This is a genomic window from Herbaspirillum sp. Her3, assembly GCF_057961275.1.
The window spans coordinates 3,185,509-3,243,179 of record NZ_CM176328.1 but is presented as its reverse complement, the minus strand read 5'-3'; the positions used below and the strand labels follow the sequence as shown (position 1 = coordinate 3,243,179).

Here is a 57,671-nt window from a genome sequence, read left to right as displayed (position 1 = left end):
AATCTTGGGATTGACCAGCGCGCCCCCCAGCACCGTGCCCATGATGATGGAGCCCACCGTCAGTCCCTCGATCCAGCCATTGGCAGCGACCAGTTTTTCCGGTGGCAGCAGTTCGGTGAGGATCCCGTACTTGGCCGGCGAATACGCCGCCGCGCCGAAGCCGACCACGGCATAGGCCAGCAACGGATGCACGGTAAAGAACATGAGGGAGCAGCCGCCGATCTTGATCATGTTGGTGATCAACATGACCTTGCCCTTGGGGAAGGCGTCGGCGAAGGCGCCCACGAAGGCTGCCAGCAGCACGTAGGAAAGCACGAAGAACAGCTTCAGCAGCGGGGTCATCCACGCTGGAGAGTGCATTTCGGCAAGTAGGGCGATGGCGGCGATCAGCAGCGCGTTATCGGCGAGCGACGAAAAGAACTGCGCCGCCATGATGGTATAGAAACCGCGATTCATCCCTGTCCAAGATGTATAACAAATGATGTCCGGCTAGCTTTATACCATGAAACCATGCGCACTCCGTCATAAGTCCCACCAGAAAGATGTTCGTCCGGTAAAATGCCCGCTTGTTCCCCGCTGGACAAAACTTCCGGGCGAACTGCGACAGGCAGGCCCATGGCGGCGTTGCTGCTCGCCGTGCGCATTGCCAGCTGATGCAGGCTGATTGCCATTGTGCGATCAGTCTTTTACTCGCCATCTGATTAGCCATCTGCCCCCGTTACTGCTACCGCCTATCATGCCAAGACCGATCGTCGCCTCCATCAGCATTTCCGCACTTCAACACAATCTCGCCGTCGCCCGTGCCCACGCGCCCAATGCCCGCGTCTGGGGCGTGCTCAAGGCCAACGGCTACGGCCACGGGCTGGAACGCGCCATGCGCGGCTTCGCCGACGCCGACGGCCTGGCGCTGGTCGAGCCGGACTATGCGGTACGCCTGCGCGAACTGGGCTGGACCAAGCCCATCCTGCTGCTGGAAGGGTTCTTCGATGCCGATGACCTGCCGGTGCTGGCCCGCCACGACATCCAGTTTGCCGTGCATTGCGACGAACAGATCGCGCTGCTGGAACAATTCGTCACTGATCGCCCCCTGCATGTGCACCTGAAGATGAACAGCGGCATGAACCGCCTGGGTTTCAAGCCCGATGCCTTCCGTGTCGCCCATGCGCGGGTGAGCAAGATCGCCAGCGTGCGCAGCATCACCCTGATGACCCACTTCGCCAATGCCGACGATGCCCGCAATCCGGCCCTGCCGCTGTCCGAACAGGTGCGCCGCTTCCAGGCCGGCAGCGAAGGCCTGCCCGGTCCCCTGAGCCTGTGCAATTCCGCCGCCGACCTGATGCATGGCGAACTGGCCCATGACTGGGTGCGCCCGGGCATCATGCTCTACGGCGGTACTCCCGGTGGCGGCAGCGCCGCCGACTTCGGCCTGCGTCCGGCGATGACGCTGGAGAGCCAGATCATCGGCGTGCAGGAAATCGGCCCCGGCGAAGCCATCGGCTACGGCAGCCGCTTCGTGGCCGACAAGACCACGCGTGTGGGCGTGGTCGCCTGCGGCTATGCCGACGGCTACCCGCGCCACGCGCCCACCGGCACCCCGGTGGTGGTCGATGGCATCAAGACCGGCACCCTGGGCCGGGTCTCGATGGACATGCTGTGCGTGGACCTGACCGACCTGCCCAATGCTGGCGTGGGCAGCCGCGTCGAGCTCTGGGGCCAGCAGTTGCCCATCGATGAGGTCGCATTTGCGGCGGGTACGATCGGATATGAATTGATGTGCGCATTGGCACCACGGGTGGCGGTACGCGAGGTCGACTGATCGAAAATAAATGAACTTCCTGACCGATTTTCGGGAAGTTCGGTGGACACGGACAGCACAGAGCACAGAGCAGCAAGGCGACGATGGCGAAGGTCAAGACCAATTACACCTGCACCGAATGCGGCGGGATCAGCAACAAATGGGCCGGCCAGTGTCCGGCTTGCGGGCAGTGGAATACCCTGGTCGAAACCCTGGTGGAGGCGGGTGGCGGCAATCGCTATTCGTCCACGCCGCAAAGCCTGGCGCAGACCGCACCGGTATTGAGCCTGGCCGATATCGAAGCCATTGATGTACCGCGCTTCGGCACCGGCATCGAGGAATTCGACCGCGTGCTGGGTGGCGGCCTGGTGCCGGGCGGGGTGGCGCTGATCGGGGGCGATCCCGGCATCGGCAAGTCGACCCTGCTGCTGCAGGCGCTGGCCAATATCTCCAGGCTCAAGAAGGTGCTCTATGTGAGCGGCGAAGAGTCCGGTTCGCAGATTGCCCTGCGCGCCAAGCGGCTGGCGGTGGATGCGCGCGAGCTGCAATTGCAGGCTGAGATCCAGCTGGAAAAGATCCTCGCCACCCTGGCCGAGCACAAGCCCGAAGTGGCGGTGATCGACTCCATCCAGACCCTCTATTCGGATGCCCTGACCTCGGCCCCCGGCTCGGTGGCGCAGGTGCGCGAATGCGCGGCGCAGTTGACGCGGGTGGCCAAGACCTCCGGCATCACCATCATCATGGTCGGCCACGTCACCAAGGAAGGTGCGCTGGCCGGGCCGCGCGTGCTGGAGCACATCGTCGATACGGTGCTCTATTTCGAGGGCGATACCCATTCCAGCTTCCGGCTGGTGCGTGCCTTCAAGAACCGTTTTGGCGCAGTGAATGAACTGGGCGTGTTTGCCATGACCGAGAAGGGCTTGAAGGGTGTTTCCAATCCCTCGGCCCTGTTCCTGTCGCAGCACGAAAACCAGGTGCCGGGCTCTTGCGTCATGGTGACGCAAGAAGGCACGCGTCCGCTGCTCGTGGAAATCCAGGCCCTGGTGGACAGTTCACACGTGCCCAATGCACGCCGACTCTCGGTCGGGCTGGAGCAGAACCGCCTGGCCATGCTGCTGGCTGTGCTGCACCGTCATGCGGGTGTAGCGGCGTTTGATCAGGACGTGTTCATCAACGCGGTTGGTGGTGTGAAGATCACCGAACCCGCAGCCGACCTGGCGGTGCTGCTGGCCATCAATTCCTCCATGCGCAACAAGCCCTTGCCGCGTGGCCTGGTGGTGTTCGGGGAAGTCGGCCTGGCCGGCGAGATCCGTCCGGCACCGCGCGGCCAGGAGCGCTTGCGCGAGGCGGCCAAGCTGGGCTTCTCGATCGCTGTCATTCCCAAGGCCAATGCGCCCAAACAAACCATCGAGGGATTGAAGGTGATTCCGGTGGAGCGCATCGATGACGCCTTGCAGAAGGCGCGCGAGATCGACGATTACGCCGCCTGAAGAAGTTTGGCCAAGGCTCAGCCGGGCGTGTCGAAGGTGACGATGACCTGGTTGATCTCGCCCTTGATGGGCGCCTCGCCCATGCGTGCCGTGCCGCGCACGCTGTAATGCAGCTGGAAGGGCCGGGTGGCGTCGCGGCCGTTGAAGAAGTCGGTACTGCCAGCATTGGCCTGGCTCACGTCCCAGCACCATCCCGCATCCTGCCAGCAGATTTTTGCCTCGAATCCGGGCGGCTTGCTGGCCAGCGTATAGCGCCAGCTGACCTTGCGAATGGTCGCGCCGGGCGGCACCTGTCCCACCACCTTGAATTGCGTGATGTAGTCAGTGTTGCGCTGGCGGATGTCCGGTCCCGGCTCGTCGGAGGCATAGGCGCCGGACGGGCCACCGCTGGCAGGCGCGATATTGCGCGGCGAAGGGCCGGTCGGCGTGACCGGCGAGACGATCACGATGGGCCGCTTGCCGGCGTCGCTGCCGGCTGCGGGGATGCTCAGGTTGCGGTCGGTATAGGTCTGCGCCCAGGCCAGGCCGGGTAGGGCAGCCCCCAAGAGCCAGGGCAGGAGGTGCCAGGGCGATGCGCGCTCACGCATGGCGGCGATGGCCCTTCAACGGCAGGGAAATCTGCACCAGCAGCCCGCCATGGGTTTCTTCGTGGCCCTTCAGGACCAGCTTGCCATTGTGCTTGAGCACGATGCGGTTGACGATGGCCAGCCCCAGGCCGGAACCATTGGCCTGGCCACGGGCGGCGTCGAGGCGGGTGAAGGGACGCAGCAGGCGTTCACATTCGCTCTCGGGCACACCGAAACCATGGTCGAACACTTCCACCACCACCTGGTGGCCTTCGATGCGGCTGCGCAGATGAATCTCGGCGCAGTCGGTGCCCGGCGTCTTGCCGTAGCGCCGCGCGTTCTCCACCAGGTTGCTGAATACTCGCGCCAGTTCGGTAGCATTGCCGGCTATTTCGGTGGCAGGCGTGATCTCGGTGGTGATCTTGACGTCCGACAGCCGCGCAGACTTGGCCGCGACATCTTCCAGCACTCCGGCCAGGTCGGTGCTTTCCATGCTGTTGGTGTCGATGGGCTTCGCGTAGTCGAGGAACTGGCCGATGATGCTGTCCATCTGCGCCAGGTCGGAGTGCATGCCGTCGCGCGATTCATCCGACAGATTGGCCATTTCCACCTCCAGCTGCATGCGCGCCAGGGGCGTGCGCAGGTCGTGCGAAATACCGGCCAGGATCAGTGCGCGGTCCGATTCGATGCGGTTGAGGTCGGCCACCATCTGGTTGAAGCTGCGGTTGGCCTCCTCGATTTCGGTCGGGCCGGATTCGGGCAGCGGTTCGGGCTGGCGACCCTTGGCGATGGCGCGGGCGGCCGCCGTCAGGCGGGCCAACGGCTGGTTGATGAGTGTCGAGATGAAGACCGCACCGATCAGCGAGAGGAACAGCGCAATCGAACCCCAACCCAGCCATTGCAGCCCCGAGGTGCGATCCAGCCGGCCGCGGTCGAGCATGAGCCAGTATTGGTCATCGTCGATGTTGAAACTGATCCAGAAACCGTCCACCTCGTTGACGCTGGAGGCAAAGATGGTGTTCTCGTCCAGCGACTGGCGCACGTAGTATTCCAGCTCGGGCACGATGGGCGAATCATCGAGCGGGGCGATGCGGTCAGTCTTTTCCAGCGGATAGATGCGGATGCCTTCATTGCTGGCCAGGTCGAACAGCAACTCCCTGCGCATCTCGGGGGCCGAGTGCGTCAGCGCGGCGCGCGTGATGGTGACCACCGAGACGATCTGTGCGGCCAGCTGCTCGGCCCGCGGGCCGCGTTCGACCATGCGAAAGCTGGCCACCCAGGCCACCATGCTGGCGGTGATCAGGAAGGTCAGGAGGAAGAAGGTGCGCCAGAACAGGCCGTTGCTGAACCATCCGGATTGAGGGCGGGTTTTCATCGGCAAACGGCCTGCGGGTCAGGGGTGAAGCGGGAAATCAGCGCGGTTTCCCTTCCGGGATGAAGACATAACCCAGGCCCCAGACGGTCTGGATGTACAGCGGATTGGCCGGGTCCGGCTCGATCAGCTTGCGCAGGCGCGAAATCTGCACGTCCAGGCTGCGGTCGAAGACTTCATATTCGCGGCCACGGGCCATTTCCATCAGCTTTTCGCGCGACAGCGGCTGGCGGGCGTTGCGTGCAAATACCTTCAGTACCGAGAATTCGCCGGTGGTCAGGGAAATCGTTTCGCCGTTCTTCTTGAGGGTGCGCGTACCCAGGTCGAGGATGAAATCGCCGAACTCGAAGGTTTCCGGCGTTTCCGAGGGCGCGCCCGGCAGCTCGTCGGGACCCTTGCGGCGCAGCACCGCATTGATGCGGGCCACCAGTTCACGCGGGTTGAAGGGCTTGGGCAGGTAGTCGTCGGCACCCATTTCCAAGCCGATGATGCGGTCCACGTCCTCGCCCTTGGCGGTGAGCATGATGATCGGGGTCTGGTCGCCGGCACCGCGCAGGCGCCGACAGATGGCCAGGCCATCTTCGCCGGGCAGCATGAGGTCCAGCACCAGCAGATCGTAGCGCTCGCGGATCCACAGCTTGTTCATGGCCTGGGCGTTTTCCGCCGTCACCACGTTGAAGCCTTGCTCGGTCAGATAGCGGCGCAGCAGGTCGCGCAGGCGGATGTCGTCATCCACCACCAATACTTTGAATTGATTGGTGGATGTTGTCGTATTACTATTGTTGTTGCCGGGAGTCGTATTCATGTTGCCTATGGTAGCGTCTTGGCGATTTTGAGCAAGTCGGGGCCGTTGATCCATTACAAACTGTTACATACCTTACCTTAATCATCTTATACCATCGCGGCCTGCGGCCTAAACTGGAATCACGTCGGGAAAGCCACGCCGTTACCGCTTTCTCTTCCTGATTCTCTGCCCCCGGAAAAATCGCATTATGAAGATTGCAGTCGTCAACAAGCTATGTCTGGCAGCGATGCTGGCGCTCGGAGTGGGAGCCGCCGCGCTGGCTGGCCCGCCCCAGGGCGGCCGGCCGATGCCCGGCCAGCCGGGCGACTTCAGGCAGCACGGCGGCGACTTCGGCCCGCCGGATCACCGTGACCAGATCGCCAGCGATCAGGACCAGCGCCGCAACGGCAAGCTCAGTGCCGATGAACGCCGCGAACTGCGCCGCCAGATCAACGAAGTCGGCCAGGACATCTACCGCGTCAAGCGTTGAGTTCGGCCAGCGGGAAAGATTCCCATTTCACCCGACAAAAAGCCCGAGTGCATTGCATTCGGGCTTTTTGTTTTGATGGGCGAGATCAGTTGTTCTGGTGTGCCTTGCCCAGCCGTTTCTCCAGCCGGTGCTGCAAGGCCTCGAAACACAGGCTCAGCATCCAGTAGATGGCCGCAGCGGCCAGGTACAGCGGCAGCGGGCGGAAGGTCACGGCAATGACTTCCTTGGTCGCCAGCATTAGTTCGGTCACCGTGATGACCGAGACCAGCGAGGTATCCTTGATGAGGCTGATCAGGGTGTTGCTCATCGAGGGCACGGCAATGCGCACCGCCTGCGGGACGATGATGTAGCGCAAGGTCTGGAAATAGGTCAGCCCGACGCTGTAGGAAGCATTCCACTGGCCATGCGTTACCCCCAAGATGGCACCGCGCAGGCTTTCCGACAGGTAGGCCCCGGCATTGAGACTGAGCGTGAGCACGCCCGCCGTCAGCGGCGAGAATTCGATACCGATGCCCGGCAAGCCGTAATAGACCACGAAGATCTGCACCAGCAGCGGGGTGCCGCGCATCATGCTGACGTAGAGCGCAGCAGGCCAGTGGATCGGGCGCCAGGGAACGATACGCGCCACCGCCAGCACGAAGCCCAGCACCAGCCCGCCGACCATCGAAGCCAGCGCGAAGAGCAGGGTATAGCCCACGCCCTTGGCCAGGGTGGGGGCGGCTTGCTGTAGCAGGTCCAGAATTTCCATAAGCATTCGAACTAAAAAATTATCCCCGCGATGCGGGGATAAGTTGGTCCGCCCGGAGCGTGCCGGGCGGCATGCAGTGCCGGATTGAGCGCGCCTTATTGTGCTTTCGGCGGCTGGCTCACGTCAATGCCGAACCACTTCTCGGAAGCGGCCTTGAAGCTGCCATCGGCCTTGATGTCGGCCAGGGCCTTGTTCAGCGCAGCCTTGAATTCCGGATTGCCCTTGCGGAAGGGAATGCCGATCTTGTCGACGGTGCCGATGGGGCTGCCGGCCTTCAAGGGCAGGTTGGTCGACTTCAGGATGTAGCCCACCAGCAAGCTGTCGTTGAGGGCAGCGTCGATGCGGCCAGCCGCCAGGTCAGCCAGGTATTCGGGCGAGCCCGGATAGGTGCGCACGTCGATGCCCGGCACGGCCTTGGCCTTCTGCTCGAAGTTGGTGCCCTGGCCCAGGCCGAGCTTCTTGCCCTTCAGGTCTTCCAGGCTCTTGAATTCGCGCTTCTCATCCTTGCGCACGATCAGCTGGGCGCTGGAGAGGGTGTACGGATCGGAGAAATCGAAAGCCTTCTGGCGCTCGTCGGTGATGCCGACCTGGTTGATGATGACGTCATACTTGCCCGCGCCCAGGCCGGCCAGGATGCCGCTCCACTCGGTGGTGGTGAACACTGGCTTGACGCCCAGCTTGGCCGCCAGCAGCTTGGCCACGTCGACTTCGAAACCGGTCAGCTCGCCCGTCTTGGCATCCTTGAAGTTGAACGGAGGATAGTTGCCTTCCAGCGCCACCTTCAGCGTGCCGCTGCTCTTGACCGATTGCAGCAGGTCGGCTGCCGAGACGCTCAGGGAGGAAGCCAGCAGTGCCGCGCCGGCACCGGCCAGCAGCCATTGCTTGATGTTCTTGTTCATATGTCGATGTCCTTATCAAAACTTTCGCCACAAAAAAGTGCGGCCAGGGCGCAATGATGCCTTCGTTTTGCCCAACTGCAAGGGCTGGCTTAAGACATTGATGTAGAAAGCTTATGCCAGCCGCGGTTCCGCCGGCTCAGGCCTGCAATTGCTCCAGCGCTTCCTGCTGTTCCAGCCATTCGTTTTCCAGCTGTTCCAGTTCCTTGCTGCAGTAGGCCTGGTCGGTGATGAGCGTCTTCAGTTCTTCCTTGTTGGCGGCATCGTAGATGTCGGGGCTGGCCAGGCGCGCATCGATCTCGGCCTTGCGGACGTTGAGCTTGGCGATCTGCTCATCGAGCCGCTTGATGCGGGCCTCGATGGGCTTTTTCAGGGCCGACATCTTCTGCCGCTGCTCGGCTTCCATGCGCTTCTGTTCCTTGCGATCCACCAGCGAGGCCGGGGCGGCCTCCACCACCTGGCTGGCCGTCGGCAGCGGGGCAGCGGCTGCGGCGTCATTGCGGGCGGCCAGCTTGGTCTTGAAGAGCCAGTCCTTGTAGTCGTCCAGGTCGCCATCGAAGGGTTGCAGCTTGCCTTCGGCCACGATCAGGAACTGGTCGGTGGTGGCACGCAGCAGGTGGCGATCGTGGGAGACCAGTACCAGCGTGCCCTCGAACTGCGCCAGCGCCATGGTCAGCGCTTCGCGGGTTTCCAGGTCGAGGTGGTTGGTCGGTTCGTCCAGCAGCAGCAGGTTGGGGCGCTGCCAGACGATCAGGGCCAGCGCCAGGCGCGCCTTTTCGCCACCCGAGAAGGGCGCGATGGACGACGTGGCCATGGTGCCGTTGAAGTTGAAGCTGCCCAGGAAATTGCGCAACTCCTGCTCGCGCACATCCGGCGCGAGGCGAGTCAGATGCCACAGCGGTGATTCGTCATGACGCAGCATTTCCACCTGGTGCTGGGCGAAGTAACCGATCACCAGGCCCTTGCCCAGACGGGCCGTGCCGGACAGTGGATCGATCTCGCCGGCCACGGTCTTGATGAGCGTCGATTTACCTGCACCGTTGACACCCAGCAGGCCAATACGCTGGCCATTCTGCAGCGAGAAATCGATGCCATGCACGATGATCTTGTCTTCATCCGGCGCACCGTTCTTGCCCTCGATGTGATAGCCGGCGTTGACCTTTTCCATCACCAGCAGCGGATTGGGCGCAGACAAGGGCTCGCGGAATTCAAACGAGAATTCAGCTGCCGCCCGCAGCGGTGCCAGCTCTTCCATCTTGGACAAAGCCTTCATGCGGCTCTGCGCCTGGCGCGCTTTGGTCGCCTTGGCCTTGAAGCGGTCAATGAAGGATTGCAGGTGCGCGCGCTGGCGCTGCTGCTTCTCGATCATCCCCGCCATCAGTTCCAGCTGGGCCGAGCGCTGGCGTTCGAACGCGCTGTAGTTGCCGGAATAACGCTTCAGCTTGCGATCATCGATATGAACGATCACGTTCACCACGCCATCCAGGAAATCGCGGTCGTGGGAAATGATGAGCAGGGTGCCCTCGTAGCGCTTCAACCAGTCTTCCAGCCAGATGATGGCATCCAGGTCCAGGTGGTTGGTCGGTTCGTCCAGCAGCAGCAGGTCGGACGGGCACATCAGTGCCTGCGCCAGGTTCAGGCGCATGCGCCAGCCACCGGAGAAGCTGGCCACCGGCCGCTCCATCTGTTCCAGCGAAAATCCCAGGCCCAGCAGCAATTGCTCGGCGCGGGAGCGCACGGTATAGGCATCCGCATCGGCCAGGGCAGTATGCAGTTCGGCGATGTGATTGCCGTCGTGTTTGTCGTCCGGCTGGGCTTCGGCACGCGCCAGTTCGGCTTCCAGCTGGCGCAGATGGGCATCGCCATCGATGGCGTACTCGATGGCCGGACGGTCCAGCGCCGGGGTTTCCTGCGCCACGTAGGCCATGCGCCAGCGCGCCGGGTAGTCGATATTGCCTAAGTCGGCGTGCAGCTCGCCACGCAGCATGGCGAACAGGCTGGACTTGCCGGCGCCGTTGGCGCCGATCAGGCCGATCTTGTCGCCCGGGTTGAGCGTCAGGTCGACATTCTCCAGCAGTGGCTTGACGCCACGCTGGAGGGAAACTTGCTGGAAACGGATCATCGGTGGTTCAGACTCAAAGGGGCGCTCAGGCTCAGGCCAGTTGCAGTTGTTCGGCCGTGACCAGGAACACCATGTCGTCCCCGGCGCTGGTGGTCAGCCAGGTCAGTTCCAGTTCCGGGAAGGCCGCTTCGGCGAAGGCGCGCTCATTGCCGATCTCGACCACCAGCACGCCTTCGGGCGTGAGGCGCTCGGCGGCACCGGCGACGATCTTGCGCACCAGGTCCATGCCATCCTCGCCACCGGCCAGCGCCAGTTGCGGCTCGCGCAGGTATTCCTGGGGCAGCTTGGCCATGGAACCGGAATTCACATAGGGCGGATTGCTGATGATCAGATCGTACTTGCGCAGCGGCAGTTGCGTGTACAGGTCGGATTCGACCAGCTTGATGCGCTCCTGCAACTGGTAGTCATCCACGTTCTTGCGCGCCACGGCCAGCGCATCGGCGGAGATGTCGACCGCATCGATCTGCGCATTCGGGAAGGCATCGGCCAGCAGGATGGGCAGGCAGCCGGAACCGGTGCACAGGTCCAGCGCGTTTTCGATGGATTCCGGGTCCTGGATCCAGGGCGAGAAATGCTGCGGAATCAGTTCGGCGATGAAGGAACGCGGCACGATCACGCGCTCATCGACGTAGAAGCGATAGGCGCCCAGCCAGGCTTCATTGGTAATGTAGGCGGCCGGCAAGCGGTCCTTGCTGCGGCGTTCGATCACGCGCATGACCGAGGCGATTTCTTCGGGCAAGAGGCGCGCATCGAGGAAGGGATCGAGCTGGTCCAGCGGCAGTTTGAGCGTATGCAGGATCAGGTAAGCCGCTTCATCCAGCGCATTGCTGCTGCCGTGGCCGAAGAACAGTTGTTCGGTGTTGAAGCGGGTCACGGCGTAGCGCAGCAGGTCGCGCACGGTGGAGAAATTGTTGGGGGTCATGGTGTTCTCTTCAATGCAAGGCCGCCCGCTCAGGCGAGCAGGTTTTCCAGCGTCTTGCGGTAGATGTTCTTGAGCGGATCGATGTAGCGCACTTCGATGTGCTCATCGATCTTGTGGATGCTGTCGTTCGGCGGGCCGAACTCGATCACCTGCGGGCAGATCTGGGCGATGAAGCGTCCATCGGAGGTGCCGCCGGTGGTCGACAGCTCGGTGTCCAGCCCGGTCTCGTCCTTGATCGCCTTGGACAGCGCATCCGAGAGGTCGCCGCGCGGGGTCAGGAAGGGCAGGCCGCCGACGGTCCACTTCAGGTCGTATTCCAGGCCATGCTTGTCGAGGATGGCGTGTACGCGCTGCTGCAAACCTTCCACGGTGCTGGCTGTGGAGAATCGGAAGTTGAAGTCGATCACGACTTCACCCGGGATCACGTTGGAGGCACCCGTGCCGCCATGGATATTGGAAATCTGCCAGGAAGTCGGCAGGTAGTATTCATTGCCCGCATCCCACTGTTCGGCCACCAGTTCGACCAGTGCCGGCGCAGCCTGGTGGATGGGATTGCGCGCCAGTTGCGGGTAGGCGATATGGCCCTGGATGCCCTTGACGGTCAGCTTGCCCGACATGGTGCCGCGGCGGCCGTTCTTGATCATGTCGCCCAGGGTCTTGGCCGAGGTCGGTTCGCCCACGATGCAGTAGTCCAGTTGTTCGCCGCGCGCCTTCAGGGCATTGCAGACGACGACCGTCCCATCGATGGCCGGGCCTTCTTCATCGCTGGTGATGAGGAAACCGATCGAGCCCTTGTGCTCCGGATGGGTCGCCGTGAACTCTTCGCAAGCTACCACCATGGCGGCAATCGAAGTCTTCATGTCGGAGGCGCCACGGCCGTACAGGCGACCATCGCGCAGGGTCGGCTGGAAGGGATGCGACTGCCATTTTTCCAGCGGACCGGTCGGTACCACGTCGGTGTGGCCGGCAAAGACCACCAGCGGCTGCGCCGTTCCCTTGCGCGCCCACAGGTTGGTGACGTCGCCGGACTGGATGGTCTCGCAGACGAAGCCCAGCGGCGCGAGCAATTCCGCCAGCCTGGCCTGGCAGCCTTTGTCTTCGGGGGTGACGGAAGAAAGGGATATCAATTCCTGGGTCAGGGCCAGCGTCTTGCTCATGATCATTTCTCGAAAATGTGTTGATACTGATCGGCCTTGAAGCCGACGTGATACTGCTTGCCATCGAAGAGCACCGGGCGCTTCACCACCGAGGGGTTTTCCACCATCAGGGCGACGGCTGCGGCGTCATCGGTGATGGCCGCCTTGCGTTCGTCCGGCAGGGCGCGCCAGGTGGTCCCCTTGCGGTTGACCAGCACGTCGCGCTCCACGTCCTTCAGCCAGGCTTGCGCCTGTTCGGCGGTGAGGCCGGCCTTCTTGAAATCGTGGAAGTGATAGGCGATCCCTTGCTCGTCCAGCCACACGCGGGCTTTCTTGACGGTATCGCAGTTGGGGATGCCATAGAGGGTGATCTTGTCGCTCATGCTGGTTCTCGCAATCGGGGCCACTAGAACACGACGCCGCGCCGGACAGGACGACCGGCGCGGCGCGTGGGTGCTTCAGGACTTCAGGCAAGCCGCAGGACGGGATTACTCGCCGCGCAGCAGTTCGTTGATGGAAGTCTTGGAACGGGTCTGGGCATCGACCTTCTTGACGATGATCGCGGCATACAGGCTGTACTTGCCATCCTTGGAGGGTAGGTTGCCCGGCACCACCACCGAGCCCGTCGGCACGCGGCCGTAGTGGACTTCGCCGGTTTCGCGGTCATAGATCTTGGTCGACTGGCCGATGTAGACGCCCATGGACAGCACCGAGTTTTCTTCGATGATGACGCCTTCGACCACTTCCGAACGGGCACCGATGAAGCAGTTGTCTTCGATGATGACGGGGCCGGCCTGCACCGGCTCCAGCACGCCGCCGATGCCGACACCACCGGAGAGGTGAACGTTCTTGCCGATCTGGGCCGCCGAGCCGACGGTGGCCCAGGTGTCGACCATCGTGCCTTCATCGACGTAGGCGCCGATGTTGACGTACGAAGGCATCAGCACCACGTTGCGGCCGATGAAGGAACCGTGACGGGCCACCGCAGGCGGCACCACGCGGAAGCCACCCTTGGCGAAATCTTCAGCGGTGTAGTTGGCGAACTTGGTGGGCACCTTGTCGTAGAACTGCGGGTAGCCAGCGCCGGCCGACATCGGCACGTTGTCTTCCAGGCGGAAGGACAGCAGGATGGCTTTCTTCACCCATTGGTTGACTTCCCACTGGCCGACGCCTTGACGGTTGGCGACGCGCAGGGTGCCATCGTTCAGGCCTGCGATCACTTCGGCCACCGCATTGCGGATGTCGGCCGGAGCGCTCTTGGGGGACAGGCTGGCGCGGTCTTCCCACGCCTGATCGATGATTTGCTGAATGGACTGTGTCATGTTGATATCTATGAACGGTTGGGTGAAAAGGAGGCGAATCTGGCTTCGCTGACAGGGCTTATGCCTGGCCGGCCAGTTTCTTGGTGAAGGCGACGATGCGTTGCGCCGCCTCCAGGCATTCTTCGACTTCGGCCACCAGCGCCATGCGGATGCGGCCGGCGCCCGGATTGACGCCATGCGCCTCGCGCGCCAGGTAGCTGCCGGGCAGTACCGTGACATTATATTCGGCGTACAGACGACGGGCGAATTCGGTGTCGCTGATATCGACCAGCTTGTCGATCTTGGCCCACAGGTAGAAGGCGGCATCGGGCAAGGCGACGTCCATCACTTCCTGCAGCAGCGGGGTGACCTGGGAGAACTTGGTGACGTACTTGGCGATGTTGTCCTGGACGTGGGTTTCGTCCTGCCAGGCCAGCACGGAAGCGGCCTGGATCACCGGGCTCATGGCCGCGCCGTGGTAGGTGCGGTAGAGCAGGAATTTTTTCAGGATGGCGGCGTCGCCGGCCACGAAGCCCGAGCGCATGCCCGGCACGTTGGAGCGCTTGGACAGGCTGGAGAAGGAAATCAGGTTGCGATAGTCGCGGCCCAGGAGGCGCGCGGCCTGCATGCCGCCCAGCGGCGGGTCTTGCTTGAAGTAGATCTCGGAGTAGCACTCGTCGGAAGCGATCACGAAGCCGTAGCGATCCGACAGGGCGAACAGTTCCTTCCAGTCTTCCAGCGTCAGCACCGCGCCCGTGGGGTTGCCCGGCGAGCAGACGAACAGCAGCTGCACGCGTTCCCACACGTCTTGCGGCACCTGGCTGAAATCGGGCGCAAAGTTGCGCGCCGGGTCCGAATTGACGAAGTAGGGCTCGGCACCGGCCAGGTAGGCCGAGCCTTCATAGATCTGGTAGAACGGGTTGGGGCACATCACCAGCGCGCCCGGCCGGGTCGGATCGACCACGGTCTGGGTCAGCGAGAACAGCGCCTCGCGCGAACCGATCACCGGCAGGATCTCGGTGGCCGGATCCGGACGGGGGATGTCGTAACGCTTCTGCAGCCAGTCCGCAATCGCACCACGCAGCGCATCGCTGCCCAGGGTGGCCGGGTAGGAGGCCAGGCCGGCCAGGTTGTCGGTCAATGCCTGCTGGATGAACGCAGGCGTGGGATGCTTGGGCTCGCCGATGCCCAGGCTGATCGGGCGGTAGGCCGGGTCGGGCGTGATGCCGGCGAAGAGCTTCTTGAGCTTTTCGAAGGGATAGGGCTGCAGTTTGTCGAGTAGGGGATTCACGTCGCTGGACTGGAGTAAAGCTTCCCGGGCCGTCAGCTCGCAGAGGCGTCAGCGAGCTCGGGCGGCCACGGCAAAGGGCTGGGAAAGCTTGCGATTATACCGTCATTTGCAGGCATTGCCGTGCTCGTGGTCGGGCGCAATGTTGAGCTGATGGCATGCCTGTGAAGCAAGAAACAAGCAAGAAACCGCTCGGCCGGGCTTCCATGTGCATTCATTCATCCTCCCGTACGCTGGCAAAGAAAAATCGCAATCCGGAAAATCAGGGCCAGGTAAGCAATCTGTTCAGCGGATTGTCAGGGAAGGTCAGGGAGTAAGGTGGACGCTCGCCAAAAACGGGCGTGCTCACAAGGTGTGCCCCCCAAATTCCCGGAGAACAAGAATGAAAAGCCTCAAAGCGCAGTTACTGTCTGCGCTGGTCGTGATGTGGGTCGGTTTGCTGGCGCTGGCCGCCTGGTCGGCCTACAGCGCCCGCGAAAACATGATGGATGAACGCAAGGATGGCCTGCGCCGCGTGGTGGAAGCCGCCAACGGCGTGGTCAACAGCTACGTGGCCGATGTCGCTGCCGGCAAGGTCTCCAAGGAAGAGGCCCAGAAGAACGCCCTGGAACGCATCGCCGCCATGCGCTATGACGGCGACAACTACCTGTTCATCTTCGACTCCCGGCCGGTGGTGCTGATGCTGCCCTCCAACAAGGCCATGGTGGGCAAGAACGTGGCCGACCGCAAGGACTCCGAGGGCAAGGCCTATTACGTCGAAATGATGAAGGTCGGCCAGGAAAAGGGGCAGGGCTTCGTGCAATACATGGGCCGCCTGCCTGGCACCGACGACAGCAACCGCACCCCCAAGATGAGCTATGTAGTGCATAACAAGACCTGGGACTGGTTCATCGTCACGGGCGTGTTCCTCTCCGACGTGCAGGCCCAGTTCCGGGCAGATGTGCTGCGGCTCATCGGGATCCTGGTGGTAGTGGGCGTGCTGGTGTCGGTGATGATGCTGGCCATCATCCGCCGCATCACCGGCAGCCTGGGCGGCGAGCCCGCCTACGCGGTGGGCATTGCAACCCGCATCGCCAATGGCGACCTGACCGTGCGTGTCGATACCCGTGCCGGTGACAACCGCAGCCTGCTCTTCGAGATGGCCAGCATGCGGGAGCGGCTGGCCGGTGTCATCAAGGGCATCCGCCAGGGCACCGACGCCATCGACATCGGCGCGCGCGAGATCGCGGCGGGCAACCTGGACCTGTCCTCCCGTACCGAAGAGCAGGCCGGCTCGCTGGCGACCACGGCCTCCAACATGGATACGCTGACCGCCACCGTGAAGCAGAATGCCGACAACGCCCGCCAGGCCGGCCAGCTGGCCAACAACGCCTCGGAAATCGCCAAGCGCGGCGGCGAGGTGGTGGGGCAGGTGGTGCAGACCATGGAAGGCATCACCGAGAGTTCGCGCAAGATTTCCGACATCATCGGCGTGATCGATGGCATCGCCTTCCAGACCAATATCTTGGCCTTGAATGCGGCCGTGGAAGCCGCCCGTGCCGGTGAACAGGGGCGCGGCTTTGCGGTGGTGGCCTCCGAGGTGCGTTCGCTGGCCCAGCGCAGTGCCCAGGCGGCCAAGGAAATCAAGGCCCTGATCGAGGATTCGGTGCAGCGCGTGGGCGATGGTTCGGACCAGGTGGCGCGCGCCGGGCAAACCATGGGCGAAGTGGTCTCGGCGGTGCACCGCCTGACCGATATCGTCAGCGAGATCTCGGCGGCCTCCGAAGAGCAGCGCCGTGGCATCGAACAGGTCAACCTGGCTATCGGCGAGATGGACCAGGTGACCCAGCAGAACGCCGCTCTGGTGGAAGAAGCGGCCGCTGCAGCCGGTTCCCTGGAAGAACAGGCACGGCGCCTCAAGGCGGCCGTGGCGACCTTCCAGGTCGAAGGCGAGGAGGGTGCGGCTGCGCCCATGCCAGCGGCTACGCCCAAGGTGGCACCGGTGGGGGCCAAGCCTTCCGTTGCACCCAAGCCCGTCCCGAAGCCCGCTGCCAAGCTCCCGGCCCGGGCTGCAACGCCGCTGCCGCCGCCGGGCAAGCCTGCAGCCCCCGCCAAACCGGCCTCTGCGGGCAGGCCATCGCCCGCAAACGATGATGGGGATTGGGAAACCTTCTGATCCTGCGCCCTGGAAATGAAGCAATGGACGCCGTACCGGGTGTTGCCGGTGCGGCGTTTTTCATGAATGGTCAGAAATCCGCCCGAAGGGCGGCCAGAGGCGATCCCGCGCCCTTTTTGGCCTTGCCGGGGCCGGGCGATGTTATGATACCGGCCGTTCCGGAAGCAAAAATCCTGCTTCCTCCTAACTGTTTCAATTTGTCGATAACGTGCGTCTAACTTCCATCAAATTATCTGGATTCAAGTCCTTCGTCGAGCCTACGCATTTCCAGGTTCCGGGGCAGCTGGTGGGTGTGGTCGGGCCCAATGGCTGCGGCAAATCCAACATCATCGATGCCGTGCGCTGGGTCCTGGGTGAATCCAAGGCCTCCGAGCTGCGCGGCGAGTCGATGCAGGACGTCATCTTCAACGGCTCCACCCACCGCAAGCCGGCCGGGCGCGCCTCGGTCGAACTGGTATTCGACAACTCGGCCAGCAAGGCCGCCGGCCAGTGGGGCCAGTACGCCGAAATCGCCGTCAAGCGCACGCTCACGCGCGATGGCACGTCTTCCTACTACATCAACAACCAGTCGGTGCGCCGCCGCGACATCCAGGACATCTTCCTGGGCACCGGCCTGGGTCCGCGCGCCTACGCCATCATCGGCCAGGGCATGATCTCGCGCATCATCGAGGCGCGCCCTGAAGAGCTGCGCATCTTCCTGGAAGAAGCCGCTGGCGTGTCCAAGTACAAGGAACGCCGCCGCGAGACCGAAAACCGCCTGCACGACACCACTGAAAACCTGACGCGCCTGGAAGACATCCTGCGCGAGCTGAACGCCAACCTGGAAAAGCTGGAAGCCCAAGCCGCCGTGGCCAAGAAATTCCACGAGCTGCAGAACGACCAGGAAGAAAAGCAGAAACTGCTCTGGCTGCTGCGCAAGAATGAAGCCAAAGCCGAGCAGGAGCGCTTCTTCAAGGAAATCGAGCGCGCCCAGATCGACCTGGAAGAGCAGACCGCCAAGCTGCGGCATGTCGAAACCGAGCTGGAGCACATGCGCCAGGCGCATTACGCCGCTGGCGACCGCCTGCACCAGGCGCAAGGCCACCTGTACCAGACCAACTCCGAGATCGGCAGCCTGGAAGCGCAGATCAAGTTCGTCATCGAGTCGCGCAATCGCCTGCAGGCCCAGCTGAACTCCCTGGGCGCGCAGCGCGACCAGTGGCAGCGCCAGGGCACCCAGCAGCAGGAAGAACTGGCCGAGGCCGAGATCCAGCTGGAAGAATTCGGCATGCGCGTGGAGCAGGCCCAGCACGCCGTGCAGGACACCAGTGATCGCCTGCCGTCGCTGGAAGCGGCATGGCGCGAGTCGCAGGTCAAGACTACTGAATCGCGCGGCAAGATCATGCAGGTGCAGCAGCAGATCGAACTGCAATCGACGCACCAGCGCAATGCCTCCAACATCCTCTCCGGCCTGGCCGCGCGCCGCGAACGCCTGATGCAGGAAAAGAACGGCATGGCCCTGCCTGACGAGACGCACCTGTCCAACCTGCGCATGCAGCTGGAAGAAAAGCAGGCCTCGCTGGAAGAGGCGAGCATGTATCTGGAAGAGGCGCAGGAGCAGTTGCCGCGCCTGGAAGAAGAGCGCCGCACCGCCCAGGAACTGGTCAACAAGGAAACCTCGGCCAACGCCCAGCTGGAAGCGCGCCTGACCGCCCTGAAGCAATTGCAGGAAAGCGTGCAGGCCCAAGGCAAGGTGCAGCCCTGGCTGGAAAAGCACGGCCTGGCCGAGCTGCCGCTCCTGTGGCAGAAGCTGCACATCGAATCCGGCTGGGAAACCGCGCTGGAAGCGGTGCTGCGCGAGCGCATGTCGGCGCTGGAAATGTCCAACCTGGACTGGGCCAAGGCCTTCTTCAGCGATGCCCCGCCGGCCAAGCTGGCCCTGTACGCGCCCAACGCCGGCCTGGCCCAGCCTGAAGCCCAGCCGGTGGCCGGCCTGAAGCCCTTCGTGACGCTGCTGCAGCTGAACGATCCGGGCCTGCGTGCCCTGATGAACGACTGGCTCAACCACATCTACATCGCCGACGATACGGCCAGCGCCTTTGCCGAGCGTGCCAAGCTGCCCTTGGGTGGCCTCTTCGTGACCCGCCAGGGCCACGTGGTGAGCAATTCCAGCGTGCGTTTCTACGCCTCCGATTCGGAGCAGGACGGCATGCTGGCGCGCCAGCAGGAAATCGAGAACATCACCAAGCAGCAACGTGCGCAAGCGATGCTGGCCGAAGAAGCCAAGGGCCGCGCCGTGCGCGCCGAGGCGGCCCTGTCGGCGGCGTCGCAGCGCCTGCAGGAACTGCGCCAGCGCGTCAATTCGCTCACCCAGTCGGCACACAGCCTGCAGATCGAGGTGATGAAGCTGGCCGAGGTGCAGGAGCGCTTCAACCAGCGCAGCACCCAGATCGCCACCGATCTGGAAGAAATCTCGATGCAGGAAGCCGAGCAGCAGCAGGTGCAAGCCGAATCCGAGGCCCGCTTCGAGGAGCTGGACATCGAACTGGCCGAGCTGCAGGAGCAACACGAGAACGGCCAGACCGATTACCTCAACAAGGAACAGCAGCTCAACGACGCCCGCACGCGCCTGCGCGAACTGGAACGCGCCGCCCAGGAAACCGAATTCGCCGAGAAGTCGCATCGCAACAAGATCGAGGAACTCAAGCGCGGTATCGCCACGGCGCTGGAACAGGCCGCGCAACTGTTCGCCAGCATGCAGCAGGGCTCGCTGGAGCTGGAAAGCCTGGACGACCAGGCCGCCCAGGCCGGCCTGCAGGAGCTGCTGGACCGCCGCAGCGAGCAGGAACGGGCGCTGGCCGATGCCCGCCACGAGCTGGATCAACTGTCGCAGCAACTTCGTTCACATGAAGAATCGCGCATGCAGGCTGAGCGCAGCCTGCAGCCCCAGCGTGACCGCATCACCGAACTGCAACTGAAGGAACAGGCCGCGCGCCTGAACCAGGAGCAATTCTCCGAAGCTCTGGCCCAGACCCAGGCCGACGAGGCCGCGCTGTCGCAAAAGCTGACCAGCGACATGCGTCCGTCCTATTTGCAAGGCGAAGTGACCCGCCTGACCAATGCCATCGCCGCCCTGGGCGCGGTCAACCTGGCCGCGCTGGACGAACTGGCGACCGCTTCCGAGCGCAAGCACTTCCTCGATGCCCAGCACGCCGACCTGAACGAAGCCATCACCACGCTGCAGGATGCGATCCACAAGATCGACATGGAAACCCGCGACCTGCTGCAGGATACTTTCGACAAGGTGAATCACCACTTCTCGGAACTGTTCCCGGTGCTCTTCGGCGGCGGCCAGGCCAAGCTCATCATGACCGGCGACGAGATCCTCGATTCCGGCGTGCAGGTCATGGCGCAGCCGCCGGGCAAGAAGAACGCCACCATCCACCTGCTGTCCGGTGGGGAAAAGGCGCTCACGGCCACTGCCCTGGTGTTCTCGATGTTCCAGCTGAACCCGGCGCCGTTCTGCTTGCTCGACGAGGTGGACGCACCGCTGGACGATGCCAACACCGAACGCTTCGCCAACATGGTCAAGCGCATGTCGGATCACACCCAGTTCCTCTTCATCTCCCACAACAAGATCGCCATGGAAATGGCGCAGCAGCTGATCGGGGTGACCATGCAGGAGCAGGGCGTGTCACGCATCGTGGCGGTGGACATGGAGTCGGCCGCCAACTTCTCCAGCGCCGAGCAGGCTGCCTGATGGCCTGCCGGGGGCTTGTGCGGGCCGGTCCCGAAGCTTTGTCGGCTTGACAAGCAGGGGGCGTGACCGTACCCTGAAAACCTTGCCGGCCAGCCCGCGGCATGCGCAAGCCCCGGCTGGAACCGTACAGATTTGGCCCCTGCGGGCCTTGGAAAAATAACAATATCTTGACCGCGCACTTGTATCCGCTCCGTTCGACCGATCTGCATGGCGCCATGATGGCGGTGCAGGCAGCTGCCAGCGCTGCGGCAGTCCCGGCGGATGGCCGTGTGAGCGGCCCGCGCGGTCCGGGCTTTCTTGGATTGATAGGATTCGGATTTCTTCGATGAGCAGCTTTTCCCAGCCGACCATGCCACGCGGCGCCCATGATGGCGCCCTCCAGCCCGCCAGCCTGAAAGGTCGTGCAGCATGATGATGGATCTCCAGACCAGCCTGATCATCCTGGGTGGCGTCTTCGTCGCCGGGGTAATCACCTATAACAAATGGCAGGAGCACAAGGCGCGCAAGACTGTGGAGCGCGCCTTTTCTTCGTCGCACGATGACGTGCTGATGTCGCCGGACGAGCCGACCGAAGCCGAACCGGCGTTCGCGCCGCCGCTGGCCGAACGCACTGCCGCGCCCCGCATGGCCGAGCCGGTGCTGGACCCGGATGCCGGGCGCGCCGAACCCTCGTTCTACGATGCGCCTGAACGCAAGCCGGTACCCGCGCCCGTGAAGGCCTACCAGGACCAGGCCGAGTTCGAACCGCGCGAACCCTACCTGGGTGAGCCCCCGGTGGGTGCTGCGGCACCCGCCGCCGTGGCGGCCGATGACGCGGTACTGGTCGAAGCGCTGGCCCAGGCCCCGCAATCGACCGTGGCCCAGGTCATCGCCGGTGCCGAGGAGCAAGCCGATATCGCCCCGGCCCCGGCCTTCATGCCGCCGCCCGAGATGCAGGCCCGTCTGGCGCCCAAGCGCGAGCTGCCGGTGGATGAGCTGATCGACTGCAACATCCCCATCGCCCTGGACAACCCGCTGCGTGGCGAGAAACTGCTGCCGATGCTGCAGGGCCTGCGCCACGTCGGCAACAAGCCGGTGCATTTCATCGGCCGCACCACCGAGGGCCATTGGGAAGCCATCGCCCACGGCAGCATCTACAACGCCTTGCTGGCCGGCGCGCAACTGGCCAACCGCAGCAATGCCATCAACGAGATCGAGTATTCCGAACTGGTCATGCGCCTGCGCGACCTGACCGATGCGCTCTCGGGCGAGCCGGAGCTGCCGGACATGCCGGACGTCATCCGTACCGCCCAGGCGCTGCACCAGTTCATCATCGACCACGATGCCCAGCTGTCGGTGAACGTGCGCTCGCAAGGCGCGCCCTGGAGCCTGGCTACCTTGCTGGCGGCGCTGACCCGCCAGGGCTTCGACCGCCGTACCGAAGGCTACCTGGTCATGCAGGATGGCGAGGGTGAAGTCCTGTTCGCACTCTCCACCAACGCCACCCCGACCGATGAAACCACCGACCGCCTGACGCTGCTGCTGGACGTACCCCGCGTGGCGCCGTCGCGCGATGGCTATGGTGCGCTGGTGGCGTGCGCCAAGTCGCTGTCGGCCCGCCTGGGCGGGATCATCGTCGATGACACTGACCAGCCGCTGACCGACGAAGCGCTTTCCGATATCGCCGAACAGGTGGCGGCGTTCTACAGCGCCATGGAATCGGCCGAGATCCCTGCCGGCTCCACCCGTGCCTTGCGCCTGTTCAGCTAAGGCCACGTTTTTATTCCCCCTACGATGCAAGACGACATGTTTTCCGCCGGACGGCCCCCGCAAGGCGTGCCGGACTGGCAGTCGCGCGCCCATGCGCTGCGCGACGAACTGAACCGCCACAACCACAGCTATTACGTGCTGGACCAGCCCAGCATTCCGGACGCCGAATACGACCGCCTGTTCCAGGAGTTGCAGGCGCTGGAAACCGCCCATCCCGAACTGCTCACGCCGGATTCGCCCACGCAGCGCGTGGGCGCCGGTCCGCTGCCGCAATTCGAGCCGGTCCGCCACGACATCCCCATGCTCTCGCTGGGCAACGGCTTTGCCGATGAAGACATCGAAGCCTTCGACAAGCGCGTGCGCGACGGCCTGGAAACCCTGCAGGAAGTGCGCTACGCCACCGAGCTGAAGTTCGACGGCCTGGCCATCAGCCTGCGCTACGAAAAGGGTGTCCTGGTGCAGGCCGCTACGCGCGGCGACGGCACCACGGGCGAGAACGTCACCGCCAACATCCGCACCGTGCGTGCCATTCCGCTGCGCCTGCACGGGGAGAACCTCCCCGAGGTGATCGACGTGCGCGGCGAAGTGCTGATGTACAAGGAAGACTTCGCACGCCTGAACCAGCGCCAGCGCGATGCCGGCCAGAAGGAATTCGCCAACCCCCGCAATGCGGCTGCGGGCAGCCTGCGCCAGCTGGATTCGCGCATCACCGCACAGCGCACGCTGCGCTTCTTCGCCTATGGCATCGGCGTGCTGGAAGGTGCCGAGATGCCGGCCTCGCATTCGGCCCTCTTGGACTGGTACCAGGAACTGGGCCTGCCGGTCTGCAAGGAGCGTGCCGTGGTCACCGGTGCGGCGGGCTTGCTGGAGTTCTTCCGCAGCATCGGTGCCAAGCGCGAGAGCCTGCCTTACGAGATCGATGGCGTGGTCTACAAGGTCGACCGGCTGGACCAGCAAAAGCACCTGGGCTTTGTCTCGCGTGCGCCGCGCTTTGCGCTGGCCCACAAGTTCCCGGCCCAGGAAGCCCTGACGGTGGTGCAGGACATCGAAGTCCAGGTCGGCCGCACGGGTGCCATCACCCCGGTGGCGCGCTTGAATCCCGTCTTCGTGGGTGGCGTTACCGTCACCAATGCCACGCTGCATAACGAAGATGAAGTGCGCCGCAAGGACATCCAGATTGGCGATACCGTCATCGTGCGCCGTGCCGGCGACGTGATTCCTGAAGTGGTGGCCTTCGTGCCCGAGAAGCGTCCGGCCGATGCGCGCGCCTTCGTCATGCCCGGCGCCTGCCCGGTGTGCGGCTCGCCCATCGTGCGTGCCGAAGATGAAGCAGTGGCGCGCTGCTCGGGTGGCTGGCTGAAATGTTCAGCCCAGCGCAAGGGTGGACTGCAGCATTTTGCTTCACGCCGGGCCATGGATATTGAAGGCCTGGGCGAGCAGCTGGTGGAGCAACTGGTGGACCGCCAGGTCGTCAATACGCCCGCCGATCTCTACCGCCTGGGCTTGTCGGCCCTGGCCGAACTGGACCGCATGGCCGAGAAATCGGCGCAGAACGTGCTGGACGCGCTGGAGAAATCCAAGACCACCACGCTGGCCCGCTTCATCTATGCGCTGGGCATCCGCCACGTGGGTGAAGCCACCGCCAAGGAACTGGCGCGCCATTTCGGCGGCATCGACAAGGTACTGGCCGCCAGCGAAGAGCAATTGCTGGAAGTGGCCGACATCGGACCGGTGGTGGCAGCCTCGATTCGCGCCTTCTTCAGCGATCCGGTCAATGTGGAACTGGTCGAGCAATTGCGCGCGGTCGGCGTACACTGGCCCGAGAGCGACGGCGTGGATGCTGGCGCCAAGCACCTGGCCGGAAAGACCTTCGTGTTGACCGGCACCTTGCCCAACCTGTCCCGCGATGAGGCCTCTGCGCTGATCGAGGCGGCCGGCGGCAAGGTCTCCGGTTCGGTTTCCAAGAAGACCAGCTACGTGGTGGCTGGTGCCGAAGCCGGCAGCAAGCTGGCCAAGGCCGAGGAGCTGGGCATCGCCATCCTCGACGAAGACGGACTCAAGGCACTGTGCGCCGGTCAGGATCCGTCAGCAGCGTAATCACATTGTCTTTTTATTCATATACAATGCCGCCGGTATGCAGTTCTGGCCTCCAGGACCGCGGTGCAGGATATCAGCATAACAATATAACAAGACCCCTTTTTACCTCGGAGTGATGATGATCAAGAAGATCAAGAAAGCCGTTTTTCCTGTCGCCGGTCTCGGTAGCCGCTTCCTGCCTGCCACCAAGGCGCAGCCCAAGGAAATGCTGCCCATCGTCGACAAGCCGCTGATCCATTACGCAGTGGAAGAGGCGGTCGCTGCCGGCATCACTGAAATGGTGTTCATCACCGGCCGCAACAAGCGCGCCATCGAAGATCACTTCGACAAGGCTTACGAGCTGGAAAGCGAACTGGAAGCGGCCGGCAAGCTCAAGCTGCTGGAAATCGTGCGCAACGTCGTGCCCAAGAGCGTCAATTGCATCTTCATCCGCCAGTCCGAGCCACTGGGCCTGGGCCACGCGGTGCTGTGCGCGCGTCCGGTGGTGGGTGAAGAACCTTTCGCCATCCTGCTGGCCGACGACTTCATGGATACCGATCCAGGCGTCAAGCCGGTGCTGGCGCAGATGACCGACATCTATGCACGTGAAGGCATGAGCATGCTGGCCGTGCAGGAAGTGCCCAAGAGCGATACCCGCCAGTACGGCATCGTCAGCGCCACGCCTTACCAGCCGGACCTGGAGCGTATCAACGCCATCGTCGAAAAGCCGGCGCCGGAAGAAGCCCCGTCCACACTGGCCGTGGTGGGCCGCTACGTGCTCAACAGCCGCATCTTCCACTATCTGGAAAATATCCCGCGCGGTGCCGGCGGCGAGATTCAGCTCACCGACGGCATTGCCAAGCTGATGCAGGCCGAGTCCGTGCTGGCTTACCGTTACCAGGGCCAGCGTTATGATTGCGGTTCCAAGCTGGGTTACCTGAAGGCCATGGTGGCTATGGGCCTGAAGCATCCGGAAACCGGCCCGGCCTTCTCGGACTATCTGCAGGAAGTGGCGAACAAGGCGCGCTGATCGCCCGCCGGGACCCCGCGCCTTGAGGGGCGCACTGCTGCACAATGACGCCCGGTTCCTGCCGGGCGTCTTTCATGGAGAGATGCAATGGCGATACGCGAGATACTCAAGATGGGCGACCCCCGCCTGCTGCTCCAGGCGCAGCCGGTGACGCAGTTCGGTACGCCCGAACTGGAGCAACTGGTCGAGGATATGTTCGAGACCATGCGCGCCGTAAATGGCGCCGGCCTGGCCGCACCGCAGATCGGGGTGGATCTGCAGCTGGTGATCTTCGGCTTCGGCCACAACCAGCGCTATCCGGATGCGCCGGCCGTGCCGGAGACGGTGCTCATCAATCCCGTGCTGACCCCTTTGTCGGAGCAGGAAGAAGACGGCTGGGAAGGCTGCCTGTCCGTGCCCGGCATGCGCGGCGTGGTGCCGCGCTGGACGCAGTTGCGTTACCAGGGCGTGGACCAGTATGGCAAGGTAATCGACCGTACCGTCGATGGTTTTCATGCGCGCGTGGTGCAGCATGAGTGCGATCACCTGCAGGGCATCCTGTATCCGATGCGCATCCGGGATTTCCGCCAGTTCGGATTTACGGAAGTGCTGTTCCCTGAGCTTGATCCCAACCAGGACGACTGAGAAAAACTCTCCGGTCCGTTGGCGAAGCCCAAAAAAAAACATCCCGGCGCAAGGCCGGGATGTTCGTTTCAAGGCGCGGTGAAGCGTACACCTGAAATCAAGCGCTTTCCTTCACACGCTGGTCGATATGGGCCAGCGCCTCTTCCACCTGGTCGATCAGGATCAGGCACAGGTCGCCTGGCTGCAGGGTAGCGAGGGCCGTATCGATGGCAAGGAATTCGCCGTTGATTTCCTTCACATCGCTCGTACGCGTGGCCTTTTCGAGGCCCTGGCGCAGCAGGGCAATCACTTCACCATCTTCACGGCCGCGCTGGCACTGGTCCTGATAGAGCACGACTTCATCGAAGGCATCGCCCAGCAGTTCGGTCTGGCGGGTGATGTCGGCATCGCGGCGGTCACCGGCACCGCTGATGACCACCGAGCGGCGCTTGGCCGGCAGGCTGTCCACGGCCCTGATGAGCGCCTGGATGGCATCCGGATTATGGCCGTAGTCGGCGATCAGGGTGGCGCCCTTGTAGTCGAACAGGTTGAAGCGGCCGGGGGCCGTGCCGCTGTCACTGATGAAGCTGGCCAGGGCGCCGGTGATCTGCTCCCAGTCCAGGTTCAGTGCCCAGGCGGCCCCGACGGAAGCCATCACGTTCTCGACCTGGAAGCCGATGGCACCGGCACGGGTCAGCGGAATGCCGGACAGCTTCAGGCGTTTTTCGAACGTGCCTTGCGCAGCCACGATGGCGTCGCCGTCGCGGTAGACGATGCGATGGCCTTGCGCGCGGTGCGTGGCCATGATGGGGTGGGTCGGGTCCAGTGCGAAGAAGGTTACCGAGCCGGGGCAGGAGGAGGCCATCTTGGCTACCATCGGGTCGGCCGCATTCAGGACGGCAGTACCGGTCGGCGCAACGTTCTCGACGATGACGCGCTTGACCACGGCCAGGTCTTCCACGGTGCTGATGTAGGACAGGCCCAGGTGATCGCCCATGCCGATGTTGGTGACCACGGCCACGGCGCAACGGTCAAAGCCCAGGCCTTCACGCAGCACGCCGCCACGGGCGGTTTCCAGCACGGCGGCATCCACATCCGGGTGGAACAGCACGTTGCGCGCGCTGCGCGGGCCGCTGCAGTCGCCGGTATCGGTGCGCTGGCCGTCGATGTAGACGCCATCGGTGTTGGTCATGCCCACGCGCAGGCCGGTCTTGGCCAGCAGGTGGGTGATCAGGCGCACGGTGGTGGTCTTGCCGTTGGTGCCGGCGACCGCCACGACCGGGATGCGGCCATCGTCGCCGTCTTCATACATGGTCGAGATGATCGCTTCACCAACGTCGCGCGCCTTGCCGTAGGACGGCGAGAGGTGCATGCGCAGGCCGGGCGCGGCGTTGACTTCGACGATGCCACCGCCTTGTTCTTCCAGCGACATGTGGACCGAATTGCAGACCACGTCCACGCCGCAGATATCCAGCCCGACCATTTGTGCGGCCGCGATGGCGCGTGCGGCCACGTCCGGATGCACGTCATCGGTGACGTCGGTGGCGGTGCCGCCGGTGGAGAGGTTGGCATTGTTGCGCAGGACCACGCGCACACCCTGGGCGGGGATGGCTTCCGGGTCCAGGTTCTGGCCGGACAGTACCGACAGGGCGATGTCGTCCAGCCGGATCTTGGTCAGCGAAGTCGCATGGCCGTCGCCGCGCAGCGGGTCGGCGTTGACCTGATCGATCAACTGGCGGATGGTGTGTACGCCGTCGCCGATGACTTGCGGCGGATCGCGGCGGGCTGCCGCCACCAGGGTCTTGCCGATCACGAGCAGGCGGAAGTCGTGGCCGGGCAGGTAGCGCTCGACGATGACTTCATCGCTGATCAGGGCGGCATTGTTGAAGGCGCGGGTGATCTGTTCCGGGGTGCTGATGTTGACTGCCACGCCCTTGCCCTGGTTGCCGTCCAGCGGTTTGATGACCACGGCAGAGCCGATTTCCTCGGCGGCCTTGAGGGCGTCTTCCACGGTCTCGACCACGCGGCCGTTGGGCACCGGTACGCCGGCTGCGTGCAGCAGCATCTTGGTCAGGTCCTTGTCCTGGGCGATGGATTCGGCAATGGCGCTGGTGTTGCTGGTTTCTGCGGCCTGGATGCGCTTCTGGCGGCTGCCCCAGCCGAATTGCACCATGCTGCCCTGGGTCAGGCGGCGATAGGGGATGCCGCGCTTGATGGCGGCGTTGACGATGGAGCCGGTCGAGGGGCCCAGGCGCACGTCCTCATCCAGTTCGCGGATGCGGGTAAGGGCAGCGGTGAGGTCGAAGGGCGCATCCGCCTGGGCGGCACGGACCAGTTCCAGCGCCAGGTCGAAGGCCAGGCGGCCGACTTCTTCCTCGCTGTATTCCACCACCACCTGGTAGATGCCGGTTTCGACGGTCGATACCGTGCGGCTGAAGGTCACCGGGCAGCCGGCCTGGCTTTGCAGCGCCAGGGCCGCGGCGGCCAGGGCGTGGGCCATGGAGACGACCTGCTTGCCGCCATCGGGTTCGAGGAAGCCGATCTGCGGGAAGCGGGCGCGCAGGCGCAGTTCGAAGCCGGGCATGTCATCGATGACGCGCTCGTTTTCCGGGCAGGAAACGATGGCTTCGACGGCAGTGTGTCTGCTCCAGAGATTGGGGCCGCGCAGGGCGCGAATGCGGGATACGTCCATGGACAATTTTTCCTAGGTGTCTCTTGATCTTGAATCGGTCAGTCGTGCCGGGCTCAGGCCGCCTGGCTCTTGAACTTCAGGCCTTGCTCTTCGGCGCGTTCGGTGCCGAAAAGCTCGATGCCGGCACGGATCACCTCGGGGCCGATGCCCAGCGCCCATGCGGCACCGACGGCGGCCAGCACGTTCTCGACCTGGTAGGCGACGGCACCGTTTTCGGTCAGCGGGATGGCATCCACCGAGCTGACCTTGCACTGGCGCTCGCCATCGGCCTGGATCAGGTCGCCCTCGCGCAGGAACACGGCGCGGCCGCCTTCCTTCAGGTGGCTGGCCAGCAGTTCGGAAGCCGGATCGGTGCTGAAGAAGATGACCTCGCCATCGCACAGCTGGGCCATGTCGGCCACCAGCGGGTCGTCGGCATTGAGCACGGCGGCGCCTTCCGGCAGCACCAGGTCGACCTGGGTGCGCTTGACCTTGGTGGCGATCTGCTCGGCGTTCTCGATGTAGAACTCGGGCAGGCTGTCGGCCGGATCGATGTTGGCGACCACGCCGACCAGGCAGCGGTCATAGGCCAGGCCTTCGGCCAGGATGGCGGCGCTGCCGTTCTCGAACACGGCCGCTTCCACGGCGCGGTTGAGCAGCACGCGATGGGCGGCATCCCAGGTGGCACGGTTGCCGCGCTCGACCAGGCGTTCGTCGAAGTACAGGCCTTCGCCACAGGCCAGGCCCACATGCTTGCCCGACAGATGCACGATGCGTGCGATCAGGCGTGCGATGGTGGTCTTGCCGTGGGTGCCGGTGACACCGACGACGGGGATGCGGCCGTTTTCTTCCGGACCGAACAGGTTGTCGATGATGGCTTCGCCGACCGGACGCGGCTTGCCGTCCGAGGGCTTCAGGTGCATCAGCAGGCCGGGACCGGCGTTGACCTCGACGATGGCGCCACCCTGGTCTTGCAGCGGACGCGAAATGTCTTCGGCCACGATGTCCACGCCGGCAATGTCCAGGCCGACGATGCGGGCGGCCAGCGAGGCGGCGGCGGCGACGCTGGGGTGCACCAGGTCGGTGATGTCGGAGGAAACGTTGCCATTGCGCAGCAGCAGGATGCGGCGGCCGGCAGCAGGCACGGACTCGGTGGTCAGGTTCTGGCGCTGCAGTTCCAGCGCGGCAGCCGGTTCGCGGTCCAGCAGCACCGGGTCCAGCAGGTGTTCTTCCAGCAGGCCGCGGCGCGGGTCGCGGTTGAGTTCGTCCAGCAGGTCCTGCACGGTGGACTTGCCATCGCCGACGATGAAGATCGGTTCACCACGGGCGGCGGCGGCCAGCTTGCCGCCGACGATCAGCAGGCGGTGTTCCAGGCCCGGGATGAAGCGTTCGACCAGCACGCCGCTGCCTTCTTCCAGCGCGACCTTGAAGGCGGTCTCGATTTCTTCGCGGGTGTTGAGGTCGATGAAGACGCCACGGCCATGGTTGGCATCGCAGGGCTTGACCACCACCGGCAGGCCGATGTCCTGAGCGGCATCCCAGGCGTCTTCCGGGCTTTCCACCAGGCGGCCTTCGGGGACCGGCACACCGCAGGTTTGCAGCAGCGACTTGGTGAGATCCTTGTCGCGCGAGATGCCTTCGGCAATCGCGCCGGTCTGGTCGGATTCGGCCGTCCAGATGCGGCGCGACTTGCAGCCGTGGCCCAACTGCACCAGGTTGCCTTCGGAGAGGCGGATGGTCGGGATGCGGCGCTCGTCGGCGGCATCGACGATACAGGCGGTGCTGGGCCCCAGGCACAGGCGGTCGACCATGCGGCGCAGCTTGCGCAGGGTGGTATCGAGATCGTACGGCTGGTTTTCGATGGCGGCCATCACCAGGTCACGGGCGGCGAAGAGCGCGGCGCGGGTGACCGTTTCATGGCGGGCGCGCACCACCACCTTGTAGACGCCGCGTACATTGGTCTCGCGCGCCTTGCCGAAGCCGCCGGGCAGGCCGGCCAGGTTCTGCAGTTCCAGCGTGACGTGTTCCAGGATGTGGCCGGGCCAGGTGCCTTCGTGCAGGCGGCGCACGAAGCCGCCGCGTTCTTCATAGCTGCAGCGGTGTTCGATCAGGGTCGGCAGCCAGGTGGTCAGGCGGTCGACGAAGCCGGGAATGGTATTGGAGGGAAAGTCTTCCAGTTCGCCGATATCGATCCACACTTCGAGGGCGGAACGGTAGGTCCAGATGTTGGGGCCCTTGAGATTCAGGAAACGGAGGAATTCGATGTTTTTCATGTGTGGTGGAGAGAGTCCGCTGTAGTTGCCCAAGGCGCCTGAGACCGTTGGCCGATCCGGGCCGCATCGGCCGTACCAGGGTGCCGGCCGGCAAAGCCGGTCAGCGCTCTGTCAGAATAACGCATGGATCAGTAACGCGCAGAGCGGCTTTTGGTTTACTGCATTTGCCGGATGCCGTAAATGAATGAACGATGATGTTGCTTCAAAGAAAACAATAGGCAAGCCTGCTGCAGGGAAGAAGAGGGGAGCGGTGCAGGCGAAATGCGGAATTCATCGAGCGGGAAGAGGGGCAAAAGGGTGGATGTGAACGATATTGTCGCAGACTGTCCCGCTGCCGTGGCAATGGGGGTATAAAAATCTGCGGGCGTTTAAGCCGGTGAATGTTTGGGTAGTCCAGCCGTTCGCATCATGCGGGAATCGTCATGACTGGGCCGTAGTGAGTGAACATCCCGGTACACCGTTTGGCCCTCTCCCGCGTTATCGGAGGGCCGGCCACGGGTGGGCGCGCAGATCGTCCACAGATCGTCGATTGGCAGCGGGGGACGCTGCGCTATAATCGCGCGCTGCCCGTCGGCACATCCCTGCAGGCATCAAGACAACAGGTCCGGCGAGACCTGAACTCCCTCAAATACATAGCCAAACTGCTCACTTCGGGCCTCAACGTTGCCGTTACATGACTACTGACTCAATACCTTCCGCGACCGCCAGCCTGCCCGAGCGCTGGCAAACGGAAACTGCTGCTCGCCTGGCGCCCGGTGAATCCGTGCTGGCCTGGCTGGAGCTGGACCTGGACGCCCAGCTGCACTTCAAGTCCTCGCTGGTGCTGGCCACCGACCAGCGCCTGCTGGCCGCGGCCCCCGACGGACAGACATGGCAGGACTGGTCCTATCGCCCCGCGCTGCAACTGAAGCATGTCGACCATGCCGGCGTGGGTACGCTGGAGCTGTGCGATGACGCCGGCCGCCTGGCCGCGTGGCGTTATACCCTGGCGCAGAACCCGCAGGCGCTGCGCCTGATCAAGCTGTTCGAGCAGCAGCGCGAACTGCTGGCCTCGGGCGTGCGGGCCGAGGAAGAGGGCGACGTCTGCCCGACCTGCAAGGCCGTGCTGCCGGAAGGCCAGGAAACCTGTGCCATCTGCCCCGAGACCAAGGAGGCGCCGCCTTCCACCTGGGCGCTGTTTCGCCTGTCGCGCTTTGCCAAGCCCTACAAGGGCTCGCTGCTGCTGGGCTTCCTGCTGACGCTGGCCTCCACAGCTGCCACGCTGGTGCCGCCCTACATGACCATGCCGCTGATGGACAATGTGCTGATCCCGTTCCAGAACGGCGCACCCATCGATACCCATCGGGCCACGCTCTACCTGTCGGGCCTGCTGGGCGCAGCATTGCTGGCCTGGGGCCTGGGCTGGGCGCGGACCTACATCCTGGCGCTGGTGTCCGAACGCATCGGCGCCGACCTGCGTACCACCACCTATGCGCACCTGTTGCGGCTGTCGCAGGAATATTTCGGTGGCAAGCGCACCGGCGACCTGATGGCGCGCATCGGTTCGGAAACTGACCGCATCTGCGTGTTCCTGTCGCTGCATCTGCTGGATTTCGCCATTGATGTGCTGATGATCATCATGACGGCGGCCATCCTGATCTCCATCAATCCCTGGCTGGCGCTGGTGACGCTGTTGCCGCTGCCGTTCATCGCCTGGATGATCCACGTGGTGCGCGACCGCCTGCGACACGGCTTCGAAAAGATCGACCGCATCTGGTCGGAAGTGACCAACGTGCTGGCCGATACCATCCCTGGCATCCGGGTGGTGAAGGCTTTTGCTCAGGAAAAGCGCGAAGTGGCGCGTTTCCGCGAAGCCAACCGCCACAACCTGATGGTCAATGACCGGGTCAACAAGATCTGGTCGCTGTTCACCCCGACCGTGACCTTCCTGACCGAAGTGGGCTTGCTGGTGGTGTGGGTGTTCGGGATCTGGCAGGTCTCCAGCAACCAGATCACGGTGGGTGTGCTGACGGCCTTCCTGGCCTACATCAGCCGCTTCTACACCCGTCTGGATTCGATGAGCCGCATCGTTTCGGTCACGCAGAAGGCCGCGGCCGGCGCCAAGCGCATCTTCGACATCCTGGACCACGTGTCCAGCGTGCCGGAGCCGGCCAATCCGGTGCACCTGGAAAAGGTGCAGGGCGCCATCGAAGTGCGCAACATCGGTTTCCGCTATGGCAACCGCGCAGTGATCCGCAACATGAGCCTGTCCATTGCGCCGGGCGAGATGATCGGCCTGGTCGGCCACAGCGGTTCGGGAAAATCGACCATGGTGAACCTGATCTGCCGCTTCTACGATGTCTCCGAAGGCGCGATTCGCATCGACGGCGTGGACATCCGTTCCCTGCCGATTTCGGAATACCGCCGCAACATCGGCCTGGTGCTGCAGGAACCCTTCCTGTTCTTTGGCACCATTGCCGAGAACATCGCCTACGGCAAGCCGGAAGCGACGCGTGAAGAAATCATCGCCGCAGCCCGTGCCGCCCACGCACATGAATTCATCCTGCGCCTGCCGCAAGGCTACGATTCGCTGGTCGGCGAGCGCGGACAGGCACTGTCGGGCGGCGAACGCCAGCGCATCTCGATTGCGCGTGCGCTGCTGATCGATCCGCGCATCCTGATCCTGGATGAGGCCACTTCCTCGGTCGATACCACCACCGAAAAGGAAATCCAGAAGGCGCTGGACAACCTGGTGCAAGGCCGTACCACGATTGCCATTGCCCACCGCCTGTCCACGCTGCGCAAGGCTGATCGGCTGGTGGTGCTGGACCGCGGCCAGGTGGTCGAGGTCGGCAACCATGAAGAACTGATGGCCCGCGAAGGGCATTACTACAAGCTCTACCAGGCCCAGGCGCGCAATCCTGACGGCGAGGCCGGGGTCTCGGTGAGCGAAGAAGAGAAGGGCGAATAAGACCATGAGCACCCTGATGAATTCTGCCCAAACCTTCACTTTGGAACGCAATGCTTTTGGCCGCCTGGTGCTGACCGACGCCCAGGGCGGCTTGCACGAGCACGTGATTCCGGTGCGTGCATTTCCGATCACATCGCCTGAACGCGGCCTGTCTCTGGTCAGCAGCGATGGCCATGAGCTGGCCTGGATCGATACTCTGGACGAAGTGGATGTCCCGACGCGCCGCCTGATCGAAGAAGAACTCGCCAGCCGCGAATTCATGCCGGAGATCCAGCGCATCGTCAGCGTTTCCACCTTCGCCACGCCCAGCGACTGGACCGTGCAGACCACGCGCGGCACCACCACCTTCACGCTCAAGGGCGAGGAAGACATCCGCCGCCTGGCTGCGCCGGCACTGCTGATTGCGGACAGCCACGGCATCCAGTTCCTGATCCGCGACCAGAAGGCGCTGGACAAGCATAGCCGCAAGATACTGGATCGTTTCCTCTGATCCTTTGTACGCTGAAAAGAGAACGGCCCTGATGGTGAGTCAGGGCCGTTTCTTCATTCAGGCGAGCACGATCAGAATTTTTCATCTGGACGCAGATAGCGCCACTGTCCGGTCGGCAGTTCGCCCAGCTTCACCCCACCGATCCGCACGCGTTTCAAGCCGATGACCTTCAAGCCGACCATATCGCACATGCGGCGGATCTGGCGCTTCTTGCCTTCGCGCAGGATGAAGCGCAGCTGATCCTCGTTCTGCCACATCACCTTGGCCGGGCGCAGCGGTTTGCCATCCATGATGAGGCCGTGGTTCAAGCGCTTGAGATCGGATTCGGGCAGCTTGCCGGGGCGGGTGTATTGCACGCGCACCAGGTATTCCTTGTCGACCGCCGAATCCTCGCCGATGAGCTGCTTGGCGATGCGGCCATCCTGGGTCAGTACCAGGAGGCCCACCGAATCGATGTCCAGCCGTCCGGCCGGCACCAGGCTCTTCAACTGGCGCGGGTGGAAGCGCATCTCGGTCTGGTCTTCGGCCCAGCGCGACTGTTCGTTGACCAGCACCATGGCCGGTTTGTAGCCATCCTCGGCCTGGCCGCTGACGTAGCCCATGGGCTTGTTGATGAGGATGGTCACGCGCTGGGCCTGTTCGGCGCTGGCCTGGCGTTCCACGGTGACCTTCTGGTGCGGCAGCACCTTGCTGCCCAGCACCGACACCACCTGGCCATCCACGCGCACCCAGCCTTTCTCGATCCACTCGTCGGCTTCGCGGCGCGAGCACAGGCCGAGTTCGGACATGCGTTTGGAAAGTCGTACAGGTTCAGTCATGGGGATTGCCTTGCGAAAAACGGAGGGCCGGCCAGCGGCGAGGGTGAGATTGTACGGCCAGCCGCGCTGCCGCGCCAGACATGGGCAGCAGCGCAGACAGGGTGAAGCGGGTCAGATGCGCAGGGTCTGCAGCAGTTCGGTTTCCAGCATGATCTGGTTGCGCGGCTGGGACAGGCCGGGGCCATCGATCAGGAACACGTCTTCCACCCGCTCGCCCAGGGTCATCACCTTGGCGGTGTGCAGGTTGATGCGGTACTTGGCCAGCACGTTCGAGATCGAATACAGCAGCCCGGCGCGGTCATTGGCCGAGACCGACAGCAGGTAATACTGGCCGCGCTCATCCGGGCGCAGGTCCACCGCCGGATTGACCGGGAAGGTGCGCGACAGGCGCGACAGGCGGGCCTTGGAGGGCGGTGGCAGCGGGGCGTCGGATTGCAGCAGGGCACTCAGTTCGTGCTCGATCAGGTTGATGATGTCGCGGTAGTTCTTGGCGAATACCGGCGCATTGATCAGGAATGCATCCAGCGCATAGTTGTTGCGGGTGGTGTGGATCTTGGCGTCGAAGATGCTGAAGCTTTTTTCATCGAAATAGCTGCAGATGCGCGCAAACAAGTCGGGGCGGTCGGGCGTGTAGACCGCCACCTGCACCCCTTCGCCAATGGGTGCGAGGCGGCAGCGCACCAGCGGCACGCCGGTTTCCACCTTGTCGTAGAAACAGCGCGTCTGCCAGGCGATGTCGGAGGCGTCGTGGCGCAGGAAGTAGGCCACGTCCAGCTGCTTCCACAGCGCTTCGTGGGCGTCGGCCGGCAGGCCGTACAGGCGCAGGGTCTTGATGGCTTCCTGCTGGGTATTTTTCAGTTCGCGGTCGGCCGAGGGGGCTTCGCCGCCCAGCACGCGCAGGGTCATGCGGTAGAGGTCTTCGAGCAGCTTGCCTTTCCAGGCGTTCCAGACCTTGGGGCTGGTGCCGCGGATGTCGGCCACCGTCAGCAGGTAGAGCGCGGTCAGGTGGCGCTCATCCTTGACCAGCTGGGCGAAGGCGGTGATGACGTCGGGGTCCGACATGTCCTGCTTTTGCGCCACGTGCGACATGGCCAGGTGCTGCTCGACCAGGAAGACGATCAGTTCGGTATTTTCTTCCGAGATGCCATGCTGCTCGCAGAAGGCGCGCGCATCGGCCATGCCCAGCTTGGAGTGATCGCCGCCACGGCCCTTGGCGATGTCGTGGAACAGCGCCGCCACATACAGCACCCAGGGCTGGCCGAAGTTGGCCATTAACTGGCTGCAGAAGGGATATTCATGCGCGTGTTCGCTCATGGTGAAGCGACGCACGTTGCGCACCACCATCAGGATGTGCTGGTCCACCGTGTAGACATGGAACAGGTCATGCTGCATCTGCCCGACGATCTGGCGGAAGTTCGGCAGATAGCGCCCCAATACGCTGGTGGCATTCATCCCGCGCAGGGCGTGGAGGATACCGCGCTTGCTCTGGATGATCCGCATGAACAGGCGGTGATTCTCCGGATTGGCGCGGAAGGCATTGTCGATCTTGAAGCGGGCATGCCAGAGCGCGCGCAGGGTGCGTGCGGACATGTCCTTGAGTTCCGGATGCTCGGCCAGCACCAGGAAGACTTCGAACATCGCCGATGGCGTTTCTTCAAACACCTTGTCATGGGCGATGTCGACAAAGCCGTTGACTTCGTTGAAGCGCTCGGTGAGCGGGCGTGGCACCGCCTGCTGCGGGAAGAGGTGGGCTTCGATGTTCTGCAGCAGGATGGTGTTCAGTTGGGTCACCGCCTTGGCGGCCCAGTAGTAGCGCTGCATCAGGTATTCGCTGGCGCGGCGCGTGTCGGTGGTCTTGAAGCCGAAGGTTTCGGCAAGCTGGGTCTGGATGTCGAACACCAGCCGGTCTTCGCGGCGGTCGGTGATGATGTGCAGGCGGATGCGGATGTCCTTGAAGGCACGTTCCTTCTGGCGCAGCTGGCGCGCCTCGGTGGAGGTCAGCATGCCATGCACGGCCAGTTCGGCCCAGGAGTTGCCCAGGCCGGCCGCCTTGGCGACCCACAGGATTACCTGCAGGTCGCGCAGGCCGCCGGGGCTTTCCTTGCAGTTGGGTTCGAGGCTGTAGGGCGTGTCTTCATATTTGATGTGGCGCTGGCGCATTTCCAGGGTCTTGGCCTGGAAGAAGGCCAGCGGGTCCAGCGCGGCCTGGTAGCGCTCCTGCAACTGCTTGAAGAGGGCGCGGCTGCCGGTCACCAGGCGGGCTTCCAGGAGGCTGGTCTGCACCGTGATGTCGGCGGCGGATTCGTCCAGGCATTCGTCGATGGTACGGATGCTGTGGCCGATTTCCAGGCCGATGTCCCAGAACAGTTGCACCAGGGATTCCAGCTTTTCCTTCTTGGCGGCGTCCGGGGCCTGGTCCAGCAGGATCAGCACGTCCACGTCCGAATGCGGGAACAGTTCGCCACGGCCATAGCCGCCCACTGCCACCAGGGCGGCATTGCCGGACATGCCCAGTTCTTCCCAGGCCTGGGTCAGGGCTTCGTCGACGTTGCGGCGCAATTGCGCCAGCAACTGCTCGGTCTTGTGATTGGACTGGAACACCTCGATGGCTTGCTGGCGCGCGGCCTTGAGCTGTTTCTTGAGCGTGATGGCGAGTGTGGGCATCGTGGTAGGCAATCAGAGCAGGCAGGGCGGCGGGGCAGCGCCCATATGAACAAAGCCGCATCCCCATGCGGCTTCGCGCCCCAAGCAGGTTTCATGCCGGAAACTGTGCGCATGAAGGGGCGGGCACAGATTTCCGGCCATCAGGATTACGCCGGGGTGGCGACCTGGTTCTGGATGAAGGCCGGTGGTGCCGGCATGCCGGGCGAGACGGTCAGCACTTCGAAGCCGGTTTCGGTGACCAGCACGGTATGTTCCCACTGCGCCGACAGGCTGCGGTCCTTGGTCTTGATGGTCCAGCCGTCGCCCATTTCGCGGATTTCGCGGCGACCGGCGTTGATCATCGGTTCCACCGTGAAGATCATGCCGGCTTCCAGCTTCTCCAGCGTGCCGGGGCGGCCGTAATGCAGTACCTGCGGTTCTTCGTGGAACACCTTGCCGATGCCGTGACCGCAGAATTCGCGCACCACGCTGTAGCCGGCCTTTTCGGCGTGCTGCTGGATGACGTGACCGATGTCGCCCAGATGCGCGCCCGGCTTGATCTTGGAAATGCCCAGCCACATGCATTCATAGGTGATCTCGGTCAGGCGGCGCGCCAGGATGGAGGGCTCGCCCAGGAAGAACATGCGGCTGGTGTCGCCGTGGTAGCCGTTCTTGATGATGGTGACGTCGATGTTGAGGACGTCGCCGTTCTTCATCACCTTGTCGCCGGGGATGCCGTGGCAGATCACGTCGTTCAACGACGTGCAGATCGCCTTGGGGTAGGGCGTGTAGCCCGGCGGGCAGTAGTTCAGCGGGGCCGGGATGCTGCCTTGCTCGTTGGTCATGTACTCGTGGCAGAGGCGGTCGATCTCGCCGGTGGTCACGCCCGGTTTCACGAAGGGGGTGATGTAGTCCAGCACCTCGGCGGCCAGGCGGCCGGCCACGCGCATGCCTTCGATGTCTTCGGCGGTCTTGATGGTGATGTTGCCCATGATGAATCGCAATTCGCTAGAAAATCGTCAAGACGGGATTATAGACGACAGGGGTGGTTTCTGTTTTGCCCGCTCGGGGCGGCCCGGTGGGGCCTGGCGTTGACTGTGCAGTCCGGCTTCATGTGCTACTTGAACAAAAGTGTAGGGTCGAGTAGAATGCCGGGCTGATCTGAAAACCACAGATTGGTTGTCGAATGCGGTGTGCGGAATGATTCTTCATGCAAATTTGGCAATAAATGATGTAAAAACCGTCGTAAAAATCTTTTGAAACGCGAATCCGTTCGCTAAAAGGGTGTCCGGCTGCATGAGCCGGATGACCGAGCGGATTCCAGACCTAACCCTGGAGAAATTCATGTCCGTTACCATGCGCGAAATGCTGGAAGCCGGTGTCCACTTCGGTCACCAAACCCGCTTCTGGAACCCCAAGATGGCCCCCTTCATTTTCGGTCATCGCAACAAGATTCACATCGTCAACCTGGAAAAGACCCTGGGCATGTACCAGGAAGCCGTCAAGTACGTGCGCCAGCTGTCGTCCAATCGCGGCACCATCCTGTTCGTCGGCACCAAGCGTCAAGCCCGCGAAATCCTGGCCGCTGAAGCGCAACGCGCTGGCGTGCCCTACGTTGACCAGCGCTGGCTGGGCGGCATGCTGACCAACTTCAAGACCATCAAGACCTCGATCAAGCGCCTGAAGGACATGGAAGCTGCCATCGAAGACGGTTCGGTCGAGAAGCTGTCGAAGAAGGAAGCCCTGCTGTTCACCCGTGAACAGGAAAAGCTGCAGAAGGCCATCGGCGGCATCAAGGACATGGGCGGCATTCCTGACGCCATCTTCGTCATCGACGTCGGCTACCACAAGGGCGCCATTACCGAAGCCGCCAAGCTGGGCATCCCGGTCATCGGCGTGGTCGATACCAACCACTCGCCCGAAGGCGTCACCTACGTGATCCCGGGTAACGACGACTCCGCCAAGGCGATCGCTCTGTACGCTCGCGGCATGGCTGACGCCGTGCTGGAAGGCCGCGCCAACGCCGTCAATGACGTCGTTGAAGCTGTCAAGGGCGATGAATTCGTCGAGGTCGAGCAGGCTTGATTCTGCTCTTCCGGTAGTACGGTAGTTCAAAAAGGGGTAACAGCGGGTAGTGACGCAGTGGCCCCTTTTTTTTGATTCAATTTTCGAGTTTCAGGCATGCCGCAAATGCGGGATGCCTCCAAGTCAGGAGAAAAGTATGGCGGCAATTACCGCAGCAATGGTGGGCGATCTGCGTGCGAAGACCGACGCGCCGATGATGGAATGCAAGAAGGCGCTGACCGAAGCCGATGGCGACATGGCCAAGGCCGAAGAAATCCTGCGCGTCAAGCTGGGCAGCAAGGCTTCCAAGGCCTCTTCCCGCATCACCGCAGAAGGCGTGATCTCGACCTACATCGCTGGCAACGTCGGCGCCCTGGTCGAAGTGAACTGCGAAACCGACTTCGTGACCAAGAACGACGAGTTCATCGGTCTGGTCGAAGCCGCTGCCAAGCTGGTGGTCGAACAGAACCCGGCTGACGTGGCTGCCCTGGGCGCCTGCAAGCTGCCCGACGGCAAGACCCTGGAAGAACTGCGCACCGAACTGATCGGTCGCATCGGCGAGAACATGTCGTTCCGCCGCTTCCAGCGTTTCGAAACCACCGGCAAGCTGGCTTCCTACCTGCACGGCACCCGTATCGGCGTGGTCGTCGAGTTCGACGGCGCCGACGAGCAAGTGGGCAAGGACGTGGCCATGCACATCGCCGCCATGAAGCCGGTCGCCCTGTCGGCCGAGCAAGTGCCGGCCGACCTGATCGAGAAGGAACGTTCGGTCGCCGCCCTGAAGGCTGCCGAATCCGGCAAGCCCGCTGATATCGTTGCCAAGATGGTGGACGGTTCGGTGCAGAAGTTCTTGAAGGAAGTCTCGCTGTTCAACCAGGCTTTCGTGAAGAACGACAAGCAAAGCGTGGAACAGATGTTGAAGGCGGCCAATACCACCGTCAAGTCGTTCGCCATGTACGTGGTGGGCGAGGGCATCGAGAAGAAGCAAGACGACTTCGCTGCCGAAGTGGCAGCGCAAGTGGCTGCAGCGAAACAAGCTCAGTAAGCGTCGCAGGAAAAACGGGCCGAGAGGCCCGTTTTTTTAAGCCGGCGCCCGGGAACTTTCGGGGTCGGCTGCATCTACAGTCAGGGCCGCCCATGGGACAGGCGCTGATGAAGGCAGGAGCGGCAAGGCAGTACCGGCAGCAATCAGCAATACCAGCAACAGAACAAGGCGCAGCAGTACATCCCCTCATGCGTTCGAGCTACCCTCTGATGACGAAAGCGCGCCATTTCGTCGGGTCACAGCGAGTGCCGGCGCGTCAATACGTAATTCAACCTCGGAAAGAACACGGAGCCCTGCAATGACAACACCAGCTTACAAGCGCGTACTCCTCAAACTCTCCGGCGAAGCACTGATGGGCGACGACGCCTACGGTATCAATCGCGCGACCATCGAACGCATGGTCGCGGATGTAGCAGAAATCAGCAAACTGGGCGTGGAACTGGCCATCGTGATTGGCGGCGGCAACATCTTCCGCGGCGTGGCGCCGGGCGCCCAGGGCATGGATCGTGCGACCGCCGACTACATGGGCATGCTGGCCACCGTCATGAACTCGCTGGCCCTGGCCGACGCCATGCGCCAGGCCGGCCTGACCGCCCGCGTGATGTCGGCCATCGGCATCGAGCAGGTGGTCGAGCCCTACGTGCGCCCCAAGGCGCTGCAATACCTGGAAGAAGGCAAGATCGTGGTGTTTGCTGCCGGTACCGGCAACCCCTTCTTCACCACCGACACCGCCGCTGCACTGCGTGGTTCGGAAATCGGCGCCCAGATCGTGCTCAAGGCCACCAAGGTCGATGGCGTCTACACCGCCGACCCCAAGAAGGATCCGGCCGCGACCCGCTACCAGTCGATTTCCTTCGATGAAGCCATCGCCAAGCACCTGCAAGTGATGGATGCCACAGCCTTTGCGCTGTGCCGCGACCAGAAGCTGCCGATCAAGGTATTTTCCATCGTCAAGCCGGGCGCGCTCAGAAGCGTGGTCATGGGTGACGACGAGGGTACCCTGGTTCACGTCTGATCACATCTGAACGATATTGCAGTGCAGAAACCGGCCGCAGGCCGGGATTCCCGTTTACAATGCCGGTCTTTCAGGCATTTGCCATCAAGACAAGCCAAGTTATTGCACCACAGTTAGGAGAGCAGCATGAGTGTCGCTGACGTCAAGAAAAATACCGAACAGAAGATGGCCAAGTCCATCGAAACCCTCAAGGCCAACCTGGCCAAGGTCCGTACCGGCCGTGCTCACACCGGCCTGCTGGATCAGGTCATGGTCGAGTACTATGGTTCGCCTACCGGTCTGTCGCAGGTCGCCAACCTGACCCTGATCGATGCCCGCACCATCGGCGTGCAGCCCTTCGAAAAGAAGATGGCTGCCGTCATCGAAAAGGCCATCCGTGAAGCCGACCTGGGCCTGAACCCGGCCACCCACGGCGACCTGATCCGCGTGCCGATGCCGGCGCTGACCGAAGAGCGCCGCAAGGAAATGGTCAAGCTGGTCAAGAGCGAAGCCGAAGATGCCAAGATCGCCGTGCGCAACATCCGCCGCGAAGGCAACGAAGGCTTGAAGAAGCTGGTCAAGGACAAGATCGCCTCGGAAGACGACGAGCGCCGCGGCCAGGACGAGATCCAGAAGCTGACCGACAAGTTCGTCGCCGACATCGACAAGATGGTCGCCGAGAAGGAAAAGGAAGTGATGACGGTGTAAGCCGTCCCTGCAGGGCCCACGCGCGGCTGCCATGGCGGCCGCGCTGCACGAACAAGTCGAAGACAGCAAAAGTGCAGGGGGGAGTGGGAGAGGCAATGGGGAAAATTGCGGAAGCAGGCAGGCCGGTTTGTCAAAGCGGCCGCCGCCCGTTACCATGTTGCGCTTCGCTGTCCCGTGTACGGAAAAGTAATAAATCATTTACATGAAGCATCAAAGCTCAACTCTTGCGGTTCCGGAGACTTCCGCGGTTCCGCGCCATGTTGCCATCATCATGGACGGCAACGGTCGTTGGGCGACCAAGCGTTTCCTGCCGCGCGTGGCCGGGCATGCCAAGGGCGTGGATGCCGTGCGGTCCATCGTCGAGGCCTGCGCTGAGCGCGGCATCGAATTTCTGACCCTGTTTGCCTTCAGCTCCGAGAACTGGCGCCGTCCTGCCGACGAAGTGTCGGTGCTCATGCGCCTGTTCATGACGGTGCTGGAGCGCGAAGTGGGCAAGATGGCCAACAATGGCATCCGCCTGCGCATCGTCGGTGACATGAGCCGTTTCGATCCCAAATTGCAGGAGATGGCCATCAAGGCCGAAGAGCAGACCGCCGGCAACAGCCGCCTGACGCTCACCGTCTGCGCCAATTATGGCGGCCGCTGGGATGTCATGCAGGCCGTCTCGAAGATGGTCAAGGACAAGCCGGGCGCCACCGGCTACACCGAAGAGGAGCTGGCTCCCTACCTGGCCATGGCCTACGCTCCTGAGCCCGACCTGTTCATCCGCACCGGCGGCGAGCAGCGTATCTCCAATTTCCTGTTGTGGCAGCTGGCCTATAGCGAGCTGTACTTCACCGAGACCTACTGGCCCGATTTCGATGCCAAGGCACTGGACCAGGCGATCGGCTCCTATCAACAACGCGAGCGCCGCTTCGGGCGCACCAGCGCCCAGGTGCTGGACCAGAAAAAGGCTTCCTGATGCTCAAGACGCGTGTCATCACGGCGTTGATCCTGCTGGCAATCTTGTTGCCCATCCTGTATTTCGGTTATTTCCCGGCCTTTGCGATGGCCGTGCTGGTGTTTTTCGCCGCTGGCGCCTGGGAATGCTTCCGTCTCTTCAAGAGTCCCCGCCCGACCCTGTGGGCAGTGGTGTGGACGCTGCTTTTCAGCGTGATCCTGTTCTTCTCGGGCCTGCCCAGCGTGCGCGCGCTTTACGTGCTGTGCGTGCTGCTGTGGGCGCTGCGCTTCGTGCCGGCGCTGGGCCTGGGCTTGCCCAGGATCGAGGCGTTCGGCAATCGCCTGCTCAATGGCACTTACATGCTCTCCATTCTCGGCTGCTTCGTCGCCATCGTGGACCTGTTCCAGCATTCGCCGCTGTACCTGCTGTCGGTGATGGCCGTGGTCTGGGTGGCGGACATCGGCGCTTATTTCTCCGGCAAGGGCTTCGGCCGCCACAAGCTGGCACCGACCATTTCCCCGGGCAAGTCCTGGGAAGGTGCCATCGGCGGCTGGCTGGCCGTGCTGGTGATCTCGGCCGCGGTGGCCATGTCCTTGAGCGGAGGAGAAACCTTCCAATATCACCTCTACAGTCGCTGGGGCTGGGGTGGCTTCGTCGGCATTCTCAGCCTGATGGTGGCGGCCAGCGTGGTGGGCGATCTGTTCGAGTCGCAGTTGAAGCGCCGCGCCGGCATGAAGGACAGCAGCAACCTGCTGCCCGGCCACGGCGGCGTGCTCGACCGTATCGATGCGCTCATTCCGGTGCTGCCGCTGGCAGCGCTGGTCGACCTCTGGCTGGCGGCTGCCTGAGCCGCCGCTTTCCTCCTGGAAATTCCATGCAGTCCATCAGCATTCTCGGCTCCACCGGTTCCATCGGCGTGTCCACGCTGGACGTGGTGGCCCGCCACCCCGACCGTTATCGTGTCTTTGCCCTCAGTGCCCATGCGCGCGTGGCCGAATTGGCCGAGCAATGCCAGCGCTTCCGCCCGCAGGTGGCGGTGGTCGGCACGGCCGAGGCGGCGGCGCAATTGCAGGCTTTGCTGCGCGCCGCCAACCTGGCCACGGAAGTGGCCCATGGTCCGCAAGCCTTGTGCGACATCGCGGCCGCTGACGGCTGCGATATGGTCATGGCGGCCATCGTCGGGGCGGCCGGACTGGCGTCCACGCTGGCGGCGGCCCGTGCCGGCAAGAAGATCCTGCTGGCCAACAAGGAGGCGCTGGTCATCTCCGGCCAGTTGCTCATGGATGCGGTACAGGCGCATGGCGCCAGCCTCTTGCCCATCGATAGCGAACACAATGCCATCTTCCAGTGCCTGCCGGCCGGCTATACCCGTTCGATGGCCGCCCATGGGGTCGAAAAGATCCTGCTGACGGCTTCCGGCGGACCCTTCCTTCACCGCGACGTGAGCACGCTCGATCAGGTGACCGTGGAAGAGGCCGTGGCCCATCCCAAGTGGGTGATGGGTCGCAAGATCTCGGTGGATTCGGCCACCATGATGAACAAGGGGCTGGAGGTGATCGAGGCGCACTGGCTCTTCGGCGCGCCGGCAGACAAGATCGAGGTGGTGATCCATCCGCAGAGCGTGATCCATTCCATGGTCTCTTATGCCGATGGCTCGGTGCTGGCGCAGCTGGGCAATCCCGACATGCGTACCCCCATTGCCAACGCACTGGCCTATCCGGAGCGTATCGCCTCGGGCGTGGCGCCGCTGGATCTGGCCCAGATCGCCCAATTGTCCTTCTTGCCGCCCGACTATCAGCGCTTCCCCTGCCTGAAACTGGCGTATGATGCCCTGCGAGCCGGCGGTACGCTGGCGGCCATCCTCAATGCCGCCAATGAAGTCGCCGTGCAAGCCTTCCTCGATGGCCGCATCGGCTTCGGGAAGATCGCTCCCCTGATCCAAGAAGTCATGTCCGCCATTCCCAACCGGCAAGCCGACGACATCACGGCCTTGCTGGACCAGGACCGGCAGGCGCGTGACCTCGCCAGTGCCCTGATTTCACGATGAATCTGCTGCATACCCTGATCGCTTTCTTCGTTGCCCTGGGCACCCTAGTGGTGGTCCATGAGCTGGGGCATTACCTGGTGGCGCGCTGGTGCGGTGTGAAGGTGTTGCGCTTCTCGGTGGGCATGGGCCGGGTGATCTGGTCGCGCCGCTTTGGCCGGGACCAGACCGAATGGGCGATTTCCATCTTGCCGCTGGGCGGCTATGTGAAGATGCTGGACGCCCGCGAGCAGTCCATGGAGGAGATTTCCGAGGCCGATCTGCAGCGCGAGTTCACCCGCCAGTCGGTCTGGCGCCGGATCGCCATCGTGGCAGCCGGTCCGATTGCCAATTTCCTGCTGGCCATTGCTCTCTTTGCCGGACTTTACATGCATGGCGTGCCCGAGCCGGTCCCCGTGCTGCGTGCGGCCGCTCAGCAGAGCGCAGCCTATCAGGCCGGCCTGCGCGCGGGTGACCGCATTACCGCCATCAATGGCACCCCGGTGCAGGTCTGGTCCGAAGTGCGCTGGAAGCTGATGCAACTGGTGCTGGAAAAGGCCGATGCCCGGCTCGACATCGAGCGTCCCAATCCCTCCGGCAATGGCAAGCTGCTCGATACCGTGACCCTGCGCCTTGCCGGCATCGGCAGCAATGAGCTGGAGGGGGACTTCCTGGCCAAGCTGGGGCTGGCCTTGGCGCGTCCGCCCGCGATCATGGGCAAGATCCTCGATGGACCGGCCAAGGCGGCCGGTTTGCAGACGGGCGACCACATCACTGCCATTGATGGCCTGCCCGTGCAGGACGGTCTGGCCTTCGTCGAGAAGGTGCGCGAGTCGGCCGGCAAGACGCTGCTGCTGCAGGGGCTGCGCGGTAACACCACCTTCGAGGCACGGGTCACGCCAGACACGGTGGAAGAGGGTGAAACCGGCAAGCGCATCGGCCGCATCAAGGTCGAAGTGCCGCTGGCACCCGAGATGGCCACCGTGAGCGACGATCCGCTGACGGCCGTGGCCAAGGGCGCGCAGCGTACCTGGGATACCAGCGCGATGACCGTCAAGATGATCGGCAAGATGATCGTCGGCCAGGTTTCGCTGAAGAACATCACCGGCCCCATCACCATCGCCGACTATGCAGGACAGACCGCCCGCGTGGGTCTGGTGAGCTATCTGAGCTTCCTGGCCTTCATCAGTATCAGCCTGGGAGTGATGAATCTGTTACCAATCCCGGTTTTAGACGGCGGTCATTTGCTGTATTATGCGCTGGAGATTTTGACAGGGCGGCCCGTTTCCGAGCGGTTTGGGGAAATCGCGCAGCGCGCCGGCCTGGGATTACTGATGGCGCTGATGCTCGTTGCTGCATTCAACGATATCGTGCGACTGATGTTCCAAGGATGAATCCGGCCTGATGCCGGCCCCGGCGAGCAAGTGAGCAAGAACGCGGCGGGGCGGCGAGAAAGACCGGATTTTTTACATTTGCCGGCCAACCCCGATGGCAGTTGTTAAGCAATTGGCAATGGATCAAGCATCCGTTTTCAATTGCTTACCAGCATCATGTCAGGCAGAGCCGCGGCGAAAAACTGTTGATGAACGATAGATGAAATTACACCCTGCGCAACATCCCATTCCGACTTTCTCCCGTCGCCTGATCGCCGCCGCCGCCTTTGCCCTGTGCTCCAGCCAGGCCATGGCGATCACGCCGTTCGTGGTCAAGGACATTCGCGTCGAAGGCATCCAGCGTACTGAAGCCGGCACCGTCTTCAGCTACCTGCCGGTGCGCGTGGGCGATACCTTCAACGATGAAAAGGCCACGGCCGCCATCAAGGCACTGTACGCCACCGGTTTCTTCCGTGACGTGCGCATCGAAGCCGAAGGCGACGTGCTGGTGGTGCAGGTGGTCGAGCGTCCGGCCATCGCCAGCGTCGACTTCTCCGGCATCAAGGAATTCGACAAGGAGCAACTGACCAAGGCCCTCAAGGAAATCGGCGTGGCCGAGTCGCGCATCTTCGACCGTTCCCAGGTCGATCGCGCCGAACAGGAACTCAAGCGCCAATACCTCTCGCGCGGCCTGTATGGCGCCAAGGTGTCCACCACCGTCACCCCGGTGGAACGCAATCGCGTGGCCATCACCTTTGCGGTGGACGAGGGTGAAGTTTCGCGCATCAAGCAGATCAACTTTGTCGGCAACAAGGTCTTCTCCGACAGCACCCTGCGCGATCAGATCAAGCTGACCACGCCGGGCTGGTTCACCTGGTACACCAAGGCCGACCAGTACTCCAAGGAAAAGCTGCAGGGCGACATCGAAACCCTGCGCTCCTACTACCTGGACCGCGGCTATCTGGAAATGCAGGTCGAGTCGACCCAGGTGTCGATCACGCCTGACAAGAAAGACATCTACATCACAGTCAACATCAAGGAAGGCGAGAAGTACACCGTCTCCGACATCAAGCTGGAAGGCGAGATGTTCGGCATGGAGCCGGAACTGGCCAAGCTGGTGCAGCTCAAGAAGGGCGACGTCTATTCCGGCGCCAAGCTCACCGACAGCACCAAGAAGATCGGCGAGCGCCTGGGCAACTTCGGTTACGCCTTCGCCAACGTCAACGCCAACCCCAACGTGGACCGTGAGAAGAAGGAAGTTGCCTTCACCATCATGATCGACCCGGGCAAGCGCGTGTACGTGCGCCACGTCAACATCGCCGGCAACACCAAGACCCGCGATGAAGTGATCCGCCGCGAATTCCGCCAGTTCGAGGATTCCTGGTACGACGGCGAGAAGATCAAGCTCTCCCGCGACCGCGTGGACCGTCTGGGCTACTTCAAGGAAGTCACCGTCGACACGCCTGAAGTGCCGGGCACCAGCGACCAGGTGGATGTGAACATGAAGGTCGAAGAAAAGCCGACCGGCAACATCATGATCGGTGCCGGCTTCTCGCAATCGGACAAGGTCAGCCTGACCGGCTCGATCTCGCAGGAAAACGCCTTCGGCAGCGGCAATACCGTGGGTCTCGAGGTCAATACCAGCTCGCGCTATCGCACGATCTCGCTGTCGACCACCAATCCGTACTTCACCGATGACGGCATCAGCCGTACTTACGAAGTCTACCTGCGTACCGTTCGTCCGTCGGTGTACGCCACCGGTGATTACAAGGTCAGAACTCTTGGTGGCAGTGTCAAGTTTGGTGTCCCGTTCTCTGAACTGGATCGTGTGTTCTTTGGTGTGGGGGTCGAAAACACCACCGTCTACACCGACAGCACCAGCCCGACGCTCTATCGCCAGTACGTGCGAGATTTCGGCGGCGCCGGCGGTTCCGGTTGCGATGTGACCGATACGTCCTCTACGACCACTTGCGGCATCGGCAGCGCCCGTACCACCAGTATCCCGCTGACCGTCGCGTGGCAGCGTGACGGCCGTGACTCTGCCCTGGTGCCGACCACCGGCCGCTATCAGCGCGCCAATTTCGAGGTGTCCTACGTGGGCACCCTGAAGTACTACCGCGCCAGCTACCAGCACCAGTACTTCCAGCCCTTCTTCAGCAAGGCCGTGACCCTGGCCCTGAATGGTGAAGTGGATTACGGCCGCGGCATGGGCGGCAAGCCCTATCCGGTGTTCAAGAACTACTATGCCGGCGGTATCGGCACCGTCCGTGGCTACGAAGCTTCCTCGCTGGGTAGCCTCAAGGACCAGTACGGTGACTCCATGGGCGGCGCTTCGCGTCTGTACGGCAATGCCGAACTGCAGTTCCCGTTCCCGGGCTCGGGCCAGGACCGCACGCTGCGCTGGTTCACCTTCTTTGACGGCGGCAACGTCTTCGCCGATGGCGAGAACATCAAGTTGAACGACCTGCGCTACTCGGCCGGTGTCGGTATCAGCTGGGTGTCGCCGATTGGCCCGCTCAAGCTCAGCTTCGGCAAGCCATTGAACCTGAAGGCGGGTGACAAGTCTCAAACCTTCCAGTTCCAACTGGGTACCGGCTTCTAAAGCGGTCATCATTGATTCGTAATACGGAGAGTAATCTTGAAGTTCATGACCAAATCGTTCCTGTCCCTGCAGACCCTCGTGATGGCGGCCTGCCTGTTGAGCTTTGCCCCTGCCCACGCGCAGGAAAGCTCCAAAATCGCTTTCGTGAGCACCGAGCGCATCTTCCGCGAAGCGGCGCCTGCCAAGGCAGCCCAGGCCAAGCTGGAAGCCGAGTTCGCCAAGCGCGACCGTGACCTGCAAGACATGGCCGCACGCCTGAAGGCCCAGTCCGACAAGCTGGACAAGGATGCTGCCGTGCTGTCGGACTCCGACCGCGCCAAGCGCCAGCGCGACCTGTCCGATCTGGACAAGGAATTCCAGCGCAAGCAGCGCGAATTCCGCGAAGACCTGAACCAGCGCCGCAACGAGGAACTGGCCGTGGTCCTGGAACGCACCAACAAGGTGATCCGCCAGATCGCCGAAGCCGAGAAGTACGATATCGTCTTCCAGGAAGCCGTCTATGCTTCCAAGCGCATCGACATCACCGACAAGGTGCTCAAGGAACTGGCCAAGTAATTGCCGTATTGCCGTGCGGGCGCAGGGTGGCAACACCCTGCGCCCGCATGTCGCTTCAGGGGCTGCCATGCTGGTGGCCTTTGTTTTACCGTCACACCAAGCAACGCCTATCATACGGAAAAGCCAAGATGAGTATTCGACTGCAGCAACTGGTCGAGCGCCTGGGTGGACAGTTGAAGGGTGATGGGACCATCGCGGTCCAGGGCATCGCGCCGCTGGACGCCGCAGGTGCCAGCCACATCACCTTCCTCTCCAATCCCAAGTTCCGCGCACAAGCAGAGCAGACCCAGGCGGCGGCGCTGATCCTGTCCGAGGCTGACGATGCCCAGGTGCAGGGCTACGCCGGCGCCCGTATCGTTACCCGCAACCCCTACGCCTATTTCGCCCGTGCTGCCCAGTTGTTCCAGACCGAGGCCGAAGTTCGTGCTCCCGCCGGCATCCACGCGAGCGCCGTAGTCGATCCTTCTGCCCAGGTGGCCGCCGATGCCGTGATCGGACCGCTGGTGGTGATCGAGGCGGGTGCCGTCATCGGCGCCCGTGCCCGCATTGATGCCGGCAGCTTCATCGGTCACCATGCCAAGGTCGGCGAAGACACCCATTTCCACGCCCGTGCCACCCTGCATCACGCCTGCGAGATCGGCGCACGCGGCATCGTCCACTCGGGCGCGGTGATCGGCGCCGATGGCTTCGGTTTCGCCAACGAAGCCGGACAATGGATCAAGATCCCCCAGGTGGGACGCGTCATGATCGGTGATGACGTCGAAATCGGCGCCAACACCACCATCGACCGCGGCGCCCTGGCCGATACCGTGATCGAGGAGGGCGTCAAGCTCGACAACCAGATCCAGATCGCCCACAACTGCCACATCGGCGCACACACCGCCATCGCCGCCTGCGCCGGTATCGCCGGCAGCGCGAAAATCGGCAAGTATTGCTCCATCGGCGGTGCCGCCATGATCCACGGCCACATCACCATCGTCGACAAGGTGCACGTCTCGGCCGGTACGCTGGCCTTGCGTTCCATCCTGGAGCCGGGGCAGTACACCGGCTTCTACCCCATCACCGAACACCGCGACTGGGAAAAATCCGCTGCATTGGTGCGCAATCTGGGCACGATGCGTGAGAAAATCCGGGCGTTGGAAAAATCGCTTAAAACATTGACACAAGAACAAGCAGGCCAAGCCTCGCTTTCAGAGAATCAAGAAGAGAATGAATAGCCTCGACATCAATCAAATCAAACAGTACCTGCCGCACCGCTATCCGCTGCTGCTGGTTGATCGCGTGCTGAACTGGGAGAGCGGCAAGACGATCACCGCCATCAAGAACGTGACCGTAAATGAAGAATTCTTCAACGGCCACTTCCCGCACAAGCCGGTGATGCCGGGCGTGCTGATGATCGAGGCACTGGCCCAGACGGCCGCGCTGCTGTCCTTCCTGACCGAAGGTCGCAAGCCGGATGAAAACACCGTGGTCTATTTCGTCGGTATCGACAATGCCCGCTTCAAGCGTCCGGTGGAGCCGGGCGACCAGCTGAAGATGGAAGTGGAAATCACCCGCCGTGCCCGTGGCATCTGGAAATACCGTGCCGTGGCCACCGTGGATGGCCAGGTGGCCGTGGAAGGCGACCTGATGTGCACCATGCGCAGCGCCGCCGACGCCAGCCAGAGCGCCTGAGTGCAGGCCAGCCTGCAAGGCTTGACGCATCAAGCCAGGCCCGGTGGCGATCGGCAAGATCGCGCCGGGCCTGATTCATTGTGCAGATTGCTTCATTGCAAGATGTGCAACCAGTGAACTTACCGAAGCACAGGACATGTCCAAGATCCATCCAAGCGCAGTGATTGCCCCCGGAGCGCAGATCGACGAATCCGTCGAGATCGGCGCCTATGCCGTCATCGGCCCTGACGTGCGCATCGGCGCGGGCACCCGCATCGGCCCCCACGTGGTGATCGAAGGCCACACCACCATCGGCCGCGACAACGAAATCTTCCAGTTCGCCTCCATCGGCGCAGCCCCGCAGGACAAGAAGTATGCGGGTGAGCCCACCACCGTGGAGATCGGCGACCGCAACACCATCCGCGAATTCGTCACCTTCAATCGCGGCACCGTCCAGGATGCCGGCGCCACCCGCATCGGCAACGACAACTGGATCATGGCCTACGTCCACCTGGCCCATGATTGCCAGCTGGGCAGCCATATCATCCTGGCCAACAATGCCACCCTGGCCGGCCACGTGCATCTGGGCGACCATGTTTTCCTGGGCGGTTTCACCACCGTGCACCAGTTCTGCCACATTGGCGCCCATGCCATGACGGCCTTTACCGCCGCTGTGAGCCAGGACGTGCCACCCTTCGTGACGGCCGCGGGCAACCGTGCGGTACCCGCCGGCATCAACAGTGAAGGTTTGCGCCGCCGTGGTTTCACCAGCGAGCAGATCATGGAGATCAAGCGCGCCTACAAGGTAATCTACCGCGCCAATCTGCCACTGGAAGAAGCCAAGCAGGAGCTGGCGGAGATGGAAGCCAAGTCGGCCCACAGCGCCGAACACATCCGCCTGCTGCGCGAATTCATCGAGGCTTCGGCCCGTGGCATCATCCGCTGACATCACGCGCCGCCAGTCGATTGCACTGGTGGCCGGAGAAAGTTCGGGCGACCTGCTGGGCAGCCGCCTGCTGGCCGGCGTGCGCGAGCGCCTGCCCGACGTGCGGCTGCACGGCATCGGCGGCGAGCACATGATGGCGCAGGGCTTCACCAGCGACTGGCCGATGGACAAGCTGACGGTACGGGGCCTGTTCGAGGTGATTCCACGCTACCGCGAGATCAAGGGCATCCAGGAAACGCTGCGCGACAAGCTGCTGGCGGATCGTCCAGATGTCTTCGTGGGCGTCGATTACCCCGGCTTCAACCTGGGCCTGGAAGAACAGCTCAAGAACGCCGGCATCCCGACCATTCATTTCATCGGCCCGCAGATTTGGGCCTGGCGTGGCTGGCGCATCAAGAAGATCCAGCGGGCGGTGTCGCACATGCTGGTGATCTTCCCGTTCGAGGAAAATCTCTATCGCCAGGCCGGCGTGCCGGTCACCTATGTGGGCCACCCGCTGGCCGAGGTGATCCCGCTGCAACCCGATACCGAGGGTGCGCGCCAGCGCCTTGGCCTGACCGGGCCGGGGAGGGTGGTGGCAATTCTGCCGGGCAGCCGCATGAGTGAGCTGAAGCAGAATGGCGAAGGTTTCCTGGCGGCGGCACGGCTGTTGCGGCAGCGCGATCCGCAATTGCAGTTCGTCACGCCCATGGCGGGCGACCGTCAGATGGCCTTCTTTGAGGATCAGATTCGCCAGGGGGGATATGAAGATCTTGGCATCAGCGTGATCCGTGGCCAGTCGCATGGCGCCATGGAAGCCTCGGACGCGGTGCTGGTGGCTTCCGGAACCGCCTCGCTGGAAGTGGCGCTGTACAAGAAGCCGATGGTGATCTCCTACAAGGTCAACTGGGCCTCGTACCAGATCATGCGGCACATGGCCTACCAGCCCTGGGTCGGCTTGCCCAACATCCTAGCGCGCGACTTCCTGGTGCCGGAACTGCTGCAGCACCAGGCCACGCCCGAGGCGCTGGCCGATGCCATGTGGCACCAGCTGGAAGACCATGCGCACCAGCAGCGCCTGGCAAGGCGCTTTGCCGACCTGCACCAGTCGCTCCTGCGCGATACCAGCAGGGAGAGCGCCAATGCGGTATGTGAAGTCATTGGCGCGCGGCGCCGCTGACTTGCCGGCAAGAAGGATCGCTGCGGCGATCCGTTTGAAAGTTTGATGAAGGAATTTGCTATGCCCAAGGCGGTCCCCCAGACCCTGGCTTTGTTTGACGACTATACCGGAGAGATCATCTGCGGGGTCGATGAGGCCGGCCGTGGTCCGCTGGCCGGGCCGGTCTTTGCGGCCGCCGTGATCCTCGATCCGGCGCGTCCGGTCAAGGGCCTGCGCGATTCCAAGAAGCTCTCCGAAGCCGCGCGCGACAGCCTGGCGCTGGAAATCAAGGAAACAGCCCTGGCCTGGGCCATTGCCTCCTGCAACGAGCAGGAGATCGACGAACTCAACATCCTGCACGCCAGCATGCTGGCCATGCGGCGCGCGGTGGAAGCGCTCTCCACGCTGCCCACACTGGCCCTCATCGACGGCAACCGCTGCCCGGTCATGAGCATCCGCTCCGAAGCCATCGTCAAGGGCGACGACAAGGTGCCCGCCATCTCGGCCGCCTCCATCCTGGCCAAGACGGCGCGCGACGCCGCGCTGATGGTCTTGCATGACACCTATCCGCATTACGGTTTCGACCGCCACAAGGGATATCCGACGCCGCTGCACCTGGAAATGCTGCGCCTGCATGGCGTCTCGCCGGTCCATCGCCGCTCCTATGCGCCGGTCAAGGCTTTGCTGTCGGGCCAGACGGTGGTGATGGCATGAGCGAGACAGGCATGAAATTGATCACCTCCAAGGACAACCCGGTCTTCAAGGACCTGAAGCAACTGGCCACCAGCAGCCAGGCCCGCCGGCGCGGCGGCCAGAGCCTGCTCGATGGCGTGCACCTGGCGCAGGCCTGGCTGCAGCATCGCGGCGCACCGCAGGTGTGCGTGGTGGCCGAGAGCGCCCAGTATCACCCTGAAGTGGCGCCTATCCTGACGCAATGTGAAGCCTTGCGCGCGCAGTGCCTGGTGCTGGCCGACAAGCTTTATGACGCCATCAGTACGGTAGAAAACGGCGTGGGCTTGCTGTTGCTGGTGAGTACGCCCGAGCCGGTGGCGCCGACTTCATTGAAGGAATCGGCGGTGTTGCTGGATGGCCTGCAGGACCCTGGCAATCTCGGCTCCATCCTGCGTAGCGCAGCTGCGGCGGGCGTAAAGCAGGTGTTCTGCTCGCCGGGTACGGCGGCGGCCTGGTCGCCCAAGGTCTTGCGTGCCGGCATGGGCGCGCACTTCGTGCTGGACATCTTCGAGAACGCCGATCTGGTGGCCCTGTGCGCCGCCAGCCGCATCCCCTTGCTCGCGACCAGTTCGCACGCAGCCCAGACCATCTATGACTGCGACCTGTCCGGCCCGGTCGCCTGGCTGCTGGGGCATGAAGGGCAGGGCGTGTCGCCGGCCTTGCAGGATGCGGCCACGCATGAAGTGGTGATCCCGCATCTGGGCGAGATGGAATCGCTCAACGTGGCCGCCGCGGCAGCGGTCTGCCTGTTCGAACAACTGCGCCAGCGCACCGTCGGGCGCTGACGGCGGCGCCGACCATGGCAGTCTTCCCGCCACGCGACATGGCCGCCATGGCCGACTACTTCCTGGGGGAGTGGATCTTCACCCGGACCATCTGGGAGGGCAGCGATATCCCCCAAGCCACGGCCACCGGTGAACTGAGCTTCACTAACGGCACATTGCCGGGCCAACTGATCTATCGTGAACACGGCCAGTTGCGCATGAGCAGCGCGCCTGGTCGTCTGATCCCGTTTTCCCGCCTCTTTGACTATCGCTTCGGCCCGGAGCGCCTGGCGGTGCTGTTCGCCGACGGCGAGCGCGTCGGCCAGCCTTATCAGGATTACCTGCTGCAGAGGCAGGCGCTGGTGCCGGCCGCCGATCACCTGTGCGGCCCGGATTGCTATACGGCGGTGTATACAGCCCATAGTGAAAATTCCTTCACCATGGAGACGTCCATCCAAGGCCCCAGGAAGCGCACCCGCGTGCGCACTGAATTTTCTCGCCGATTTTCGGTCAGCGCGTCTCCAGCTTGATCTCCTGCAGGATGGTGGCGGCGATTTCCTCGATGGACTTGGTGGTGGAGGACATCCAGCGGATGCCTTCGCGCCGCATCATCTTCTCGGCCTCATTGATTTCATAGCGGCAATTTTCCAGCGCGGCGTACTTGCTGCCGGGACGGCGCTCGTTGCGCACTTCGGAGAGGCGTTCGGCGGCGATGGTGAGTCCAAAGATCTTCTTCTTGTGCAGCACCAGCCCGCTGGGCAGCTTCTCGCGCTCGAAGTCTTCCGGAATGAGCGGATAGTTGGCGCACTTGATGCCGAACTGCATGGCCAGGTACAGGCTGGTCGGGGTCTTGCCCGAGCGCGACACGCCCACCAGGATCACGTCCGCTTCCGACAGGTTCTTGTTGGATTGCCCGTCATCGTGCGCCAGCGAGAAATTGATGGCCTCGATGCGGTTGCGGTATTCCTCCGAATCGGTGGTGTTGTGACTGCGGCCGATGGTGTGGGTGGACTTCATTTCCAGCTCCTGCTCCAGCGGCTCCACGAAGGTCTGGAACAGGTCCATGTGCATGGCCTTGGCGCGGCGGATCACCGAGGACAGCTCGGACTTCACCAGGGTCGAGAAGACGATGGGCAGCTTGCCATCCACCGCATAGGCTTCGTTGATCTTGCGGGTGGCGTCGTGAGCCTTTTCCAGCGTATCGATGAAGGGCAGGCGTACCTGCTTGAAGCGCAGCTCGAACTGGCTCAGCACCGAGTGTCCAAAGGTCTCCGCCGTGATCCCGGTGCCGTCGGAAACGAAGAACACCGTACGGTTGGCGGCCAGGAGAGGGGACGGGTGCGGGATCGGCATGGGGTCGAGCATGTATTGTCTTTTGGAAAATAGAAAAAGTATTGGGTGCTACGAACAAAAATGATTTCACGCGGTACAATGCTTGGCAACAATTTCGAGAAGCCCATCTTGATGACCATCATGCCGCTGCGCAATTTGCCCGAGTTCCTGATGATGTTTGCACTGGCAAACGTCCTCGGTAGCTGCGCGCGCCGGATGCTGTCCCTGGGCTGGTCCTCGAAGCCGCACCTGCTGCCGCAACCGTCGCAGAATAACAAAAATAAACCGACCCATGCCGCACCCGCGAAGATTTCTTATCATCAAGCTAGGGGTTGTCATGTCCAACGCAGTAAACACCCAGGGGGCAGTATACGTAGCCTCCTTTGAAAATCTTCGCATGACGGACGTCGAGTCCGTCGGTGGCAAAAACGCATCGCTGGGTGAAATGATCTCCCAGCTGGCAGGCGCGGGCGTTCGCGTGCCGGGCGGTTTCGCCACGACTGCGCAAGCTTTCCGCGATTTCCTGGAGCACAGCGCCGATGGCGGCCCGACCCTGGCCGCTCGTATCGCCAAGCGTCTCGAAGGTCTGGATATCGATGACGTGCGTGCACTGGCGCAAGCCGGCGCCGAGATCCGTCAATGGATCGTCGAGACGCCGTTCCAGCCGCGCCTGGACCAGGAAATCCGTGCCTTCT

Annotated in this window: 49 protein-coding genes (2 of these 49 only partly in view); 30 read left to right on the top strand and 19 right to left on the bottom strand. The window is 63.1% G+C overall.

Annotation, left to right across the window (positions count from 1 at the left end; all coding sequences use genetic code 11):
* On the bottom strand, positions 1–456 hold the 5' end (the start) of the coding sequence (gene lplT / locus ACVC5H_RS14710) for a lysophospholipid transporter LplT (RefSeq protein WP_489618587.1). Its footprint begins 816 nt before the window's first position; only the first 456 of its 1,272 coding nucleotides appear in the window; it begins with the start codon at positions 454–456; its stop codon lies off the left edge, out of view.
* Positions 453–671 (bottom strand): hypothetical protein, encoded by a 219-nt coding sequence (locus tag ACVC5H_RS14705; protein ID WP_489618586.1) that lies wholly within the window; start codon positions 669–671, stop codon positions 453–455. Before ACVC5H_RS14705 ends, lplT begins: the two co-directional genes overlap by 4 nt.
* A 65-nt stretch (positions 672–736) precedes the next feature.
* Here ACVC5H_RS14705 and alr point away from each other — a divergent pair, with 65 nt between their 5' ends.
* The gene (gene alr, locus ACVC5H_RS14700) at positions 737–1,816 is read left to right on the top strand and encodes an alanine racemase (protein ID WP_489618585.1); all 1,080 of its coding nucleotides are present in this window, start codon (positions 737–739) and stop codon (positions 1,814–1,816) included.
* Between the two features lie 83 nt (positions 1,817–1,899).
* Complete coding sequence (gene radA, locus ACVC5H_RS14695; protein WP_489618584.1) at positions 1,900–3,285, top strand: DNA repair protein RadA; 1,386 nt, start codon at positions 1,900–1,902, stop codon at positions 3,283–3,285.
* 17 nt (positions 3,286–3,302) lie between these two features.
* On the opposite strand, the gene ACVC5H_RS14690 is transcribed toward radA, so the two are convergent.
* From ACVC5H_RS14690 to ompR, 3 genes are read right to left on the bottom strand one after another with little or no spacing between them, the layout of a single operon-like run.
* Positions 3,303–3,872, bottom strand: a complete 570-nt coding sequence (locus ACVC5H_RS14690; protein WP_489618583.1) for a flagellar protein FlhE — start codon at positions 3,870–3,872, stop codon at positions 3,303–3,305.
* Positions 3,865–5,226 carry a sensor histidine kinase gene (locus tag ACVC5H_RS14685; RefSeq protein ID WP_489618582.1) on the bottom strand — a complete coding sequence of 454 codons (1,362 nt, stop codon included), beginning with the start codon at positions 5,224–5,226 and terminating at the stop codon, positions 3,865–3,867. The genes ACVC5H_RS14690 and ACVC5H_RS14685 overlap by 8 nt, the downstream gene beginning before the upstream one ends.
* A 37-nt stretch (positions 5,227–5,263) precedes the next feature.
* The gene (ompR, locus tag ACVC5H_RS14680) at positions 5,264–6,028 is read right to left on the bottom strand and encodes an osmolarity response regulator transcription factor OmpR (protein WP_338719406.1); all 765 of its coding nucleotides are present in this window, start codon (positions 6,026–6,028) and stop codon (positions 5,264–5,266) included.
* Between the two features lie 187 nt (positions 6,029–6,215).
* On the opposite strand from ompR, the gene ACVC5H_RS14675 reads away from it, so the two are divergent.
* Complete coding sequence (locus tag ACVC5H_RS14675) at positions 6,216–6,497, top strand: hypothetical protein (RefSeq protein ID WP_489618581.1); 282 nt, start codon at positions 6,216–6,218, stop codon at positions 6,495–6,497.
* Positions 6,498–6,582: 85 nt separating this feature from the next.
* Here ACVC5H_RS14675 and ACVC5H_RS14670 read toward each other — a convergent pair whose 3' ends face one another.
* From ACVC5H_RS14670 to dapC, 8 genes are all read right to left on the bottom strand, one after another.
* Positions 6,583–7,245 (bottom strand): amino acid ABC transporter permease, encoded by a 663-nt coding sequence (locus ACVC5H_RS14670; protein WP_489618580.1) that lies wholly within the window; start codon positions 7,243–7,245, stop codon positions 6,583–6,585.
* A 95-nt stretch (positions 7,246–7,340) separates the two neighbouring features.
* Positions 7,341–8,144 (bottom strand): cystine ABC transporter substrate-binding protein, encoded by an 804-nt coding sequence (locus ACVC5H_RS14665; RefSeq protein WP_489618579.1) that lies wholly within the window; start codon positions 8,142–8,144, stop codon positions 7,341–7,343.
* Between the two features lie 136 nt (positions 8,145–8,280).
* Positions 8,281–10,263 (bottom strand): ATP-binding cassette domain-containing protein, encoded by a 1,983-nt coding sequence (locus tag ACVC5H_RS14660; protein WP_489618578.1) that lies wholly within the window; start codon positions 10,261–10,263, stop codon positions 8,281–8,283.
* A 31-nt stretch (positions 10,264–10,294) separates the two neighbouring features.
* Complete coding sequence (gene prmB, locus ACVC5H_RS14655) at positions 10,295–11,185, bottom strand: 50S ribosomal protein L3 N(5)-glutamine methyltransferase (RefSeq protein WP_489618577.1); 891 nt, start codon at positions 11,183–11,185, stop codon at positions 10,295–10,297.
* Between the two features lie 29 nt (positions 11,186–11,214).
* Positions 11,215–12,342, bottom strand: a complete 1,128-nt coding sequence (gene dapE / locus ACVC5H_RS14650; protein WP_489618576.1) for a succinyl-diaminopimelate desuccinylase — start codon at positions 12,340–12,342, stop codon at positions 11,215–11,217.
* A gap of 2 nt (positions 12,343–12,344) precedes the next feature.
* A complete protein-coding gene (locus ACVC5H_RS14645) occupies positions 12,345–12,704 on the bottom strand; it encodes an ArsC family reductase (RefSeq protein ID WP_241821559.1) in 360 nt (119 codons plus the stop codon).
* 105 nt (positions 12,705–12,809) lie between these two features.
* Positions 12,810–13,643, bottom strand: a complete 834-nt coding sequence (gene dapD / locus ACVC5H_RS14640; protein ID WP_489618575.1) for a 2,3,4,5-tetrahydropyridine-2,6-dicarboxylate N-succinyltransferase — start codon at positions 13,641–13,643, stop codon at positions 12,810–12,812.
* A gap of 58 nt (positions 13,644–13,701) precedes the next feature.
* A complete protein-coding gene (dapC, locus tag ACVC5H_RS14635) occupies positions 13,702–14,913 on the bottom strand; it encodes a succinyldiaminopimelate transaminase (protein ID WP_489618574.1) in 1,212 nt (403 codons plus the stop codon).
* Between the two features lie 379 nt (positions 14,914–15,292).
* On the opposite strand from dapC, the gene ACVC5H_RS14630 reads away from it, so the two are divergent.
* The 6 genes from ACVC5H_RS14630 (at position 15,293) to def (ending at position 26,283) form a co-directional block, all read left to right on the top strand.
* On the top strand, positions 15,293–17,065 hold the full coding sequence (locus tag ACVC5H_RS14630) for a methyl-accepting chemotaxis protein (protein WP_489618573.1): 1,773 nt from the start codon (positions 15,293–15,295) through the stop codon (positions 17,063–17,065).
* Positions 17,066–17,273: 208 nt separating this feature from the next.
* Positions 17,274–20,804: a chromosome segregation protein SMC gene (smc, locus tag ACVC5H_RS14625; protein ID WP_489618572.1), complete on the top strand. Its 3,531-nt coding sequence runs from the start codon at positions 17,274–17,276 to the stop codon at positions 20,802–20,804.
* Between the two features lie 408 nt (positions 20,805–21,212).
* Positions 21,213–22,553: a cell division protein ZipA C-terminal FtsZ-binding domain-containing protein gene (locus ACVC5H_RS14620; RefSeq protein WP_489618571.1), complete on the top strand. Its 1,341-nt coding sequence runs from the start codon at positions 21,213–21,215 to the stop codon at positions 22,551–22,553.
* A 24-nt stretch (positions 22,554–22,577) separates the two neighbouring features.
* Positions 22,578–24,650, top strand: coding sequence for an NAD-dependent DNA ligase LigA (gene ligA / locus ACVC5H_RS14615; protein ID WP_489618570.1), 2,073 nt, complete (start codon positions 22,578–22,580; stop codon positions 24,648–24,650).
* 118 nt (positions 24,651–24,768) lie between these two features.
* Positions 24,769–25,659 carry a UTP--glucose-1-phosphate uridylyltransferase GalU gene (gene galU / locus ACVC5H_RS14610; protein WP_489618569.1) on the top strand — a complete coding sequence of 297 codons (891 nt, stop codon included), beginning with the start codon at positions 24,769–24,771 and terminating at the stop codon, positions 25,657–25,659.
* Positions 25,660–25,746: 87 nt separating this feature from the next.
* On the top strand, positions 25,747–26,283 hold the full coding sequence (gene def, locus ACVC5H_RS14605) for a peptide deformylase (protein WP_489618568.1): 537 nt from the start codon (positions 25,747–25,749) through the stop codon (positions 26,281–26,283).
* Between the two features lie 97 nt (positions 26,284–26,380).
* Here the strand turns inward: def and cphA are convergent, their stop codons facing one another.
* Both cphA and ACVC5H_RS14595 read right to left on the bottom strand, forming a co-directional pair.
* Positions 26,381–28,954 (bottom strand): cyanophycin synthetase, encoded by a 2,574-nt coding sequence (gene cphA / locus ACVC5H_RS14600; RefSeq protein WP_489618567.1) that lies wholly within the window; start codon positions 28,952–28,954, stop codon positions 26,381–26,383.
* 53 nt (positions 28,955–29,007) lie between these two features.
* Complete coding sequence (locus ACVC5H_RS14595) at positions 29,008–31,206, bottom strand: cyanophycin synthetase (RefSeq protein WP_489618566.1); 2,199 nt, start codon at positions 31,204–31,206, stop codon at positions 29,008–29,010.
* 673 nt (positions 31,207–31,879) lie between these two features.
* On the opposite strand from ACVC5H_RS14595, the gene ACVC5H_RS14590 reads away from it, so the two are divergent.
* Together ACVC5H_RS14590 and ACVC5H_RS14585 are read left to right on the top strand one after the other, a co-directional pair.
* The gene (locus tag ACVC5H_RS14590) at positions 31,880–34,156 is read left to right on the top strand and encodes a cyanophycin metabolism-associated ABC transporter (RefSeq protein ID WP_489618565.1); all 2,277 of its coding nucleotides are present in this window, start codon (positions 31,880–31,882) and stop codon (positions 34,154–34,156) included.
* 4 nt (positions 34,157–34,160) lie between these two features.
* On the top strand, positions 34,161–34,646 hold the full coding sequence (locus ACVC5H_RS14585; protein ID WP_489618564.1) for a cyanophycin metabolism-associated DUF1854 family protein: 486 nt from the start codon (positions 34,161–34,163) through the stop codon (positions 34,644–34,646).
* Between the two features lie 71 nt (positions 34,647–34,717).
* Here ACVC5H_RS14585 and ACVC5H_RS14580 read toward each other — a convergent pair whose 3' ends face one another.
* The 3 genes from ACVC5H_RS14580 to map all read right to left on the bottom strand — a co-directional run bounded on the left by ACVC5H_RS14580 (position 34,718) and on the right by map (position 39,099).
* Positions 34,718–35,464: a pseudouridine synthase gene (locus tag ACVC5H_RS14580; RefSeq protein ID WP_145602334.1), complete on the bottom strand. Its 747-nt coding sequence runs from the start codon at positions 35,462–35,464 to the stop codon at positions 34,718–34,720.
* Between the two features lie 111 nt (positions 35,465–35,575).
* Positions 35,576–38,128, bottom strand: a complete 2,553-nt coding sequence (locus ACVC5H_RS14575) for a [protein-PII] uridylyltransferase (RefSeq protein ID WP_489618563.1) — start codon at positions 38,126–38,128, stop codon at positions 35,576–35,578.
* Between the two features lie 146 nt (positions 38,129–38,274).
* Positions 38,275–39,099 carry a type I methionyl aminopeptidase gene (gene map, locus ACVC5H_RS14570; protein WP_489618562.1) on the bottom strand — a complete coding sequence of 275 codons (825 nt, stop codon included), beginning with the start codon at positions 39,097–39,099 and terminating at the stop codon, positions 38,275–38,277.
* Positions 39,100–39,451: 352 nt separating this feature from the next.
* Here map and rpsB point away from each other — a divergent pair, with 352 nt between their 5' ends.
* The 17 genes from rpsB (at position 39,452) to ACVC5H_RS14485 (ending at position 56,174) form a co-directional block, all read left to right on the top strand.
* Positions 39,452–40,192, top strand: coding sequence for a 30S ribosomal protein S2 (gene rpsB, locus ACVC5H_RS14565; protein WP_489618561.1), 741 nt, complete (start codon positions 39,452–39,454; stop codon positions 40,190–40,192).
* 136 nt (positions 40,193–40,328) lie between these two features.
* Entirely contained in the window at positions 40,329–41,216 is an 888-nt protein-coding gene (gene tsf / locus ACVC5H_RS14560; RefSeq protein ID WP_489618560.1) for a translation elongation factor Ts, read from the top strand.
* 298 nt (positions 41,217–41,514) lie between these two features.
* The gene (pyrH, locus tag ACVC5H_RS14555) at positions 41,515–42,231 is read left to right on the top strand and encodes a UMP kinase (protein ID WP_489618559.1); all 717 of its coding nucleotides are present in this window, start codon (positions 41,515–41,517) and stop codon (positions 42,229–42,231) included.
* A 126-nt stretch (positions 42,232–42,357) separates the two neighbouring features.
* Positions 42,358–42,918 (top strand): ribosome recycling factor, encoded by a 561-nt coding sequence (gene frr / locus ACVC5H_RS14550; protein ID WP_489618558.1) that lies wholly within the window; start codon positions 42,358–42,360, stop codon positions 42,916–42,918.
* Between the two features lie 202 nt (positions 42,919–43,120).
* Positions 43,121–43,879, top strand: coding sequence for a polyprenyl diphosphate synthase (gene uppS, locus ACVC5H_RS14545; protein ID WP_489618557.1), 759 nt, complete (start codon positions 43,121–43,123; stop codon positions 43,877–43,879).
* Positions 43,879–44,706 carry a phosphatidate cytidylyltransferase gene (locus tag ACVC5H_RS14540; RefSeq protein ID WP_489618556.1) on the top strand — a complete coding sequence of 276 codons (828 nt, stop codon included), beginning with the start codon at positions 43,879–43,881 and terminating at the stop codon, positions 44,704–44,706. The genes uppS and ACVC5H_RS14540 overlap by 1 nt, the downstream gene beginning before the upstream one ends.
* 26 nt (positions 44,707–44,732) lie before the next feature.
* The gene (gene ispC / locus ACVC5H_RS14535) at positions 44,733–45,905 is read left to right on the top strand and encodes a 1-deoxy-D-xylulose-5-phosphate reductoisomerase (protein ID WP_489618555.1); all 1,173 of its coding nucleotides are present in this window, start codon (positions 44,733–44,735) and stop codon (positions 45,903–45,905) included.
* On the top strand, positions 45,902–47,275 hold the full coding sequence (gene rseP / locus ACVC5H_RS14530) for an RIP metalloprotease RseP (RefSeq protein WP_489618554.1): 1,374 nt from the start codon (positions 45,902–45,904) through the stop codon (positions 47,273–47,275). The genes ispC and rseP overlap by 4 nt, the downstream gene beginning before the upstream one ends.
* A 199-nt stretch (positions 47,276–47,474) precedes the next feature.
* The gene (gene bamA, locus ACVC5H_RS14525; protein WP_489618553.1) at positions 47,475–49,856 is read left to right on the top strand and encodes an outer membrane protein assembly factor BamA; all 2,382 of its coding nucleotides are present in this window, start codon (positions 47,475–47,477) and stop codon (positions 49,854–49,856) included.
* A gap of 45 nt (positions 49,857–49,901) precedes the next feature.
* Entirely contained in the window at positions 49,902–50,411 is a 510-nt protein-coding gene (locus ACVC5H_RS14520; protein ID WP_489618552.1) for an OmpH/Skp family outer membrane protein, read from the top strand.
* A gap of 128 nt (positions 50,412–50,539) precedes the next feature.
* On the top strand, positions 50,540–51,628 hold the full coding sequence (gene lpxD, locus ACVC5H_RS14515) for a UDP-3-O-(3-hydroxymyristoyl)glucosamine N-acyltransferase (protein WP_489618551.1): 1,089 nt from the start codon (positions 50,540–50,542) through the stop codon (positions 51,626–51,628).
* A complete protein-coding gene (gene fabZ / locus ACVC5H_RS14510; protein ID WP_006462531.1) occupies positions 51,621–52,085 on the top strand; it encodes a 3-hydroxyacyl-ACP dehydratase FabZ in 465 nt (154 codons plus the stop codon). Before lpxD ends, fabZ begins: the two co-directional genes overlap by 8 nt.
* A 136-nt stretch (positions 52,086–52,221) precedes the next feature.
* Entirely contained in the window at positions 52,222–53,010 is a 789-nt protein-coding gene (gene lpxA / locus ACVC5H_RS14505) for an acyl-ACP--UDP-N-acetylglucosamine O-acyltransferase (protein WP_489618550.1), read from the top strand.
* Complete coding sequence (lpxB, locus tag ACVC5H_RS14500; RefSeq protein ID WP_489618549.1) at positions 52,994–54,169, top strand: lipid-A-disaccharide synthase; 1,176 nt, start codon at positions 52,994–52,996, stop codon at positions 54,167–54,169. The genes lpxA and lpxB overlap by 17 nt, the downstream gene beginning before the upstream one ends.
* A 60-nt stretch (positions 54,170–54,229) precedes the next feature.
* The gene (gene rnhB, locus ACVC5H_RS14495; protein WP_489618548.1) at positions 54,230–54,862 is read left to right on the top strand and encodes a ribonuclease HII; all 633 of its coding nucleotides are present in this window, start codon (positions 54,230–54,232) and stop codon (positions 54,860–54,862) included.
* A gap of 11 nt (positions 54,863–54,873) precedes the next feature.
* The gene (locus tag ACVC5H_RS14490) at positions 54,874–55,665 is read left to right on the top strand and encodes a TrmH family RNA methyltransferase (RefSeq protein ID WP_489618547.1); all 792 of its coding nucleotides are present in this window, start codon (positions 54,874–54,876) and stop codon (positions 55,663–55,665) included.
* Between the two features lie 14 nt (positions 55,666–55,679).
* Positions 55,680–56,174 carry a DUF6314 family protein gene (locus ACVC5H_RS14485; protein ID WP_489618546.1) on the top strand — a complete coding sequence of 165 codons (495 nt, stop codon included), beginning with the start codon at positions 55,680–55,682 and terminating at the stop codon, positions 56,172–56,174.
* Here ACVC5H_RS14485 and ppsR read toward each other — a convergent pair.
* Positions 56,155–57,009 (bottom strand): posphoenolpyruvate synthetase regulatory kinase/phosphorylase PpsR, encoded by an 855-nt coding sequence (gene ppsR, locus ACVC5H_RS14480; protein ID WP_489618545.1) that lies wholly within the window; start codon positions 57,007–57,009, stop codon positions 56,155–56,157. The two genes, ACVC5H_RS14485 and ppsR, sit on opposite strands and share 20 nt — an antisense overlap.
* Positions 57,010–57,057: 48 nt before the next feature.
* On the opposite strand from ppsR, the gene ACVC5H_RS14475 reads away from it, so the two are divergent.
* Both ACVC5H_RS14475 and ppsA read left to right on the top strand, forming a co-directional pair.
* On the top strand, positions 57,058–57,363 hold the full coding sequence (locus ACVC5H_RS14475) for a hypothetical protein (protein ID WP_489618544.1): 306 nt from the start codon (positions 57,058–57,060) through the stop codon (positions 57,361–57,363).
* Between the two features lie 10 nt (positions 57,364–57,373).
* On the top strand, positions 57,374–57,671 hold the beginning of the coding sequence (ppsA, locus tag ACVC5H_RS14470) for a phosphoenolpyruvate synthase (protein WP_489618543.1). Its footprint extends 2,057 nt past the window's final position; only the first 298 of its 2,355 coding nucleotides appear in the window; it begins with the start codon at positions 57,374–57,376; its stop codon lies beyond the right edge, outside the window.

Coding starts and splice junctions, on each gene's coding strand:
- ACVC5H_RS14475 (WP_489618544.1), top strand. CDS start 57,058: ATGATTTCACGCGGTACAATGCTTGGCAACAATTTCGAGAAGCCCATC.
- lpxD (WP_489618551.1), top strand. CDS start 50,540: ATGAGTATTCGACTGCAGCAACTGGTCGAGCGCCTGGGTGGACAGTTG.
- ispC (WP_489618555.1), top strand. CDS start 44,733: ATGCAGTCCATCAGCATTCTCGGCTCCACCGGTTCCATCGGCGTGTCC.
- tsf (WP_489618560.1), top strand. CDS start 40,329: ATGGCGGCAATTACCGCAGCAATGGTGGGCGATCTGCGTGCGAAGACC.
- rseP (WP_489618554.1), top strand. CDS start 45,902: ATGAATCTGCTGCATACCCTGATCGCTTTCTTCGTTGCCCTGGGCACC.
- ACVC5H_RS14690 (WP_489618583.1), bottom strand. CDS start 3,872: ATGCGTGAGCGCGCATCGCCCTGGCACCTCCTGCCCTGGCTCTTGGGG.
- ACVC5H_RS14485 (WP_489618546.1), top strand. CDS start 55,680: ATGGCAGTCTTCCCGCCACGCGACATGGCCGCCATGGCCGACTACTTC.
- ACVC5H_RS14675 (WP_489618581.1), top strand. CDS start 6,216: ATGAAGATTGCAGTCGTCAACAAGCTATGTCTGGCAGCGATGCTGGCG.
- frr (WP_489618558.1), top strand. CDS start 42,358: ATGAGTGTCGCTGACGTCAAGAAAAATACCGAACAGAAGATGGCCAAG.
- uppS (WP_489618557.1), top strand. CDS start 43,121: ATGAAGCATCAAAGCTCAACTCTTGCGGTTCCGGAGACTTCCGCGGTT.
- rpsB (WP_489618561.1), top strand. CDS start 39,452: ATGTCCGTTACCATGCGCGAAATGCTGGAAGCCGGTGTCCACTTCGGT.
- alr (WP_489618585.1), top strand. CDS start 737: ATGCCAAGACCGATCGTCGCCTCCATCAGCATTTCCGCACTTCAACAC.
- dapE (WP_489618576.1), bottom strand. CDS start 12,342: ATGAGCAAGACGCTGGCCCTGACCCAGGAATTGATATCCCTTTCTTCC.
- radA (WP_489618584.1), top strand. CDS start 1,900: ATGGCGAAGGTCAAGACCAATTACACCTGCACCGAATGCGGCGGGATC.
- def (WP_489618568.1), top strand. CDS start 25,747: ATGGCGATACGCGAGATACTCAAGATGGGCGACCCCCGCCTGCTGCTC.
- ACVC5H_RS14620 (WP_489618571.1), top strand. CDS start 21,213: ATGATGATGGATCTCCAGACCAGCCTGATCATCCTGGGTGGCGTCTTC.
- rnhB (WP_489618548.1), top strand. CDS start 54,230: ATGCCCAAGGCGGTCCCCCAGACCCTGGCTTTGTTTGACGACTATACC.
- ACVC5H_RS14660 (WP_489618578.1), bottom strand. CDS start 10,263: ATGATCCGTTTCCAGCAAGTTTCCCTCCAGCGTGGCGTCAAGCCACTG.
- ACVC5H_RS14585 (WP_489618564.1), top strand. CDS start 34,161: ATGAGCACCCTGATGAATTCTGCCCAAACCTTCACTTTGGAACGCAAT.
- ACVC5H_RS14580 (WP_145602334.1), bottom strand. CDS start 35,464: ATGACTGAACCTGTACGACTTTCCAAACGCATGTCCGAACTCGGCCTG.
- ACVC5H_RS14705 (WP_489618586.1), bottom strand. CDS start 671: ATGGCAATCAGCCTGCATCAGCTGGCAATGCGCACGGCGAGCAGCAAC.
- dapD (WP_489618575.1), bottom strand. CDS start 13,643: ATGACACAGTCCATTCAGCAAATCATCGATCAGGCGTGGGAAGACCGC.
- ACVC5H_RS14670 (WP_489618580.1), bottom strand. CDS start 7,245: ATGGAAATTCTGGACCTGCTACAGCAAGCCGCCCCCACCCTGGCCAAG.
- galU (WP_489618569.1), top strand. CDS start 24,769: ATGATCAAGAAGATCAAGAAAGCCGTTTTTCCTGTCGCCGGTCTCGGT.
- ppsR (WP_489618545.1), bottom strand. CDS start 57,009: ATGCTCGACCCCATGCCGATCCCGCACCCGTCCCCTCTCCTGGCCGCC.
- pyrH (WP_489618559.1), top strand. CDS start 41,515: ATGACAACACCAGCTTACAAGCGCGTACTCCTCAAACTCTCCGGCGAA.
- map (WP_489618562.1), bottom strand. CDS start 39,099: ATGGGCAACATCACCATCAAGACCGCCGAAGACATCGAAGGCATGCGC.
- ACVC5H_RS14595 (WP_489618566.1), bottom strand. CDS start 31,206: ATGAAAAACATCGAATTCCTCCGTTTCCTGAATCTCAAGGGCCCCAAC.
- ACVC5H_RS14630 (WP_489618573.1), top strand. CDS start 15,293: ATGAAAAGCCTCAAAGCGCAGTTACTGTCTGCGCTGGTCGTGATGTGG.
- prmB (WP_489618577.1), bottom strand. CDS start 11,185: ATGACCCCCAACAATTTCTCCACCGTGCGCGACCTGCTGCGCTACGCC.
- ACVC5H_RS14645 (WP_241821559.1), bottom strand. CDS start 12,704: ATGAGCGACAAGATCACCCTCTATGGCATCCCCAACTGCGATACCGTC.
- fabZ (WP_006462531.1), top strand. CDS start 51,621: ATGAATAGCCTCGACATCAATCAAATCAAACAGTACCTGCCGCACCGC.
- ACVC5H_RS14665 (WP_489618579.1), bottom strand. CDS start 8,144: ATGAACAAGAACATCAAGCAATGGCTGCTGGCCGGTGCCGGCGCGGCA.
- ACVC5H_RS14540 (WP_489618556.1), top strand. CDS start 43,879: ATGCTCAAGACGCGTGTCATCACGGCGTTGATCCTGCTGGCAATCTTG.
- bamA (WP_489618553.1), top strand. CDS start 47,475: ATGAAATTACACCCTGCGCAACATCCCATTCCGACTTTCTCCCGTCGC.
- ligA (WP_489618570.1), top strand. CDS start 22,578: ATGCAAGACGACATGTTTTCCGCCGGACGGCCCCCGCAAGGCGTGCCG.
- ACVC5H_RS14520 (WP_489618552.1), top strand. CDS start 49,902: ATGACCAAATCGTTCCTGTCCCTGCAGACCCTCGTGATGGCGGCCTGC.
- ompR (WP_338719406.1), bottom strand. CDS start 6,028: ATGAATACGACTCCCGGCAACAACAATAGTAATACGACAACATCCACC.
- cphA (WP_489618567.1), bottom strand. CDS start 28,954: ATGGACGTATCCCGCATTCGCGCCCTGCGCGGCCCCAATCTCTGGAGC.
- ACVC5H_RS14590 (WP_489618565.1), top strand. CDS start 31,880: ATGACTACTGACTCAATACCTTCCGCGACCGCCAGCCTGCCCGAGCGC.
- ACVC5H_RS14490 (WP_489618547.1), top strand. CDS start 54,874: ATGAAATTGATCACCTCCAAGGACAACCCGGTCTTCAAGGACCTGAAG.
- ACVC5H_RS14575 (WP_489618563.1), bottom strand. CDS start 38,128: ATGCCCACACTCGCCATCACGCTCAAGAAACAGCTCAAGGCCGCGCGC.
- ACVC5H_RS14685 (WP_489618582.1), bottom strand. CDS start 5,226: ATGAAAACCCGCCCTCAATCCGGATGGTTCAGCAACGGCCTGTTCTGG.
- lpxA (WP_489618550.1), top strand. CDS start 52,222: ATGTCCAAGATCCATCCAAGCGCAGTGATTGCCCCCGGAGCGCAGATC.